This is a genomic window from Novosphingobium jiangmenense (assembly GCF_015694345.1).
Classification (GTDB): domain Bacteria; phylum Pseudomonadota; class Alphaproteobacteria; order Sphingomonadales; family Sphingomonadaceae; genus Novosphingobium; species Novosphingobium jiangmenense.
The window spans coordinates 330,398-371,664 of record NZ_JADQDC010000003.1; the positions used below are offsets into that span (position 1 = coordinate 330,398).

Annotated in this window: 37 protein-coding genes and 1 pseudogene (1 of these 38 cut by a window edge); 19 read left to right on the top strand and 19 right to left on the bottom strand. The window is 65.8% G+C overall.

What is annotated here, in order from left to right; all coding sequences use genetic code 11:
• The 3 genes in view from I2488_RS06760 to tatC are tightly spaced (at most 25 nt apart) and all read left to right on the top strand, a layout consistent with a single transcriptional unit that may run on beyond the window.
• Positions 1–203, top strand: partial view of a twin-arginine translocase TatA/TatE family subunit gene (locus tag I2488_RS06760; protein ID WP_196275024.1) — the 3' portion only. Its footprint begins 37 nt before the window's first position; only the last 203 of its 240 coding nucleotides appear in the window; its start codon lies beyond the left edge, outside the window; it ends in the stop codon at positions 201–203.
• A 25-nt stretch (positions 204–228) separates the two neighbouring features.
• Positions 229–636 (top strand): Sec-independent protein translocase protein TatB, encoded by a 408-nt coding sequence (tatB, locus tag I2488_RS06765; protein WP_196275025.1) that lies wholly within the window; start codon positions 229–231, stop codon positions 634–636.
• A complete protein-coding gene (tatC, locus tag I2488_RS06770) occupies positions 633–1,451 on the top strand; it encodes a twin-arginine translocase subunit TatC (protein ID WP_196275026.1) in 819 nt (272 codons plus the stop codon). Before tatB ends, tatC begins: the two co-directional genes overlap by 4 nt.
• A gap of 154 nt (positions 1,452–1,605) precedes the next feature.
• Here tatC and I2488_RS06775 read toward each other — a convergent pair whose 3' ends face one another.
• The gene (locus tag I2488_RS06775) at positions 1,606–3,297 is read right to left on the bottom strand and encodes an amidohydrolase family protein (RefSeq protein ID WP_196275027.1); all 1,692 of its coding nucleotides are present in this window, start codon (positions 3,295–3,297) and stop codon (positions 1,606–1,608) included.
• The gene (locus I2488_RS06780; RefSeq protein ID WP_196275028.1) at positions 3,294–4,226 is read right to left on the bottom strand and encodes an NAD(P)-dependent oxidoreductase; all 933 of its coding nucleotides are present in this window, start codon (positions 4,224–4,226) and stop codon (positions 3,294–3,296) included. The genes I2488_RS06775 and I2488_RS06780 overlap by 4 nt, the downstream gene beginning before the upstream one ends.
• Before the next feature lie 88 nt (positions 4,227–4,314).
• Between I2488_RS06780 and I2488_RS06785 the strand changes: the two genes are divergently transcribed.
• The 5 genes from I2488_RS06785 to I2488_RS06805 all read left to right on the top strand — a co-directional run bounded on the left by I2488_RS06785 (position 4,315) and on the right by I2488_RS06805 (position 13,463).
• Positions 4,315–4,701 (top strand): VanZ family protein, encoded by a 387-nt coding sequence (locus I2488_RS06785; RefSeq protein WP_196275029.1) that lies wholly within the window; start codon positions 4,315–4,317, stop codon positions 4,699–4,701.
• Between the two features lie 37 nt (positions 4,702–4,738).
• A complete protein-coding gene (locus tag I2488_RS06790; RefSeq protein ID WP_196275030.1) occupies positions 4,739–5,989 on the top strand; it encodes a threonine ammonia-lyase in 1,251 nt (416 codons plus the stop codon).
• Between the two features lie 214 nt (positions 5,990–6,203).
• On the top strand, positions 6,204–7,070 hold the full coding sequence (locus I2488_RS06795; RefSeq protein ID WP_196275031.1) for an arginyltransferase: 867 nt from the start codon (positions 6,204–6,206) through the stop codon (positions 7,068–7,070).
• A 34-nt stretch (positions 7,071–7,104) separates the two neighbouring features.
• Positions 7,105–9,270, top strand: a complete 2,166-nt coding sequence (locus I2488_RS06800; RefSeq protein ID WP_246465543.1) for an autotransporter assembly complex protein TamA — start codon at positions 7,105–7,107, stop codon at positions 9,268–9,270.
• Positions 9,270–13,463 carry a translocation/assembly module TamB domain-containing protein gene (locus I2488_RS06805; RefSeq protein ID WP_196275032.1) on the top strand — a complete coding sequence of 1,398 codons (4,194 nt, stop codon included), beginning with the start codon at positions 9,270–9,272 and terminating at the stop codon, positions 13,461–13,463. The genes I2488_RS06800 and I2488_RS06805 overlap by 1 nt, the downstream gene beginning before the upstream one ends.
• Positions 13,464–13,650: 187 nt before the next feature.
• On the opposite strand, the gene I2488_RS06810 is transcribed toward I2488_RS06805, so the two are convergent.
• On the bottom strand, positions 13,651–15,075 hold the full coding sequence (locus tag I2488_RS06810) for an aldehyde dehydrogenase family protein (protein WP_196275033.1): 1,425 nt from the start codon (positions 15,073–15,075) through the stop codon (positions 13,651–13,653).
• Positions 15,076–15,184: 109 nt separating this feature from the next.
• Positions 15,185–15,331, bottom strand: a complete 147-nt coding sequence (locus I2488_RS06815; RefSeq protein WP_196275034.1) for a lmo0937 family membrane protein — start codon at positions 15,329–15,331, stop codon at positions 15,185–15,187.
• A gap of 176 nt (positions 15,332–15,507) precedes the next feature.
• Between I2488_RS06815 and I2488_RS06820 the strand changes: the two genes are divergently transcribed.
• The gene (locus tag I2488_RS06820) at positions 15,508–17,775 is read left to right on the top strand and encodes a bifunctional diguanylate cyclase/phosphodiesterase (RefSeq protein ID WP_196275035.1); all 2,268 of its coding nucleotides are present in this window, start codon (positions 15,508–15,510) and stop codon (positions 17,773–17,775) included.
• Between the two features lie 2 nt (positions 17,776–17,777).
• Here the strand turns inward: I2488_RS06820 and I2488_RS06825 are convergent, their stop codons facing one another.
• The 6 genes from I2488_RS06825 to I2488_RS06850 form a co-directional block, all read right to left on the bottom strand.
• Complete coding sequence (locus I2488_RS06825; RefSeq protein ID WP_196275036.1) at positions 17,778–18,485, bottom strand: tetratricopeptide repeat protein; 708 nt, start codon at positions 18,483–18,485, stop codon at positions 17,778–17,780.
• Positions 18,486–18,570: 85 nt separating this feature from the next.
• Positions 18,571–19,056 (bottom strand): CHAP domain-containing protein, encoded by a 486-nt coding sequence (locus tag I2488_RS06830; RefSeq protein ID WP_196275037.1) that lies wholly within the window; start codon positions 19,054–19,056, stop codon positions 18,571–18,573.
• 336 nt (positions 19,057–19,392) lie between these two features.
• Entirely contained in the window at positions 19,393–20,802 is a 1,410-nt protein-coding gene (gene glnA, locus I2488_RS06835) for a type I glutamate--ammonia ligase (protein ID WP_196275038.1), read from the bottom strand.
• 155 nt (positions 20,803–20,957) lie between these two features.
• On the bottom strand, positions 20,958–21,296 hold the full coding sequence (locus I2488_RS06840) for a P-II family nitrogen regulator (protein WP_039334174.1): 339 nt from the start codon (positions 21,294–21,296) through the stop codon (positions 20,958–20,960).
• A 379-nt stretch (positions 21,297–21,675) separates the two neighbouring features.
• Entirely contained in the window at positions 21,676–22,506 is an 831-nt protein-coding gene (gene map, locus I2488_RS06845) for a type I methionyl aminopeptidase (RefSeq protein ID WP_196275039.1), read from the bottom strand.
• Between the two features lie 54 nt (positions 22,507–22,560).
• Positions 22,561–23,358 carry a DUF3298 and DUF4163 domain-containing protein gene (locus I2488_RS06850; RefSeq protein WP_196275040.1) on the bottom strand — a complete coding sequence of 266 codons (798 nt, stop codon included), beginning with the start codon at positions 23,356–23,358 and terminating at the stop codon, positions 22,561–22,563.
• A 53-nt stretch (positions 23,359–23,411) separates the two neighbouring features.
• Between I2488_RS06850 and I2488_RS06855 the strand changes: the two genes are divergently transcribed.
• The 3 genes from I2488_RS06855 to argC all read left to right on the top strand — a co-directional run bounded on the left by I2488_RS06855 (position 23,412) and on the right by argC (position 26,147).
• Positions 23,412–24,794, top strand: a complete 1,383-nt coding sequence (locus I2488_RS06855; protein ID WP_196275041.1) for a leucyl aminopeptidase family protein — start codon at positions 23,412–23,414, stop codon at positions 24,792–24,794.
• Between the two features lie 73 nt (positions 24,795–24,867).
• A complete protein-coding gene (locus I2488_RS06860) occupies positions 24,868–25,221 on the top strand; it encodes an SH3 domain-containing protein (protein WP_246465522.1) in 354 nt (117 codons plus the stop codon).
• Positions 25,218–26,147, top strand: a complete 930-nt coding sequence (gene argC, locus I2488_RS06865) for an N-acetyl-gamma-glutamyl-phosphate reductase (protein ID WP_196275043.1) — start codon at positions 25,218–25,220, stop codon at positions 26,145–26,147. The genes I2488_RS06860 and argC overlap by 4 nt, the downstream gene beginning before the upstream one ends.
• A 131-nt stretch (positions 26,148–26,278) precedes the next feature.
• On the opposite strand, the gene I2488_RS06870 is transcribed toward argC, so the two are convergent.
• Positions 26,279–29,266, bottom strand: a complete 2,988-nt coding sequence (locus tag I2488_RS06870) for a TonB-dependent receptor domain-containing protein (protein ID WP_196275088.1) — start codon at positions 29,264–29,266, stop codon at positions 26,279–26,281.
• Between the two features lie 601 nt (positions 29,267–29,867).
• Complete coding sequence (locus tag I2488_RS06875) at positions 29,868–30,185, bottom strand: 2Fe-2S iron-sulfur cluster-binding protein (protein WP_196275044.1); 318 nt, start codon at positions 30,183–30,185, stop codon at positions 29,868–29,870.
• 138 nt (positions 30,186–30,323) lie between these two features.
• Between I2488_RS06875 and I2488_RS06880 the strand changes: the two genes are divergently transcribed.
• Both I2488_RS06880 and I2488_RS06885 read left to right on the top strand, forming a co-directional pair.
• Positions 30,324–30,941 (top strand): DNA-3-methyladenine glycosylase 2 family protein, encoded by a 618-nt coding sequence (locus I2488_RS06880; RefSeq protein ID WP_196275045.1) that lies wholly within the window; start codon positions 30,324–30,326, stop codon positions 30,939–30,941.
• Positions 30,942–30,981: 40 nt separating this feature from the next.
• On the top strand, positions 30,982–31,785 hold the full coding sequence (locus I2488_RS06885) for an SDR family oxidoreductase (protein WP_196275046.1): 804 nt from the start codon (positions 30,982–30,984) through the stop codon (positions 31,783–31,785).
• 20 nt (positions 31,786–31,805) lie between these two features.
• Here I2488_RS06885 and I2488_RS06890 read toward each other — a convergent pair whose 3' ends face one another.
• From I2488_RS06890 to folE, 3 genes are read right to left on the bottom strand one after another with little or no spacing between them, the layout of a single operon-like run.
• Positions 31,806–32,291: a PaaI family thioesterase gene (locus I2488_RS06890; protein ID WP_196275047.1), complete on the bottom strand. Its 486-nt coding sequence runs from the start codon at positions 32,289–32,291 to the stop codon at positions 31,806–31,808.
• A gap of 34 nt (positions 32,292–32,325) precedes the next feature.
• On the bottom strand, positions 32,326–33,300 hold the full coding sequence (locus tag I2488_RS06895; protein WP_343071001.1) for an NAD(P)/FAD-dependent oxidoreductase: 975 nt from the start codon (positions 33,298–33,300) through the stop codon (positions 32,326–32,328).
• Positions 33,301–33,316: 16 nt separating this feature from the next.
• The gene (folE, locus tag I2488_RS06900; protein WP_196275090.1) at positions 33,317–33,913 is read right to left on the bottom strand and encodes a GTP cyclohydrolase I FolE; all 597 of its coding nucleotides are present in this window, start codon (positions 33,911–33,913) and stop codon (positions 33,317–33,319) included.
• 170 nt (positions 33,914–34,083) lie between these two features.
• On the opposite strand from folE, the gene I2488_RS06905 reads away from it, so the two are divergent.
• The 3 genes from I2488_RS06905 to I2488_RS06915 all read left to right on the top strand — a co-directional run bounded on the left by I2488_RS06905 (position 34,084) and on the right by I2488_RS06915 (position 37,332).
• Positions 34,084–34,674 carry a PAS domain-containing protein gene (locus I2488_RS06905; RefSeq protein WP_196275048.1) on the top strand — a complete coding sequence of 197 codons (591 nt, stop codon included), beginning with the start codon at positions 34,084–34,086 and terminating at the stop codon, positions 34,672–34,674.
• 433 nt (positions 34,675–35,107) lie between these two features.
• On the top strand, positions 35,108–36,322 hold the full coding sequence (locus tag I2488_RS06910) for an ATP-binding protein (protein ID WP_196275049.1): 1,215 nt from the start codon (positions 35,108–35,110) through the stop codon (positions 36,320–36,322).
• The gene (locus tag I2488_RS06915) at positions 36,322–37,332 is read left to right on the top strand and encodes a ParA family protein (protein WP_214652240.1); all 1,011 of its coding nucleotides are present in this window, start codon (positions 36,322–36,324) and stop codon (positions 37,330–37,332) included. Before I2488_RS06910 ends, I2488_RS06915 begins: the two co-directional genes overlap by 1 nt.
• Before the next feature lie 188 nt (positions 37,333–37,520).
• Here the strand turns inward: I2488_RS06915 and I2488_RS19790 are convergent, their stop codons facing one another.
• On the bottom strand, positions 37,521–38,495 hold the full coding sequence (locus I2488_RS19790) for an HWE histidine kinase domain-containing protein (protein WP_196275051.1): 975 nt from the start codon (positions 38,493–38,495) through the stop codon (positions 37,521–37,523).
• Positions 38,496–38,600: 105 nt separating this feature from the next.
• A complete protein-coding gene (locus I2488_RS06925; RefSeq protein ID WP_196275052.1) occupies positions 38,601–39,017 on the bottom strand; it encodes a hypothetical protein in 417 nt (138 codons plus the stop codon).
• A 166-nt stretch (positions 39,018–39,183) separates the two neighbouring features.
• Here I2488_RS06925 and I2488_RS06930 point away from each other — a divergent pair, with 166 nt between their 5' ends.
• Both I2488_RS06930 and I2488_RS06935 read left to right on the top strand, forming a co-directional pair.
• Positions 39,184–39,576, top strand: a complete 393-nt coding sequence (locus tag I2488_RS06930; protein WP_196275053.1) for a protocatechuate 4,5-dioxygenase subunit alpha — start codon at positions 39,184–39,186, stop codon at positions 39,574–39,576.
• A complete protein-coding gene (locus I2488_RS06935) occupies positions 39,576–40,418 on the top strand; it encodes a class III extradiol dioxygenase family protein (RefSeq protein ID WP_196275054.1) in 843 nt (280 codons plus the stop codon). The genes I2488_RS06930 and I2488_RS06935 overlap by 1 nt, the downstream gene beginning before the upstream one ends.
• On the opposite strand, the gene I2488_RS06940 is transcribed toward I2488_RS06935, so the two are convergent.
• Positions 40,415–40,813: a Rap1a/Tai family immunity protein gene (locus I2488_RS06940; protein WP_196275055.1), complete on the bottom strand. Its 399-nt coding sequence runs from the start codon at positions 40,811–40,813 to the stop codon at positions 40,415–40,417. The two genes, I2488_RS06935 and I2488_RS06940, sit on opposite strands and share 4 nt — an antisense overlap.
• A gap of 314 nt (positions 40,814–41,127) precedes the next feature.
• Positions 41,128–41,267 (bottom strand): annotated as a pseudogene (locus tag I2488_RS19860) (IS30 family transposase); the annotation flags it as partial.

Here is a 41,267-nt window from a genome sequence, read left to right on the forward strand (position 1 = left end):
CGCTGGTCGTGCTGATCCTGTTCGGCCGTGGCCGCATTTCCGAGATGATGGGCGATTTCGGCAAGGGCATCAAAAGCTTCAAGCAGGGCATGAACGATGAGGACAACAAGCCGGTGACCCCGCCGCCCGCCCAGATCCAGCAGCAGCAGGTTCCCCCGGCGGCCCCCGCGCCCGCACCGACCTCGACCGACCAGGCCCAGTAAGCCCTCCTGACAAGGCGACAGGGCCGTGTTCGACATCGGCGCGTCCGAACTTTTGGTGCTGGTCATCGTGGCGATCGTCGTGATCGGCCCGAAGGACCTGCCGCTCGCCCTGCGCACCGCAGGCCGCTGGGTGGCGAAAATGCGCCGCGTCTCCAACCACTTCAAGGCCGGGATCGAGACCATGATCCGCGAGGCGGAGATGGAGGAGATGGAGCGCAAGTGGAAGGAACAGAACGAGCGCATCATGCGCGAGACGGCGGCGCAGGAAGCCGCCGCTGCGCAAGGGCAGACCGTGGCTGCAGCCGAAGACCAGAACGATCCCTTCCCGAACCCGCTCCCATCGGATGCTCCCGCTGACCCGGTGATGATCGGGCCGATGCCGCCGGAAGAGAAGGTGGCTCACGCGCCCAAGCCGGAAGCGCCGCTGCCATGATCTCCGACATCGACGAGACGCAGGCCCCGCTGCTCGATCACCTGCTCGAACTGCGCACGCGCCTGCTGCGCTGCGTCTATGCGCTGGCCATTGCCTTCGCGATCAGCTTCTACTTCGCCGACGACATCTTCGCGCTGCTGGCGCGGCCGCTGGTCCACGCCTTCCCGCCGGGGCAGGGCAAGCTGATCTATACCAAGCTCTACGAAGCGTTCTTCGTTGAACTCAAGGTCTCGATGTTCGCGGCGTTCTTCGTCAGCTTCCCGGTCATCGCCAACCAGCTCTGGGCCTTCGTCGCGCCGGGCCTCTATGCGCGCGAGAAGAAGGCGTTCCTGCCCTTCCTCTTCGCCACGCCGGTGCTGTTCACCGCTGGCGCCAGTCTCGCCTACTTCATCGTCATGCCGACCGCCTTCAAGTGGTTCCTCGGTTTCGAAGGCAACAAGGGCGGGCTGCAACTCGAAGCGCTGCCGGGGACGGGCGATTACCTCAGCCTCGTCATGCAGTTCATCCTCGCCTTCGGGATCAGCTTCCTGCTGCCGGTGCTGCTGATGCTGCTCAACCGCGCCGGGATCGTCAGCCGCGACCAATTGGTCAAGGCGCGCCGCTATGCGATCGTCGTGATCTTCGCCGTCGCCACCGTGGCGACGCCGCCCGACGTCGTTTCGCAGCTGATGCTCGCCATCCCGCTGCTGTTCCTGTTCGAAGGCACGCTGCTGCTGATGCGCTTCACCGAGCGCGCCGATGCCAAGCGCCGCGCCGAGGAAGAGGCCGAAGCCGCCGCGCTTCCTGCGGGCGAGACCCCGCCGCTGCTCCCGTAAAAGGAAACGGGGGCACACACGGCCCCCGTTTCGGTACTCGGCAATCAGAGCCTCGCAAGACTCGCGAAACCGTGGGTGAGAGGGCGGGTTCCGCGACGCAGCCCAAGGGCAGCATCCGGAAAGATCGCCCCCTCAAGCCTTCCGCGTCGGCACCCTAACGCGTTGATGGCGTTCCGGTTTCCAGCCCATTTTCGGCCGACCACACCTTGCCCCCGCCAATCCACGTTTCCAGCACCTTGGTCGCCCTGACCTGTGCCGGATTTGCGGTGAGCGGATCGGTATCGACCAGCACGAAGTCCGCCCTGAGGCCCGGCGCAAGCCGCCCGAACTTCCCTTCGGCAAAGCCCGCATAGGCCGCATCGGCGGTATAGGCCGCCAGCGCCTCGGCGGGCGAAACGCGCTCCTGCGGCTGCCATCCGCCTTCCGGCTGCCCGTCCGGCCCCTGCCGACTCATCGCAGCGGCAAGCCCGGCCCACGGATCGGCCACCTCAACCGGCGCGTCCGATCCGAACGCCAGCCGCACGCCCGCCGCCTTCAGCGACTTCCACGCGTAAGCGCCCGCCAGCCGCTCCGGCCCAAGCCGCGCTTCGGCCATCACCCGGTCGGAGGTCTGGTGTACCGGCTGCATCGAGGCGATGGCCCCGCTCCGCGCAAACCGCGCGATGTCCTTGGGATCGAGGATCTGGGCATGTTCGATGCGCCAGCGCCGGTCGCCCTTGTAGGTTTCCGAAAGGTCGGTGATCGCCCCGATCACGGTGGCATTGGCCTCGTCGCCGATGGCGTGAACGGCCACCTGAAAGTTGTCCATCGCCGCGCGGCTCATCAGGTTGCCGAGCTGGGTCTGGTTCAACTGCGGCAGCCCGCGCGTTTCCGGCGCATCGGCATATGGCGCCTTCAGCCACGCCCCGCGCGATCCCAGCGCGCCATCGACATAGAGCTTCACCCCGTTCAGCCGCAGCCGGTCCTGATAGAGCCAGGGCGAGGGGCCGGGCCCGCCGATCAGGACCATCTGCTCAGGGCCCCGCGCATAGGCCATGATCCGCACATAGAGCCTGTTGGCATCGCCCGCACGGCGATAAGCCTGCCAGTCCTCGATGCCCGTGCCCATGTCGGCCACGGCAGTGATGCCGCGCTTGAACAGGATCTGCTGGGCATTGGCCAGCGCGAGATCGCGGTCTTCGGGCCGCGGAGCAGGGACCTTGGCGTCGATCAGTTCCATCGCCGCATCGACCAGTACGCCGCGCGGCGAGCCATCAGGCGCCCGATCAAGACTGCCGCCCGCCGGGTCCTTCGTCGCTGCGGTCACGCCCGCCGCCTTGAGCGCGGCGCTGTTCGCCCATCCCGCGTGCCCGTCGACCCGCTGCAGCCATACCGGCCTGCCGCCTGTCACCGCGTCAAGCTCGGCTGCCGTCGGAAACCGCCCCAGCTGCCATGTCTCCTGATTCCAGCCGCGCCCGATTATCCATGGCCGATCAGGGTGTTCGGCGCTGAACTTGGCAATCCGGTTCAACGCATCGGCGAGCGAGGTCGTGTCGGACAGATCAAGGCTCAGTGCCGCAAAGCCGATGTCCATCACATGGACATGCGCATCGATCATCCCCGGCAGCATCACGCGGCCCTGACCGTCGAGGTGGTACTGGTACTCCTTGCGCGGGCGGGGCTTCCTGTCGCCCGCATGGATCACGCGCTTGATCGTGCCGGCATCGTCGAACAGCAGCCCGGTGAACTGCTCCACCTGACCGTTCGCGCCGACCGTCGTGCCGCGCACGTTGTCGATCAGCGTGTCGGCCCAGGCCGCGGTCGAAGGGCCGAGCAGCAGCGCTGCGGCAAAGGCAGCGCGCCTCACGCCTTCTTCGTCCGGCGCGGCAACCGGCGGATCAGCGCCGAAGTATCCTCGCGCCCGTAACCCATCGCCTGCACGTCGACATAGAACTGGTCGACCAGCGCCGTCACCGGCACGCTCGCCCCCAGGTTCCGCGCTTCGTCCATGGCGAGGCCAAGGTCCTTGCGCATCCAGTCGACCGCAAAGCCGAAGTCGAACTCGTCCTTGGCCATGGTGTGGAAGCGGTTGTCCATCTGCCAGCTCTGCGCCGCCCCGCCCGAGATCGCCTCGAACACCTTGTCCATGTCGAGGTGGGCGATCTGGGCAAAGCGGATGGCTTCGGACAGCCCTGCCAGCGCGCCCGCAATGCACATCTGGTTGGCCATCTTCGCCGTCTGCCCGGCGCCGGATTTGCCGACATGAACCACGCGCTTGGCATAGGCGGCCAGAATCGGGCGCGCCGCATCGACCGCCTTGGCACTGCCGCCACACATGATCGCCAGCGTCCCCGCCTCGGCGCCCGATTGACCGCCGGTTACCGGCGCATCGACGCAGAGCAGTTCCTTGTCGCGCCCCTCGACCGCGATCTGGCGGGCTATCCGCGCCGATACCGTGGTGTGATCGATATAGAGCGCGCCACGCTTGAGCGTCGAAAACACGCCGTTGGGGCTGAGCACCACGTCGGCAAGGTCATCGTCGTTGCCGACGCAGGTGATCACCGCATCGGCCCTTTCCGCCGCTTCCGCCGGACTCGTGGCGATGCGCACGGCAAGGCCCGGGTTGGCCGCCGCCCAGGCTTCGGCCCGCGCGGTGGTGCGGTTGTAGATCGTCAGGGTGTGCCCTGCCTTGCCGAGATGCCGCGCCATCGCGCCGCCCATCACGCCAAGGCCAAGGAAGGAAACGTTTGCGGGGGCGGCGGCTGCCCCGGTCGATGCCGATGTCTGTTCGCTCATGTGCGCATTCATATCCGGTTTCACGGGCAGTGCCATAGCCTGCACACCGGCTTGCCACCGTCAGTGCACTGCACCATAGATTGCCGCGATGCAGCGCTTCACCGATCTCCTCTCCCGCGTCGCCCGGTTCACCTTCTGGCCGGCACTGGCCTTCGCGCTGGTCATGGCGGTGCTGCCCAAGCCGCCCAGCCTCCCGATCGACGATCTGGGCGACAAGTTCGCCCATATGCTCGCCTTCTTCACGCTCTCGCTGCTGGCCGGCGTCGGCTGGCCCAAAGCCTCGCTGGTGCGGGCGGCGCTGTGGCTCTCGCTGATCGGTGCCGGCATCGAAGTGGTGCAGATGATCCCCTTCCTCCACCGCGACTCGGACTGGCGCGATTGGGTGGCAGACAGCGCCGCGATCCTCGTTGCGCTGATCCCGGTCACCGCATTGCGCATGATTGGCGGCGTCCGCACTGAATCCGCCAAAGCTTGAGGTTTTCTTGGAGGCCGCTTTCCGTTAGGGCGCGGCCATGGAAAACGTAGCGCTCAAGCCCGCCGAGCAGGGAGATTCCCTGCTGACCCTCGCCGATGTCCGTGCGGCGGCAGAGCGAATTTCGGGCCAGGTGGTGCGCACGCCCACGCTCTACAGCAAGACGCTCAGCAACATCACCGGCGCCGACATCTGGCTGAAGTTCGAAAACCTCCAGTTCACCGCCGCCTACAAGGAGCGCGGCGCGCTCAACGCCCTGTTGCAATTGACCGAGGAGCAGCGTTCGCGCGGCGTGATCGCCGCTTCGGCCGGCAACCACGCTCAGGGCCTCAGCTATCACGGCACCCGTCTCGGCATGCCCGTCACCATCGTCATGCCGCGCACCACGCCGACGGTGAAGGTGATGCAGACCGAGTCGGTCGGCGGCAAGGTCGTGCTCGAGGGCGAGACTTTCGATGAGGCCTATGCCCACGCGCGCAAGCTCGAAGGCGAACTCGGCCTGACTTTCGTCCACCCGTTCGATGATCCGCGCGTGGCCGCCGGGCAGGGCACCGTCGCGCTCGAAATGCTCGAGGATGCGCCCGAGATCGAGACGCTGGTCGTGCCCATCGGCGGCGGCGGCCTGCTGTCGGGCATGGGCACCGCCGCGCGCGGGATCAAGCCGGGCATCGGCCTCGTCGGCGTGCAGGCGCAGCTGTTCCCGTCGATGTATGCCAGGCTCAAGCACCTCGAACTGCCCTGCGGCGGCGATACGCTGGCCGAAGGCATCGCGGTCAAGGAACCGGGCGAATTCACTTCCAAGGTCCTCGCCCGGATCGTCGATGACGTCGTGCTGGTCAGCGAAGCCGCGCTCGAAAGCGCCGTGGCCGTGCTGCTGCAGATCGAAAAGACCGTCGTCGAAGGCGCGGGCGCAGCCGGTCTTGCCGCGGTGATGACCCACAAGAAGCGTTTTGCCGGACGCAAGGTCGGCATCGTGCTGTGCGGCGGCAATATCGACACGCGCCTCCTCGCCAACGTGCTGCTGCGCGATCTTGCCCGCTCGGGCCGCCTCGGCCGCCTGCGCATCACCCTGCAGGACCGCCCCGGCGCGCTGTTCAAGGTGGTCGAGGAGTTCAACCGCCACCAGGTCAACATCCTCGAGATCTGGCACCAGCGCATCTTCACCTCGCTCCCGGCCAAGGGCCTGACCGCGGAAATCGAGTGCGAGGCGCGCGATCGCGAACAGATCGACCGCCTCGTCGCGGGCCTGCGCGCCAAGGGTTACGATCTCGAACAGGTCGAGATCGGCTGACCCGGCGGGCCGTCCGGGGCGTTAACTTTTGGGAGGAGGCCTGTCCTGTCGGGGGACTCGCCGCCTCGCCGGTGCACAAATCGCCATTCCGGTGGGGAAATGGCGCGATTTTGTGCAGGACAACGTAGTTAATGGGCTTTTACGATTGCTTCCGGTGGGGCATGTTTGTTGCTGACACGCCGGATAGCTCGGCGTCAGGAGCCGATGCCTCGCCGTGACCGCGCCCGTCCGTTTCCCGCGCTTCTTCGTGACCAGCCCGGCGCCGTGCCCCTATCTCCCGGGCCGGAGCGAGCGGAAGGTGTTCACCGAGCTCAAGGGCGGCAACGCCGATGAGCTGAACGACGCGCTCAGCCGCATCGGTTTCCGCCGCAGTCAGACCGTGGCCTATCGCCCCAGCTGCATCGAGTGCTCGGCCTGTGTCTCGGTCCGCGTCGTCGCCGAAGCCTTCCAGGCCTCCTCCACGCAAAAGCGCATCTGGAAGCGCAATCGCGATCTTGTCGTAAGTGTCTGCAAACCTTGGTCCACGCCGGAACAGTTCGAGCTGTTGCAGCGTTATCTCGCCGTGCGTCACCCGGGCGGGGGGATGGCTGCCATGGACGAGATGGACTTCGCGGACATGGTGGAACACACCCCGGTCAAGAGTTACGTCATCGAATACAGGGAGCCGACCACGGACGGTTCGCAGGGCAGACTGGTAGGGGCCTGTCTGACCGACGAGCAGGGCGATGGTCTGTCGATGATCTACAGTTTCTACGATCCACAACACGAGACGCGGTCCGGGCTTGGCACTTTCATCATCCTCGACCATATCCAGCGAGCAGGGCAGGTCGGCCTGCCCTATGTGTATCTCGGCTACTGGGTCGAAGGGTCCGAGCGCATGCAATACAAGGTGCGCTTCCGCCCCATGGAGAAACTGGGCCGCGATGGCTGGGAACGGTTCGAACCTGCTGAACAGGCCAGCGCCATCGAGCGGGCCGTCGTCGCACGGCAGCGGGCCGAGGCCGAACCAGCTCGCGCTGGCATCGAAGGCAGTCTCAAGGACGGCGTCCACGGCGCGCAAGGGCGCTACGCCCACACCTGATCTCCCGCTTGCCCGCATCCTTGCGGCCGTGCTGATGCTGGCCCTGCCGATGCAGGCTTTCGCCCAGTCGAAGCAGGCCGATCAGGAACTCGAAGCCCTGATCCCCGATTCGGCGCTCGACAATGCCGATGCCTGGGCGCTCGATACCGAAGCTGCCCGCACCGGCGCACCACCTGCCTCCGTGATCGAACAGATCGAGGCCGATACCGCCATGCCGGACCTTCCGGGCATGACCATCCCGTGGCCGGACGGGAGCGAGATCCCCGATATCCAGCCGCTCTCGCCCGACCCCGATATCGATGTGGCCGAACAGTCGACCGATGCTGCGGTCGAGGCTCTGCCAGGTCAGGAAGACGCCGACGCCCCCGCCAATGTCCGCCTCGCCGATGCCGATGTCTCGCGCGTCGGCAAGCAGGTCGAAGTGGCCTTCCCGACGGGCAAGGACGCCATCGCCGAACAGGGCGACATCGTCAGTCGCTTCTCCGGCCTGTCCAGCCTCAAGACCTTCGACGACGACGAGGACAACCTCGCCCAGATCGTCCGCCGCGCCCGCACCGACCGCGAAACGCTGGCCCAGGTCATGCGCGTCTACGGCTATTACGACGCCCAGATCTACCAGACCCTCGGCGGATTGGGCGACCGTGCCGAAGGCGACGCCACCGGCCCCATCGACGTCGAGAAGGTCGTCGTGCGCTTCGATGTCCAGCCGGGGCCACAGTACAAGGTCGGCCAGATCGCGCTGGGCGATCTCGCCGCCACCGGCCCGGACTACGAAACCCTGCGCGGCGCGTTCAAGCTCAAGCCGGGCGATGCCATCAACGGCGACCGCATCGTTGCCGAGCGTCTCTCGCTCCAGACCGCGCTGGGCGAAACCGGCTATGCCTTTGCCAAGGTCGGCGATCCCGATCTGCTGATCGATCACGAGCGCCGCGAAGGCGATCTCACGGTGCCGGTCACACCCGGCGGCGTCTACCGGTTCGGCCAGATCAACTCCTCGCGCGATCGTTTCCTCAGCGCAAAGCACCTCCAGCGCATCGCCCGCTTCGATCCGGGTGACCGCTTCAAGCGCTCCGAGGTTGACGACCTGCGTCAGGCGATCCTTGCCACCGGTCTTGTCTCGTCGCTCACCGTCGAGGCGCGTGAAGTCGCCCCGCCATCGGGCCAGGCACCCGGCACCGTCGATGTCGACGTCACGCTCACCCCCGCACCGGTCCGCACCATCGCCGGTCTGATCGGCTATTCCAGTGGCGAAGGCTTCCGCGTTGAAGCCAGCTGGGAGCACCGCAACTTCTTCCCGCCCGAAGGCATGATCCGCGTCCGCGGCGTCGCGGGTACGCAGGAACAGCTCGCCGGGCTCACCTTCCGCCGCAACAACTTCATGACGCGCGACCTCGTGCTCAACGCCGATCTCTATGCCCGCAACCAGACGAGCAGCGCCTTCGAGGCGCGCACCGTGTCCTTCACCGCCGGCATCGAACGCCAGCAGACGCTCCTGTTCCAGAAGCCGTGGGTGTTCTCCGCAGGCGTTGAAATCCTCGCCACTGGCGAACGCGATGCCGCCGCGATCCTTGCCCGCCAGCCGCGCAAGACCTACTTCATCGGCGCCCTGCCGATGCGCGCCGCCTACGATGGCAGCGACGACCTGCTCGATCCCACGCGCGGCTTCCGCGTGGGCTTGCGCGTCTCGCCCGAAGTCTCGGTGCAGAACGGCGTCCGGTCGAGCTATGGCAAGGCCCAGCTCGATGCCAGCTACTATCAGCCGATGGGCGAGAAGCTGGTCGTGGCGGGGCGCGTCCGCTTCGGCACGATCATCGGCACCGACATCACCAACATCGCGCCCTCGCGCCGGTTCTACGCAGGCGGGGGCGGCTCGGTGCGTGGCTACGGCTACCAGCTGATCGGCCCGCGTGACACGGCGGGCGAACCCAGCGGCGGCCGCGCGCTCAGCGAATTCTCGCTCGAAGCCCGCGTCAAGACCGGCCTGCTCGGCGGCGCGGTCAGCCTCGTGCCCTTCATCGATGCCGGGGCGGTCGATACCACCACCACCCCGCGCCTGCGCGACCTGAAGATCGGTGCCGGCATCGGTCTGCGCTACCAGACCAACTTCGGCCCGATCCGCATAGACCTCGGCACCCCGCTCAACCCGTCGAAGGGCGACAGCCGCATCGGCGTCTACGTCGCGCTGGGTCAGGCCTTCTGATGGCGGACGAAGCGATCCCGGCCCCGACGCCCGAGGTGCCACAGCGCTCGCGCCGCAGCCGCTTCGTGCGCGGCTTTGCCCGGAGGCTGGCGATCCTCTTCGCGGCCGGCATCGCGCTGGTCCTCGCTGCGCTCGTCATTCTCGATTCCTCGCTCGGCCACCGCCTCGTCGCAGACCGCATCGCCGCGATCACTCCCGGCTCGGGCCTGCGCATCGAGATCGGCCGCATCGACGGCTCGGTCTACGGCGCGGCCAAGTTGCGCGATATCCGCGTCAGCGATCCCGAAGGCGTGTTCCTCACCATCCCGGAGGCCGAGCTCGATTGGCGCCCGCTCGCCTGGCTCAAGACCGGGCTCGACGTGCGCCTGCTCGCGCTGCACCGCGGCGTCCTGCGCCGCGCCCCGGCGTTGCGCCCCAGCGAAGATCCCAACGCCCCGATCCTCCCCGATTTCGACATCCGCATCGACAAGCTGGTGATCGACAACCTCACCGTCTCACCCGCCATGGCCGGTCAGAAGCGCCGGGTCGATGTCATCGCCAAGGCCGACATTCGCGGCGGCCACGCCATCGTCGACGTCAACGGCAAGGTCGCGGGCGACAATGTCGTGTTCCGTCTCGACAGCGAACCGGATCGCAACAAGTTCGACCTCGCGCTGCTCTATGACGCCCCGCGCGATGGCATGATGGCGAAGATGCTCGGCGCCGACGGCGATATCCGCGCCCGCGTCGGCGGCAAGGGCGGCTGGACCCGCTGGGACGGCGTCGCCTATGCCACCATCGGCGACCAAAAGCTCGCCGCCTTCCAACTCGCCAATCGCGCCGGGGCCTACAGCCTCGGCGGTCAGGTCTGGCCGGGCAAGATGCTGAAAGGCACGGCAGGGCAAGCCGTCGGCCAGACGCTCTCGCTGCTCTATGACGGCACCTTTGCCGACAATGCCTTCGACGGCACCGTCCGCGCCGCAGGCGATGCCTTCAAGGTCCGCGCCCAGGGCAAGTTCGATCTCGCCAACAACGAGACCGAGGCGCTCAAGGTCCGCGCCCTGATTCTCAAGCCCGAAAAGCTGATCTCCACCCCGCAACTGTCGGGCGTCGCCATCGACGCCACGCTCGACGGCGAGTTCTCCGACCTCTCGATCGAACATCAGGTCGCCGTCCAGCGCCTCAAGCTCGGCACATTGGACGCGCAAGGCCTGCGCACTTCCGGCACCGCCACGTGGGACGGCAAGCGCTTCGTCCTCCCGCTCAACGTCACCGCGCAACGCGTCGTCACCGGCAACGAGATGATAGATCCGCGCTTCCCCGGCGCACGCATCACCGGCGATCTGGCCTTCGCGGGCAACCGCCTGACCTCTGACAATCTCGCGCTGACCATGAAGGGTCTCGGCGCCCGCCTCGCACTCAGCGGCGACATGGCGCGCGGCGGCTATGCCCTTGCAGGTCCTGTGGTCGCGCGCGGCTTTGCCATCCAGAACCTCGGCGCGGTCGATGGCACCGCCAAGATCCTGTTCAAGATCGGCAACGGCGTGCCGTGGACGCTGCAGGCCAACCTCGCCGGGCGCATGACGCGCATCGACAACGCCACGCTGCAGACGCTGACCGGCGGCAACGTGCGCTTCACCGGCGGCCTCGCCTTGGGCGAGCGCATTCCCGTCACCTTCCGCAAGGCGAAGATCACCTCCGCCAAGCTGCAGATGGCCCTGGACGGCAAGGTCCTCCCCGGCGGCGCGGCCTCGCTCACCGGCAGCGGTCGCCATGCCGATTATGGCGCCTTCACCGTCGAAGCGGCCATGACCAGTGACGGCCCCAACGCGGTCCTCGTCTCCGCCAGCCCGCTCCCGGCGGCAGGCCTGAAGGACGTCCGCGTCGCCCTCTCGCCCATCGCCGATGGCTTCAGGATCGAGACGGCGGGCGATTCCACGCTCGGCCCGTTCAACGGCACGCTCGGCCTGTTCATGCCGCCGGGCCAGGCCACGCGCATCGACATCCAGCAGTTCCGCGTCTGGCAGACCGACGTGACGGGCGGCGTCACGCTCGGCAAGGATGGCGTCGCGGGCCAGATCGCCCTTGCCGGCGGCGGACTCAACGGCACCGTGCAGCTCAGCCCCCGCGAAGGCGGGCAGGGCTTCGATGCCAATGTAACGGCGCGCAATGCCCGCTTCGGCGGCGCGCGGCCCCTGTCGATCGGCAATGCCAAGCTCGATGCCACCGGGCTGATCAAGGACGGCCACTCGACCATCGAAGGCACCCTGCTTGCCGAAGGCATCGGCATGGGCAAGGTTTTCGTCGGCAAGCTCGCCGCCTCGGCCTATCTGCAGGACGGCAGCGGCTCGGTCACCGCCTCGGTCTCGGGCCGCAGAGGCACGCGCTTCGCCCTGCAGGGCACCGCCGCCTTCTCGCCCGACCAGATCGTCACCTATGTCTCGGGCGAATATGCGGGCCGTCAGGTGTCGATGCCCCGCCGCGCGATCCTCACGCGCGAGGGCGAGGGCTGGCGCCTGTCGCCCACCCAGATCGGTTTCGGTCGCGGCATCCTCATCGCCGAAGGCCACGTCCTCGGCGGGCCGACGCAACTGAAGCTGATGCTTTCGCGCATGCCGCTTTCCGTGGTCGACATCGTCGTCGCCGACCTCGGCCTCGGCGGCGTCGCTTCCGGCATCGTCGAATACAACAACGACGGGCAGGGCGCCCCCTCGGGCAACGCCGCCCTGATGGTGCGCGGCCTGTCGCGCTCCGGCCTCGTCCTCACCTCGCGCCCGGTCGACGTCGCGCTCGTCGCCCGGCTCGATCCCGAGACCTTGCAGATGCGCACCGTGATCCGCGAAGGCAGCGACATTCGCGGCCGCTTGCAGGCGGTGGTCAGCGGCCTCCCGCGCGGCGGCGGCTTCATGGACCGGCTCGAGGCGGGCAGGCTCGCCGGACAGCTGCGCTATTCCGGCCCCGCCGAATCGCTGTGGCGTCTGTCCGGCGTCGAGATCTTCGACCTCACCGGCCCCCTCGGCGTGCGCGCCGACATCTCCGGCTCGATTACCGCCCCCGTCCTGCAAGGCGTGCTCGCCTCCAAGGGCCTGCGCGTCCAGAGCACGCTCACCGGCACCGATATCCGCCAGGTCGAGATGGCCGGAACCTTCACCGATTCCCGTCTGCAACTGGCGCGCTTCTCGGGCGTCACCACCAACGGTGGCCGGGTCAGCGGCAGCGGCACCATCGGCCTTGCCGAACTGTCCGAGCACGGCCCGACGATCGACCTCAAGCTCTCCGCCCAGAATGCCCAGCTGATCTCGCGCGACGACATGGCCGCCACCGTGACCGGCCCCTTGCGCATCGTCAGCAACGGCATCGGCGGTACCATTGCCGGTCGCGTGCGGATCGAACGCGCCCGCTGGGCCTTGGGCCGCGCCAGTGCCGTGCAGGAACTCCCCGTCATCGCCACGCGCGAAGTCAACGCCCCCGCCGACGCCGCCCCGCCAATGGTTGCCGCCGCCCCATGGCGCTTCCTGATCGACGCCGCCGGGGCCAATCGCATCGACGTGCGCGGGCTCGGCCTGGAAAGCGAATGGGGCGCCGACATCCGCCTGCGCGGCACCACCGCTGCTCCGCAGATCATCGGCACCGCCGATCTGGTGCGCGGCGGTTATGAATTCGCTGGAAAGCGCTTCGAGCTCACGCGCGGGCGCATCCGCTTCACCGGCGAAGTCCCGGTCGATCCGCAGCTCGATATCGTCGCGGAGGGCGATGCCAACAATATCAACGCCAAGATCTCGATCACCGGCACCGGCAACAAGCCGATCATCGCCTTCTCCTCCACGCCGTCGCTGCCGGAAGAGGAACTGCTCAGCCGCATCCTGTTCGGCAGCTCGATCTCGCAGATTTCCGCGCCCGAAGCGGTGCAACTGGCCTCCGCGCTGGCCAGCTTGCGCGGCGGTGGCGGACTCGATCCGATCAACAAGCTGCGCGCCGCCATCGGCCTTGATCGCCTGCGCATCGTCGGCGCCGATCCCACCGTCGGCTCGGGCACCAGCATCGCGGTCGGCAAGTACATCGGCCGCCGCTTCTTCGTCGAGCTGGTAACGGACGGCGCGGGCTACAACGCCACCTCGGTCGAATTCCGCATCACCCGCTGGCTCGCCCTGCTCGGCACGATGTCGACTATCGGCGATGAAAGCATCAACCTCAAGGCGAGCAAGGACTACTGACGGGCCTACGGGCATGCTTCGTCATTGCGAGGAGCGCAGCGACGAAGCAATCCAGGGCGGTGCTGCGCCTGTTCTCGATTGCTTCGCTACGCTCGCAATGACGAATCCGGCGGCATCGGCACAGCGTTCCATGACGAAAGGGGCCACTCTCGCGAGCAGCCCCTTCACCTTCAAGCCTTGGCCGAAATCAGGCGGGCAGGCCGCTGATTGCCTTCATTTCCATGAAGTCCTTGAGGCCATAGAGCCCGCCTTCACGGCCATTGCCCGATTGCTTGTAGCCGCCGAACGGCGCGCCCGGGGTCGGACCCCAGTTGTTGATCGCCACCATCCCGGCGCGCAGGGCAGGGGCCACTTCCGCCGCCTTGGCCGGATCGCCGGTGATGCAGGCCGAAAGGCCATAGGCGGTGTCGTTGGCGATCTCGATGGCCTGCTCCAGATCGTCGTAGGTCATGATCGTGGCGACCGGGCCGAAGATCTCCTCCTGCGCGATGCGCATGTCCGGCGTCACGCCCGAGAACACCGTCGGCTTGATGTAGTAGCCGCGGTTGACGTTCGAGGGCAGGTCCGGACCGCCGGTCTCCAGCTTCGCACCTTCGTCGATGGCCGACTGGATCAGCCCGCGAATCTTGTCGAACTGCGCTTTGTTGACGACCGGGCCGAGGTGGTTGCCTTCGGTCAGCGGGTCGCCCACCGGGGTCGCCGAATACATCGCCGAAACGAACGCCGCCGCTTCCGCCTCGCGCTCCTTCGGTACGAGGATGCGGGTCGGCGAGATGCACGACTGGCCCGAGTTGACCAGCGGCCCCGACGCGGTCGAGGGCAGGTACTTGGCGAAATCGGCATCGGGCAGCACCACGTTGGGCGACTTGCCGCCCAGTTCCTGATGCACGCGCTTGACCGTATCGGCCGCTGCCTTGGCGACGAGGATGCCCGCACGCGTCGAACCGGTGAAGCTCACCATGTCGATCCCGGGGTGCGAGCTGATCGCGGTGCCAACGCCCGGCCCGTCACCCTGGACAAGGTTGAACACGCCCGGCGGCACGCCTGCCGCATCCAGGATTTCGGCAAAGATCGCCGCGTTGGTCGGGCATTCTTCCGAAGGCTTGAGGATCATCGTATTGCCCGCCGCGAGAGCGGGTGCGACCTTGAGCGCGATCTGGTTGAGCGGCCAGTTCCACGGCGTGATCATGCCGACGACGCCGATCGGCTCGTAGGCCACCTTGTAGTTGCCGTTGTCTTCCATGAAGTTGAAGTTCTTGAGCGCGGCCATCGTGCCCAGGAAGCCGCCGATCCCGGCACCGACCTGTGCGGTTCCGCCAAAGCTCACCGGCGCACCCATTTCCTCGGCCATCGCCACGGCCAGTTCGGGCGCGCGCTTCTTCATCTCCGCCACGATGCGGTCCATCAGCGCAAGGCGCTCCTCGCGCGTGGTCTTGCTGAAGCTCTTGAACGCGCGCTGCGCCGCCGCCACCGCCTTGTCGACATCGGCCTGCGTGCCGAGCGTGATCGCGCAGACCGGTTCCTCGGTCGCCGGGTTGATCACCTCGTGGCGCTTGCCGCCCTCGCTGTCGACCCATTTGCCATCGATGTAGTGCTGCAGCCTCTCGCGCATCGCGTTTCTCCCGAAAGTGAGCGGGCCGAACGCGTCGTCCGGCCCTTTGCCTTCGGGAAGGTAGGCATCTGCGTTTCGATCCGCAACCGGTCAGGCCTGCCCGATTGCGTCAGATTCGCCGTCCGCGGAACAGGTGGACCAGTCCGATCAGGATGGCGATGACCAGCACGATGTGGATCACGCCGGCGGTAACCTTGAAGGCGAACACGCCCAGAGCCCAGAGCACGAACAGGATGAGTGCAAGAGTGAGAAGCATTGCCATTCTCCGCTGGTATCCCTCCGCCCGCCATCGTCACCCTGCTCAACCCGGCACCGCGCCCGGAGTTCCGCCCGGCCGCCATCCCATGTGCGGCTAAGCGCCCGAGCGTCGTGATTGATAACCATTTATTCGGATGCTGCCGTTAGGGCCGGGCAGATGGGAGTGGTTTCACCATGAGGCGCGACGTTCTGCGGCACCAGCAAGGAGCTGCGGGCGCGGCGTGGATCGTCGTGGGCACGTTTCTCGCACTGGTGGCGCTGACGACCGCGCTCGTGGTGGCCTTCGTCAACTCCACCAGCCTTGCCGACCGCTTCGCCCGCCAGGAAGAGCAGCGGCTGGTCCAGCGCTTCGTCGAACGCAGCGAAAGGCAACTGCTGGAAACCAACCGCCTGCAGATCACCTGGGACGAAGCCGTCGTCACGCTGAATTCGCCCCAGGCCGAAACCTGGGCGCGCAACTATCTCGCCGGATATTTCTGGGGCAGCCACCACATCGACCGCATCTATCACGTGCGCGCCGATGGCCGGGTCGTCCGCTGCTGGAAAGGCCCGAAGGTCACCGGTGATTGCCGCTACGACCAGATTCGCAGCAACGTGGCCGACCTGATCCGCCGCTCGATCCGCGAGGATTCCGGCTCGGACAAGCCGGTGGAATGGCGTCGGCTGGGCAACACGCTCTGGCCGTTCAGCGCCAAGGGCCTGCCGATCGCGCGCGGGGCCAGCGCCATGGACAGCTTCGAGGGCGGCCCAGCCTTCATCGCCGTGGCTTCGGTCGTTCCCGATGTCACCCCCGGCCTGCTCAAGGGCCCGCCCGATTACATCGTGCTCGTCCGCATGGTCGATGCGCGGGTCATCGCCGACCTGCAGGCCTCGCTGCTGCTCGACGGCCTGCGCTTCGAATCACGCCCGCCTTCGGACGAGACACGCAATGCGCTCGAGGCGAAGGATCCCGAGGGCCGCTCGATCGGCTGGTTCACCTGGGTGGCAAAGCCGCCGGGCCCCGCCATTCTGCGCCAGACCGCGCCGCTGCTCGCCATCTATATCCTGTTTTTCGTCGGCGTCGTCGCGGGCGGGGCAATCATCGTCCGGCGCATGCGTCGCACCACCAGCGAGCTCGTCGCCAGCGAGGCGCAGGCCCAGCACAATGCCCTTCACGATGCGATGTCGGGCCTGCCCAACCGCGCCCATTTCATGCAGCGCCTGCGGCAGGAACTGACGCTCTGCACCGAACAGCCCGAACGCGGCGATGTCTTCGTCGCCTATGTCGACATCGACCGCTTCAAGGTCGTCAATGACACGCTCGGCCATCACGTCGGCGATGAGCTGGTGCGTCAGGTCGCGCTGCGGCTGCGCCGCTCGCTGCCGCCGGGCGACTTCCTTTCGCGCTTCGGCGGTGACGAGTTCGTGCTGCTGCGCCGCTCCACCGGTGGCCGCGCCGCTGCCGACATGCTCGGTCGCCAGATCATGGCCCTTGCGCTCGAACCGTTCGCGATCTCCGGCAACAGCCTCGACATCAGCCTGTCCTGCGGCATCAGCTGGGGCCCGGAACAGAGCGAGGACCCCGGCGAACTCCTGCGCCGCGCCGATATTGCGCTCTACCGCGCCAAGCAGCGCGGGCGCGCGCGCTATCGCCGCTTCACCCGCGACATGGACGCCTCGGTCAAGCTGCGGCGCGAGATGGAGATGGAACTGCGCCGGGCCATCGCGCGCGACGAACTGAGCCTCGCCTACCAGCCCATCGTCAACGCGGGTGACGGCACCGTCGAGGGCTTCGAGGCGCTGCTGCGCTGGTATCACCCGGAACGCGGCGCGATCCGCCCCGGCCTGTTCGTGCCGATTGCCGAACAGGCCGGCCTGATGATGCCCTTGGGCCAGTGGGTGCTGCGCCGCGTGTTCGAGGATTGCCGCGACTGGCCCGAGTGCGACATCTCGGTCAACCTCTCGCCGCTGCAGATCATGGCCAGCGATTTCCTGCCCTCGATCGACCAGATGCTGCGCGAAACCCGCGCCGACCCGCGCCGCTTCGTGCTCGAAGTCACCGAAGGCGTGATGCTCGATCGCAGCGAGCACGTCGTCGAAGTGCTCAAGGGCCTGAAGTATCGCGGCTTCCGCATCGCGCTCGACGATTTCGGCATCGGCTATTCGTCGCTCAGCTACCTGCGCTCGTTCCAGTTCGATCGCATCAAGATCGACCGTTCGTTCGTCCAGAACATCGAGGCCGATCTCGATGCGCACTCGATCCTGCGCGCCATCGTCTCGCTCGGCCACACGCTGCGCATGAAGGTCGTCGCCGAAGGCGTCGAAACGCCGATGCAGCGCGCGCTGGTGCAGGCGGCGGGATGCCAGATGATCCAGGGCCACCTGTTCTGGCAGGCCATGCCGCTTGAGGAGGCGCGCGCGCTGCTCGAACCCGAGGTCGTGGAAAAGCGCCGCAGCGCCTGACCCTACGTATTCGGCTTGCCGCGGATCTGCTTGATATACTTGAGTTCGTTCATCGCCGCCGGACTGTTCGGCTCGAACGTCAGCGACTGGTTGAACAGCGCCTCGGCCTCGTCGAGCTGCCCCATCTCGATCTTGGCAAAGCCCATGCCGCGCAGCGCCCGCGCCTTGTAGAACGGGCGTCGGTCACCGGGCGCAGTCTCGGCGGATTTCAGCGCCTCCTCGAACAGGCCGTAGGACCGCGTCCAGTCGCGCTGGCTCTTGAACCATTCGGCCAGTTCATTGGTATAATGCGCATTCAGCGGCGCGCGGTCGTGTGCCAGTTGCAGCCACGGCAGCGCGTCCTTGCCCTTGCCGAGATCGATCATGGCATAGCCCTTGGCGAAATAGCCATCGCACCACGCCGCGCCGACAATGGTCAGCTCCATCGTCACTTCGCGGTCGTTGTGTCGGGCCAGAGCCTCGGCCTGCTCGTTCGATTCAGCGCAGACATGCGCGCGCCTGGCCTGACGCAGGTTGAACGCCGCAATCAGCTGGTCGGCCTTCTCGATCGCCGCCGCCGGCTTGCCCCGGGTGATGTCCGCAAAGATCGCGTTGGACAATTGCACCGCCTGATCGTCGGTCATCTCGGCATCGGCTGCCGCTGCGGGCAGGGATACCAGACAAGCGCTCAGCGAAAGGACTGGTGCAAGAATCACGCGACGCAACGGCATAGGCTTCTCCCCGGTGTTCCGGGCAGAGTGCGCGTCATCGTGCGTGCTGGCAAATGCAATTGCCGCCCCATCGGCGGCAAGCGGATCAGCCCTTGGCGGACTTCGCGGCCGAAGCGTCGGCCGTAACCGTACGCGGGTAGATGAAGCCATGGGCCGGGCTGGCGCGCAGGCCGACCGACTTGGTCGGTGCAAACCACACGCGCACTTCGCTCCAGTCACCGGCGGCCGAAACGTCAACCGCCATCACGCCCTTCTCGACCATGCCCGGACCCGACCAGTTGGCGTGGTCGATCAGGATGTGGCGATCGTCGACGACCTTGCGGACGACGGCGACGTGGCCATAGGGCATCGCGCGCGTGCCGCTGAAGGCGAGGACGGCGCCGGCCTGGGGCTTCTGGCCGCGGTCATAGGTGCCGGCGGCGTTGCTCCACCAGTCGCGGGCGTTGCCGCTCAGCTGCACGTCGGAAATCTGGCGGGCATAGGTCACGCACTGGAGGCGGGCCTGGGCAGCGGTCGGCAGGGCGACGACTGCGAAGAATGCCAGAAATGCTGCGACCGCGTTCTTTATCATGGGCAGCATCACTAAGGATTTTGGCGGATTCGAGGAGTCTCGGCGCCCTCCGTTCATCCTGCCGCAATCACAACTCGTCTCGCTTCGTCGCAAATCGCCGGACGCCTGTGGATAAAATCACAATCTCGTGCGTTTTCCGCTGCAGGCGGTGGTTCGACCCACCCTTCATTCGTCATTGCGAGCCCGCGGAGCGGGAGAAGCAATCCAGAGCGGTTCTGCGCTGACTCTGGATTGCTTCGTCGGCTTCACCTCCTCGCAATGACGAGATGGGAGGGCGAGACGAAAAGGGCGCCCGGTTTCCCGGACGCCCCTTCGTCTTCTCGCTGATCGTGTGGATCAGAGCGAGTAGTACATGTCGAACTCGACGGCCGACGGCGTGGTTTCCCAGCGCATCACTTCCGGCCACTTGAGTTCGATGTAGGCTTCGATCTGGTCCTTGGTGAACACGCCACCCTGGAGCAGGAAGTCGTGGTCGGCCTCGAGGCTTTCCAGCGCTTCGCGCAGCGAACCGCAAACGGTCGGGACCTGGGCGAGTTCTGCCGGCGGCAGGTCGTACAGGTTCTTGTCCATGGCTTCGCCCGGGTGGATCTTGTTCTTGATCCCGTCGAGGCCGGCCATGAGCAGTGCCGAGTAGCACAGGTAGGGGTTGGCCATCGCGTCGGGGAAGCGGAACTCGACGCGCTTTGCCTTGGCGCCGGCGCCATAGGGGATGCGGCACGAGGCCGAACGGTTGCGGGCCGAGTAGGCGAGCAGCACGGGGGCTTCATAGCCCGGCACCAGGCGCTTGTAGCTGTTGGTGGTCGGGTTGGTGAAGGCGTTCAGCGCCTTGGCGTGCTTGATCACGCCGCCGATGAAGTACAGGCACATTTCCGACAGACCGGCATAGCCGTTGCCGGCGAAGAGCGGCTTGCCGCCTTCCCAGATCGAGATGTGCGTGTGCATGCCCGAACCGTTGTCGGTCTTGATCGGCTTCGGCATGAACGTGGCGGTCTTGCCATAGGCCTGGGCGACCTGCTGCACGACGTACTTGTAGACCTGCATGCGGTCAGCCGTCTGCACCAGCGTGCCGAAGGTCAGGCCGAGTTCGTGCTGGGCCGAGGCCACTTCGTGGTGGTGCTTGTCGCAGGGCAGGCCCATCTCGATCATGGTGCGGACCATTTCGCCACGGATGTCGACGCAGCTGTCGACCGGAGCGACCGGGAAATAGCCGCCCTTGGCACGCGGACGGTGGGCGAGGTTGCCGCCTTCGTAGTCCTTGTTCGAGTTGGTCGGCAGCTCGATGTCGTCGATGCGGAAGCCGTTGCCGTCGTAGCCGTCGTAGAACTTGACGTCGTCGAACAGGAAGAACTCGGCTTCCGGACCGACATACACGGTGTCACCGAAACCGGCCGACTTGACGAAGGCTTCTGCGCGCTTGGCGGTCGAACGCGGGTCGCGGCCATAGAGTTCGCCGGTCGAGGGTTCGACGATGTCGCAGTTGATGATCAGCATCGGCGAGGCCGAGAACGGATCGACATAGACCGAGTCGAGGTCGGGCTTGAGGATCATGTCCGACTCGTTGATGGCCTTCCAGCCTTCGATCGACGAACCGTCGAACATCAGGCCGTCTTCCAGTTCGTCTTCGCCGAGAACGGTCGAGACCATGGTCAGGTGCTGCCACTTGCCCTTCGGGTCAGTGAAGCGCAGGTCGACCCATTCGATTTCCTCGTCCTTGATGCGGGCGAGGATGTCCTTTGCAGTTGCCATCGCTGGTCCTTCTTCTTCATTGCCTCCGGTGGAGAGTGCCGGAGGGTATCTGGGGTGGTTGTTGTCTGGAGGCTTGCCCGTCCACAGGCCCACCCCCGCTATGCTGCCCGCCGGGTCAGGCCCGCCGCGGCATCAAACTTGTCTTGTCGCTATGATTAAATCGCGTCGTCGTTGCGCTCGCCGGTGCGGATGCGCAGGGCGCTCTCGATCGGGATCACGAAGATCTTGCCGTCGCCGATGCGCCCGGTCTGCGCTGCTGCCGCGATCGCTTCGACCACACGGTCGACCAGCGCGTCGCCGACGACGACCTCGAGCTTCACCTTGGGCAGGAAATCGACGACGTATTCGGCCCCGCGATAGAGTTCGGTGTGGCCCTTCTGGCGGCCAAAGCCCTTGGCTTCGGTAACCGTGATGCCCGATACGCCGATCTCGTGCAGCGCTTCCTTCACTTCATCGAGCTTGAAGGGCTTGATGATCGCTTCGACCTTTTTCACGTCGTACAGACCCCTGCAACGCAAGCCGGACCGCGAGTGGCGCGTTCCGGCAATTTATCCCGAGTGTGGCGACGACGTTACAAGAATCGTGCCACCCGCTCACTGGCAGCACTAGGCCATCGCGCTGCAACGCGAAAGCCGTAAAATCAGGGCCTCGGCAAGATTTGAATCGAATGCGCAAGTCTTCCATGCGCAAGATTGCGCAGCCTTGTTCAAATCGTGCACAAATTTTGCGCAGGCACTGCCTGTTTTTTAGGCAGATTGGTCTTCCCGATCGTCATTGCGAGGAGCAAGGCGACGAAGCAATCCAGAGCGTTTCGCGCTGCCGCACCGGATTGCTTCGCTACGCTCGCAATGACGAACTGTACGGGGCGGAAAATCAGCCTGCGTAAGGCGGCTTGTCCAACCCGTTGGGGCTGGCGGTGAAGATTTCGCAGCCGTCCTCGGTAATCCCGATCGAATGCTCGAACTGTGCCGAAAGCGAACGGTCGCGGGTCACTGCCGTCCAGCCGTCGTCAAGGATCTTCACGCCGGGCTTGCCGAGATTGATCATCGGCTCGATCGTGAAGAACATGCCGGGCTTCAACTCCGGCCCGGTCCCGGCGCGCGCGGCGTGGACCACTTCGGGCGCGTCGTGGAACAGGCGGCCAAGGCCATGGCCGCAGAATTCGCGCACCACGCCATAGCGCTGCTTCTCGGCATGGGCCTGGATCGCCGCGCCGATGTCGCCCAGCCGCGCGCCCGGCTTGGCCTGCTCGATCCCGATCATCAGGCACTCATAGGTTACGTCGACCAGCCGCTTCGCCTTCAGCGGCACGTCGCCGACCAGGTACATGCGGCTGCTGTCGCCGTGCCAGCCGTCGAGCAGCGGGGTCACGTCGATGTTGACGATGTCCCCGTCCTTCAGCGTCTTGTCCGAAGGAATGCCGTGGCAGACCACGTGGTTGATCGAGATGCAGCACGAATGGGTATAGCCGCGATAGCCCAGCGTTGCCGGCACCGCGCCGCCATCCAGCGTCATCTGCCGCACCACGTCGTCCAGATAGTCGGTGCGCACCCCCGGCACCACCAGCGGCGCAAGTGCGTCAAGAATCTCGGCAGCGAGGCGCCCGGCCTTGCGCATCCCTTCAAAGCCCGCAGGCCCATGGAGCTTGATCGTGCCGTCGCGCAGCTGCACGTCGTGGTCTTCAACAGTCAGATATTCGGTCATGCCGCCCATGTAGCGACAAAGCCGCCCGATTGCGAGGTGTTCGCAGAGGGCATTTCATCCCGCAACGAATGCGGCCTTGAATTCGGGCCTGACCGCATCGAGCACCTTCTGAGTCACCGGCAACGTGACCTCGTAATCCCCTTCGACATAGGGGCCTGCCGCATAAGGCGCGATCAGAATGCCGATGCGGTTGAACGCCTTGCCGTTGGACGAGCCGAGGATCACCGTCTGTTCGGTCGGATCAATGCACTCGTCGAACTCGGGCAAGCCCCCATCCTGTCCCCCGCGCTTCTTCGCCCGCTGGCGATCAAGGTCCTTGCAGAACGGCTCGCGCAGGGCAGCGGCAAGCGCTGCCTTGGAAGTGAACAGCTCCACTGCCGCTCGCCGCTTGGCCGCGATCCGGTCCCACAGCAGCGCGTCGAACACATAGTTCGGATGCGCTCCGCCTGAATCGAAGCCCACCAGCGTCGACATGCTCAGCCACGCCGGCAGGTCCGTCACCACTTCCCACTTCACGCTGTGGCTGTAGGGGCGGAACGGGAAGCCGCCTTCCGTTGCCGCCTTGCGGCCCTCCTGCGCCTCGGCCTTCAGTCGCGTGCGCGCTTCGTCGAGTTCGCCGTCAAGCAAGGCCTTCAGCGGCGGGATCGCCCCCGCGCTCGCCGGATAGGAGAAGTCGAACACATAGAGGTCGTTCTCTTCGTGCACCTCGCGCGCGGTGACTGGCGTCTGTGCCGGCGGCTCCGGCGGCATCGGCGCGCTGACGGCCGCCTCGGTGCTCGGTGCCGGGGCAGGGGCCTTCTCGCCCGAACAGGCGGCCAGCAACATCAGCGGGGTCAGCAACAGCACTCGCATCAGGCAAATTCCTCTCGCAACGCGCCACGCTCTGCGGCATGTCCTTGTGCAGCATGACCGACAGACAAGCACTGATCCAGCCCGATCGCGGCCAGCACGCCACGCCGCTCCACCTCGTCGACAAGGCGACGCTGCCCGACTTTCTCAAGAGCCTCAACGCGGGGCAACGCGCCGCCCTTGCCGCGCAGAAGTTCGAAGGCGGCGGCTATGAACACGCCATCGTCCCCGATGGTGACGGATGGTTCGCCGTTGCGGGGGTCGCCAACGTCAACGACCTGTCGTCGTGGTGCATGGCCAAGCTCGCCGACGTGCTCCCCGGCGGCACCTACCGCCGCGCTGGCGCAGAGCCGGGCAAGGCGCTCCATGGCTGGATCACCGGCCAGTATCGCTTCGACCGCTACCGCAAGGACGCGAAGGACGCCGAGCCGCGCATCCTCCTGACCAAGGACGTGGCCCTGATCGAACCCGCGCTGGCCGAGGCCACCGCCGTCCTCATGGTCCGCGATCTCGTCAACACCCCCGCCGAGGACATGGGCCCGCTCCAGCTCGAGGCCGAAGTCCGCGCGCTGGCCAAGCGCCACCACGCCGAAGTCCACGTCGTCTCGGGCGATGCGCTCGAACATGACTACCCGATGGTCCACGCCGTCGGTCGCGCCGCCGCGCGCAGCCACGCGCCGCGCCTGATCGAGATGGAGTGGGGCGATCCGAAGCATCCCCGCGTCGCCATCGTCGGCAAGGGCGTCTGCTTCGATTCGGGCGGGCTCGACATCAAGCCCTCCTCGGGCATGGCGCTGATGAAGAAGGACATGGGCGGCGCGGCCCACGCCATCGCACTGGCCGGACTGATCATGACGATGGGCCTGAAGGTCCGCCTCCACCTGCTGGTTCCCGCAGTCGAGAACGCCATCTCCGGCAACGCCTTCCGCCCCGGCGACATCCTGCGTTCGCGTGCAGGCCTCTCGGTCGAGATCACCAATACCGACGCCGAAGGGCGGCTGGTGCTGGGCGACGCGCTGACCCGTGCCACCGAACTGAAGCCGGACCTCGTCATCGACTTCGCCACCTTGACCGGCGCGGCCCGCGTGGCCCTCGGCCCCGACCTGCCCGCCATGTTCGCCCGCCGCAGCGAAACCGCACAGGGCCTGCTCGACGCCGGGCTGGAGCGCGACGACCCCTGCTGGCAACTTCCCCTGCACGAATCCTACCGCGAATACCTCAAGTCCGACGTCGCCGACCTCCAGAACTCGCCTGCCAACGGCTTTGCCGGGGCCAGCGTCGCCGCGCTGTTCCTCGATCGGTTCGTGGGCGAGGGGATCGACTGGGCCCACTTCGATACCTTCGCCTGGCGCCCGGTCGGAAAGCCCGGTCGACCCAAGGGCGGGGATGCCCTCGGCCTGCGCGCGGCATGGGGGTTGCTCAAGGCGCGGTACGCCTGAAATGCACCACAGCTTGCCTGATGACGCGCGCGCGGCTAATCGCCCGGCTTTCCTGTTGCGGGGACACCCTGAATTGACCGTCGAAGCCATGCCTCTTTCCACCGAACTGCCCAGCGGCCAGCTCCAGTTGACGCGTGCCGCCGATCGTTCGGACAAGCCGCACCTGCCGGTGCGCGGAGACCTTGCGCACATCGGCCTCGCCGGAAAGTACTTCGTGCCGCACTACGCGGTGCCGATGGCCCATGGCGTCAAGGCGGACACGGTCCTGCGCGCCGCCGGAAAGCCCGATGCGGCTGATCTGCGCCCGCTGGCCGCAGGCGAAGTGTTCGACGTGCTCGATATGGCAGGCGGCTGGGCCTGGGGTCAGGCCAAGGCCGACCTGCTCGTCGGCTATGTCGAGATGAGCCAGCTGGAAGTGGTCAAGTGACCACCTCGGTCTTCATCGACGGCGCCGCCGGCACCACCGGCCTCGAGATCGCCGAACGCCTCGCCGGTCGCAGCGAATTCACCCTGATCGCGCTCGACGATGCCCGCCGCAAGGACGATTCCGCCCGCGCCGAGGCGATCAACGATGCCGACGTCGTGATCCTGTGCCTGCCCGACGATGCCGCACGCGATGCCGTGGCGATGATCCGCAACGATCGCACCAAAGTTATCGACGCCTCCACTGCGCACCGCGTTGCCGATGGCTGGACTTACGGCTTCCCCGAAATCGTCGGCCGCGAAACCGTGGCCAATGCCAAGCGGGTGTCGAACCCCGGCTGCTATCCCACCGGCTTCATCGGCCTGCTCGCGCCGCTGGTCCACAACGGCCTGCTGCCCGCCGCCTGGCCCTACAGCTGCAATGCCGTCTCGGGCTATTCCGGCGGCGGCAAGGCGCTCATCGGCCGCTTCGAGGAAGACACCGACATCGCCTGGCGCGGCTACGGCCTGACCTTCGGCCACAAGCACGTGCCCGAAATGCAGCGCTACACCGGCACTGCCATCGCCCCGCTGTTCAGCCCCGCCGTGGTCAATGCCCATCGCGGCATGGTCGTCGAAATCCCGCTGCCCCTGGGCGTCATGCCCGGCAACGTCCCCGCAGAGCTGCTCCGCGCCGCGCTGACGCAGTTCTATGATGGTTCGCCAATCGTCACCGTCGCACAAGAGCTTCCCGCCGATGGCGAGATGCTGATGCGCGCCTCGATGGAGCCGTGGGACGGCCTCGCCCTTCACGTCATGGGCAGCGCCGATGGCGAACAGGCCCGTCTCGTCGCGGTGCTCGACAATCTCGGCAAGGGCGCCAGCGGCGCTGCCGTGCAGACGCTCAACCTGATGGCCGGTCTCGACGAGACGGCAGGGCTGCGGCTCTAGAGCGATCCAGTCACCGAAGCTTGCAGGCGCCTCCGCGAAAGCGGGGGCGTTTTTGCATGTGCCTTCGCGACATCAAAAAAAGGGGGCAGCATCTTGCGATGCTGCCCCCAGTCGGACACGTGGCACCAGGTTTAGAAATCGGCCTGGAAGCCAACCTTGAAGTACCGTCCCAGGATGCCTTGGCCGCCCTGGATCGGGTTGTAGAGGTATGCGCCATAGGTCACGACATCGACCGGCGGCATCTTGTCGAACAGGTTCAGCGCGGTGAGCGACAGCGTGAAGCGGTCGTTGACCTTGAAGCGCGTCTGCAGGTCGAAGGTGATGTAGCGCGGCACGTCGCAGCCCGAGGGGCTGTAGCCGGGGTTCAGGCCGCAGTCCTTGTAGCCGGTGCCCTGGTCGACTGCCGAGAGATTGTAGCCACCGAAGTAGTTGAGGGTGGTGTTGATCTCGAGGTTGTCGTCGAACTGCACACCGTTCAGCCAGTAGCCGTGCCACTTCGGCGTGCCCGAACCTGCCGTCAGGTTGAAGTTGCCGAGCGTGCCGTCATAGCGCTCGACCCCGCCACCGCTCGCCGTCAGGTCCGATTCCAGCTTGATGATGTAGCTGGCTTCGAGATGGCTGGTGAAGCGGATGTTGTCGGTCAGGTTGACGCGACCGTCGATCTGGAAGTCCAGACCCGACACGCGCTGCGTGTTGGCGTTGATCAGCTGCGACTGGACGAAGGCGATGCGCGGCGTCGCGTTCGGGAAGTCGGGGCTGACCGCGTCCGGGATCACCGTATAGCCTGCCGGAATCGGCTGTCCGGCGTAGTACGCCAGCAGCGCCGGCGAGTTCGACGGCTGGGCAATCACCCCGGTCTTCTTGATGTTGTAGTAGTCGACCGAGATGCTGAAGTTGCGGACCGGTTCGAACAGGATGCCCGCCGTGAAGCTGCGCGAACGCTCCGGCTTCAGGTTCGGCGAGGCCAGCGTGGTCTGGCCGTAGGAGCCCGAGCGGATGTAGGTCGGGCAATCGCTGAACGTGGCGACCGTGCAGCCGTACTGGCTGAGGTAGGCATCGTTGAACGCCGCCGAGGTGTTGGTCACGAACCCGGTGGTCGGCAGGGCGTTGGCCTCACCGAACGACGGGATGCGGAAACCCTTCGACCACGTGCCGCGGATCAGCAGCTGGTCGATCGGCTTGAACTTGATGCCGGCCTTGGGGCTGAAGGCGTTCTGGCCGCTCGAGTACTTGTCGTAGCGCCCTGCGAGGTTGACTTCGACCTGCTCCAGGATCGGCGCGTTGACTTCGGCAAAGCCCGAATAGACCCAGCGGCTGCCCTTGGTGCCGAAGGCATTGAGGGTGAAGTAGCGCTGCGTCGGGCCGAAGGTGTCGGGGTTGCCCGAAGGCGCGTCGACCGCTTCGTAACGTGCGCCGGCACCGACGGCGACCTGCAGCTTGCCACCCGGCAGTTCCATCAGGTCCGCGCCGAGCGTGCCCTGGAACTGCACCTGATCCGACGTGGCGTTCAGGATCTGCGTCGGGCGCAGGAAGTCGTTCTGGGCCTGCGTGTTCTGCGTCGGATCGACGAAGTTGTAGGTGCCACGAGCGACTGCGGTCAGCAGGTTGGCGATGTAGACATAGCCTTCCTGGCGACGGCGCAGGTCGTCATGCATCGCGGTCGCGCCGAAGTCGAAGTTGATGGTGTCGGTCAGGTCGCCCTTGATGCCGATCGCACCACGATAGGCGCGGTTGCGCGTCTCGTTGAAGGTCGGGCGATCGAACAGGCGGCCCTGGATGCGCGCCAGCTGGCCGGCAGCGGCGAACGGGTTGTTCGGGTTGAGCGTGCCGTTGGTGGCATTGCAACCCGTGTTGAGTCCGCTCGCATCGCCAACGCCGTTTGCGCAGACGAAGACCGGCAGGGTCAGCGCGAACGAGCCGGGCGCACGGGTGGCGGCATTGTTCGAGGTCGAGAAGCCGGGGAACAGGATGCCGGCGTTGGAATTGCGCGCGACCTGTTCCGGCAGGCCGGTGTACGAGGACTTGCTCTGCAGGAAGTTGAACTCGGCGTAGGCCTCGATGCTGTCGTTGAGCTGGCCGGTGACGCGTGCGGAGACGCCCCAGCGCTCGATGTCCGGCTGGATCACGCCATACTTGCGGGTGAGGTCGACGGTGCAGGTCTGCAGCGGCGCGGCGGCGCTTGCAGCAAGCTGGGCCGGGGTCAGCGTGTAGGGGCTGTCGCAGCCGACGGTGTTGAGCAGCTGGAAACGGCCCAGCGCGGTCGTGTTGGTCGCGTCATAGGGACGGACGATCAGCGGACCGGTGAAGCCGGTGTAGCTGGTGGCCGTGGGCGAGTTGAGGCGGTCGTCGCTGCCGCAATCGCCATCGGGCGAGCACACGCCGGTCTGGTTGTCGGTGTTGAACGGATAGGGGCGATCGCGGTTCATGAGCTTGTTGCTCTTGTAGTAGAACCCCGAGACGTAGGCATTGTAGCCGTCCTCCTCGATGTCGCCCATGCCTGCCGTCAGCGACAGGCGGTACTGCGAGGCGTCGCCGCGGTCGGAAATGCCGGCTTCACCGCGGGCCCGCACGCCCTTGAATTCGCGCTTGGTGATGATGTTGACCACGCCCGCGATCGCGTCGGCACCGTAGGCCGCCGAAGCACCGTCACGCAGCACCTGCACGCGGTCGACGATGTCGTCCGGGATGGTGTTGAGATCGACGAAGTTGCGCGAGCCGTCGTCGGCCAGCGGATAGTAGGCGGCGCGCAGGCCGTCGAACAGGACCAGCGTCGAGTTGGTCGAGAGGCCGCGCAGCGAGATTGCCGAGGCACCCGCGGCAAACGCACCGTTGGCGGTGAACGAGTTGGTCAGCGCCGGGCCGTTGTTGGCGGCCAGCGTCTGCAGGCCTTCCTGCACCGTGGAGATGCCGCGCTGGTCAAGGTTCTCCTGCGTCACCGTGGTAACCGGCGAGACGGTCTCGGTGTCGGTGCGGCGCAGGATCGAGCCGGTGACGACGATGGTCTGGGCATCGCCGCAGCTCGGATCGTCGGGCGTCACGCCGCAATCGACGCTCTGCGGCGCAGCCGTCGTTGCCGCATCCTGGGCGAAGGCTGCGGTGGAGATGAGCGCAAAGCCCATCGCCAGAGGAGTCGCGCCCGAGCGGAGCGCGGAGAGATACTTGATGTTCACGTGGCAGTCCTCTTGTCCTGAACGTCTGCTCCCATGACGGGAGACAGGCCCCACCACCCAGCCGCGACGCCACCGCGATTGCGGTTGGCCGGAAGCATGGGCGGAAAGGATGCGCCTGTGTGGCTAGGCCGTCGGCGCCGTTCAAACGGGAAAGCCGAGTTCCCACATTAAACGTTAGTTAGTGTTGTGTTCATGTAACAAGATACTGAAAAATATAGATTATCGCTCACTGGAAACGTTTCGTCGCAAAATGGAAATATAAATCAACATCTTTCGTTCAGGCGCAACATAATTTCATCGGTAACGATGTTCCCGTGCCGGATCGTTCGCCGTCGCGCGGGTCGCCAAACCGAGAGGACCGCACCGACCTCGCCGCACGCTTGAGCGGGCCTTTTGTTCCCGGAAAAATCGTCATGGCCGTCCCGTCGGCGCGCGAAGGATTTCCGGCCCGTCCGCGTTCAGGCCCGACGCTCAAGGGCGACGGACGCAAAAAGGGCCCGCTCTCCGAATGGAGGCGGGCCCTTTTTCGTCGGCACGATGGCCGGGAAGATCAGTCTTCCGGTGCGATCGTCACGCGCAGGCCGTCAAGCGCGATGGTCAGCTGCACCTGGCACGAAAGGCGCGAGGTCTCGTTGCGGTGGTCAGAGCTGTCGAGCAGGTCGTTCTCGTCCTCGCTCATCGGCGCAACCTTGTCGGCAAAGGCGGGGTCGATGTAGACGTGGCAGGTCGCGCACGAGCAGCAGCCGCCGCACAGCGCCAGCAGTTCGTCGAACCCGTTGTCGCGGATCGCTTCCATCACCGAAAGGCCGGCATCGGCCTCGACCGTCTTCTCTTCACCCGCACGATTGACAACCACGATCTTCGGCATCGTTCGTTCTCCAAATGCGGCGACGGGCAACAACGCTTGGTCCCGCGCCCCCTGTTCGCCTTTGGACCGGGCTGCTATCGCGCGATTGCGCCTTTGGCAACTGCCGATCCGGCCAGATCACGCATGCGGAGAATAAAGGTGGGACTGACTGCACAGGCCATTCGCGCCGGACTCGATCACATCGCCGCCCGCAGCCCTGCCATGGCGCGAGCGATCGAACGCGTCGGCTATCCCGAACCGCGCATCCGCTCCACCGGCTACGCCACCTTGCTGCGCACCATCGTCGGCCAGCAGGTCAGCGTCGCCGCCGCCGCCTCGGTGTGGAACAAGCTCGAGGCCTTGCTGGGCGAGGACATCCCCCCGCACGATCTCCTCGCCGCCGATTTCGATTCCCTGCGCGCCTGCGGCCTCTCCCGCCAGAAGCAGGGCTATGCCCGCTCCCTGTGCGAACTCGTCGTCTCGGGCGAACTCGATCTCGATGCGCTCCCCGCCGATGACGAGGAAGCCATTGCCGAGCTCGTCAGGATCAAGGGCATCGGCCGCTGGTCGGCAGAGATCTACCTGCTCTTCGCCGAGGGCCGCCCCGACATCTGGCCCGCCGGAGATCTCGCCGTGCAGGTCGGCCTCGGCAAGCTGCTCGGCCTTGCCGAACGGCCGAGCGAGAAGGAGACCCGCGCTCTGGCAGAGGACTGGCGCCCCCACCGCGGCGCCGCGGCAATCTTCACTTGGCATTGCTATAACAATCCGGCGCTGTAATCTCCGTTGCTGACAATCATGTGAGCAGGGGGAGGTGCCAGTGGCACGCAAGACGATCTTCATCACCGGCGGCGCCTCGGGCATCGGTCGCGCCGTGGCCCGGCGCTTCGGGCAGGGCGGCTGGTTCGTCGGGATCGCCGATATCAACGAGGCCGGCATGGCCGAAACCGCCGCGCTCCTGCCAGCCGGGCAAAGCTCCTGCCACAAGCTCGACGTGCGCGACCGCGCCGCCTGGGACGAGGCTCTTGGCGCTTGCGCCAAGGCAGCGGGCGGCCAGATCGACGTCGTCTTCAACAACGCCGGCATCCCCATCGGCGGCGGCATCGTCGACCTGACGCCAGAGGAGATCGAGCGCACCCTCGACATCAACCTCAAGGGCGTGATCTTCGGCGCGCAGGCCGCCTATCCCTGGCTCAAGGCCAGCGCGCCCGGTTCGTGCCTGCTCAACACGGCGAGCGCCGCCGGGATCTACGGCTCGCCCGGCGCCTCGGTCTATTCCTGCACCAAGTTCGGGGTGAGGGCGCTTACCGAATCTCTCGATGGCGAATGGGCGGAAGACGGCATCAAGGTGCGCAGCCTGATGCCGAGCTTCATCGAGACCCCCTTGCTCGACCATGCCCCCAACCGCGCCAGCAACGAGGACATCCGCACCCGCGTGCGCGGCGCCGGCCTCGAAATCACCCCCGTCGGCGAAGTCGCCGAAGCCGCGTGGGCCGCCGTCCATGGCGACAAGATCCACACCCTCGTCGGCAAGACCGCCCGCCGCCTCGCCTTCGCCTCGCGCTGGATGCCGGGAGCGCTGCGCAAGCAGATGCGCTCGTCAGAGCGGCCGCTGGGGAAGTAGCGGCGCCCTGCCGCACCCCCTCAATGCGAAGTCCGCTTCGCCCGCTTGATCGTCCCGGAAAAGCTCAGCACCGCTTCCTCGCGGCCATCCTCGCCCGTGCGCAGCACCGTGCCTCGCGCAAACACCAGACTGCCGCCCGCCCGCACGCATTCCCCGCGCGCGGTCAGCAAATCCCCGGCCTGTGCGCCACTGACGAATTCGCAGTTCATCGTCACCGTCACCCCGTTCACTTCGTCCCCGCCGGAAGCGGCGACCATGAACAGCGAGAAGTCGGCAAAGGTCATCAGCGATCCGCCGTGGACGATGCCATGCCCGTTGAGGTTCTTCGCCTCGGGCCTGAACCCGGTGACGATGCCGCGCTCGTCCCGCTTGACGTAGAACGGCCCGGTGCCGTCCTCGAACGGATCCTTGCCCGACCACTTCCACCAGCCGGCCCATGGGCCATCGCTGACCTGTTCGAAGTTGCCCCGGATCGGAGCAGCGGAAGATACGTCTGAAGTGCTCATGGCCGCTCTCTTAAGCGGACGCTTGAACGGCTGTCTAGGCCACTTCCTCACGCTCGCGCGCCATCATCCGCGTCGCCAGCGTCCGCCCGGAAATCCACGCGTTCTCCACGCGCGGGCCGAGCAGCCAGTCGCCGCACACGCCGATCTTCGATTGCGCACTCCACAGCGCGCCAAGGTTGCTCCCGGTCGACATGGCATAGCGCCAGCGGTGCGCCGAAGCGGTGACCGGCTGGGGCAGAGCTTCGCCCAGAGCCTCGCCCAATGCCGCCAGCAGCGCTGCGGCAACCTGCTCCACGCTGTCGTCGATATGCTGCATCGACCAGTGCGGGCTGGCCTGTACCACCCAGGTCTCCGGCCCCTTCCGGCCCGGCTTGGCGCCATTGCGCGCGGCCCAGCTGATCAGGCCTTCCTCGCGCACGGTGTCGGCCTTGGTCGGCAGCCGCTCGGAGAACGCGAACATCCCCGTCCAGCACGGCTGCGACCGCGCCGCCAGAGCCGTTGCCGCCAGCGACAGGTCGTGCAGGGCGACGATTGCCGAGGCCTGTTCCGGCGGGATCGAGACCACCACCGCATCGAAGGGCCCCGCCTGCATCCGCTCGCCATCGGCGCTTTCGCCGGTCAGGAACCACTGCCCCTCGCGCCGCACCAGCCCGCGCACGTGCCAGCCGAAGCGCACGTCATGCTGGTCGGCCATCTCCTTGATCACCGCGTTCATCGTCGGCACGCCGACCCACGCGCCGGTTCCGGCAGCGGGCCAGGGCGCCGCCACCCCGCACGCCGACCAGCGCGCCACTTGCGCCATGAACGCCGGATCGCGCACCGTGAAGTACTGCGCGCCGTGATCGAAGTGGGCATCGCCCAGCGGCGTCGTCATGCGCCGGGTCGACATGCGCCCGCCGGGACCGCGCCCCTTGTCATAGAGCGAGACACTATGGCCCGAACGGACAAGCTGGGACGCGCAGGAAAGGCCGGACATCCCTGCGCCGACAATGGCAACGTGCATCTTCATCGGTTTTTGCGGAGGCTCAGCCACGTCCCATCAACGCCAGGACTTCCTTGCGGCTGCTGGCATCGTCGAGGAAGCAGCCGAGCATCCGGCTCGTCACCATCCCCACGCCATGAGTCCTGACCCCCCGTCCGGTCATGCAGCCATGCTGCGCCTCGATCACCACCGCCACACCCTGCGGCTGGAGGTTGTCCCAGATGCACTTGGCCACTTCCGCCGTCAGCCGCTCCTGCACCTGCAACCGGCTGGCAAAGCCGTGCAGCACGCGCGCCAGCTTCGAGATGCCGACCACGCGATCCTTGGGCAGGTAGGCGATCGATGCCGTGCCGATGATCGGCGCCATGTGATGCTCGCAATGGCTCTGGAACGGAATGTCGCGCAGCAGCACGACCTCGTCATAGCCGCCCACTTCCTCGAACGTGCGCGAAAGGTGCAGGCCGGGATCTTCGGCATAGCCGCGGCAATATTCGCGCCAGGCCCGCGCCACGCGCTTGGGCGTGTCGAGCAGGCCCTCGCGCTCCGGCTCGTCGCCCGACCAGCGGATCAGCGTGCGGATCGCATCTTCGACCTCGGCCGGGACGATGAGCTTGCCATCCTCGCCGATCACGTCCGCCATGCCCGAAGAGGCGGCGAGGGTGGGGGAAAGGACATTCATCGGCAATCGCTCCGATCCGGCGCAAAAAAGGTTGCGGAATGATGTCCGGATGCGCCCCGGCCCCCGTCCGAACAACACGGACCAAAGGGCACGGACTGGAAAGCCGCCGAAAAGCGCGTATATGTGTACCCATGTCCATAGCCGAGATGATCGCCTCCAGCCCGACGGCCGCCGTCATCAGCAATCCGCGTCTGCCGGACAACCCGATCATTGCCTGCAATGACGCGTTCGTCGAGTTGACCGGATACCCGCGTGAGGAGATCATCGGCCGCAACTGCCGCTTCCTGCGCGGACAAGGGACGGAGGACGACAAGGCCCGCATCCTGCGTGACGGGATCTTCCGCAAGCAGCCGGTGATGGTCGAGATCATCAACTACAAGAAGGACGGCACCCGCTTCCGCAACGCGGTCATGGTCGCGCCGATCTTCGATGCCGAAGGTGAGGTCGAATACTTCCTCGGCAGCCAGGTCGAATTGGCCGAGGAACAGGGCGCCGCCAACGACGCCCGCCGCAACGGCGCCGCCGAACGCGTCGAACGCCTCAGCCGCCGCCAGAAGGAAATCCTCGTCCTCATGGCCGCAGGCAAGCTCAACAAGCAGATCGCCTACGAACTGGGCTTGAGCGAACGCACCGTAAAGATGCACCGCTCCGCCGTCCTCAAGGGCCTCGACGTCAAGACCAGCGCCGACGCCATCCGCGTCGCCATCGAAGCCGGCTTCTGACCCGAGGCTGACGGGCCGGCCCTCGCGTCACGACGCGGGGCTAGCCGTCCGGGCAGGCAACCACGAGAGCCACGCACCCTCGCGGCCCTCGGCCCTCAAGGCTCCAAGCCCCAAGTCCCCAAGCGCCAACGCTCCAAACCCTCCACCGTCACCCCGGGCTCCCGCTTCTTGGGGCATGCGCTCGTCGGCCACCAAGCAATTGGAAATCCAGCCAGTCGCTCAAGTTACCGGGAATGTCGAAGATTGGAGACGGCGGTCCAGCGCGATCGGCTTTCAACATACCAACTTCGGCCAAGACGAGTCGATCGCTTGTCTGGCCGACCGCATAAACGATCGAGTGAGACAGGCCCGTTGCAGTCTAGGCCGTACTAAGATAGCCGACATGTCAGCCATACGGCATGGCGGGTGCCTACAAGCCGAGAGGAAAATTCTGATGACCCCGCTTACGGATGACGAGCTAATCGGGCTAATTGATGATGTTGAAAGTGATCGAGCGGAACGGAAGGCTGCTTGGGCGGGAAGTGCTCCGGAGAAGGGGCGACAGGCGGTCTGTGCGTTCGCCAATGATCTTCCAAACCACAATGCGCCGGGTGTACTCTTCATAGGAGTCAAGGACGACGGGACGTTTCCTGACACAAATTTCGAGGTCACGGACCAGTTGCTTCAGACATTGGCGGACATCAAGACCGACGGCAAAATTACTCCGCCGCCCACTTTGACCGTTGCGAAGCGAAATCTACGCGGACGAGATGTCGCTGTGGTCACCGTCTGGCCTTCGGATGCACCCCCTGTTCGGCTAGAGGGTCGCGTTTGGATCAGAACTGGCCCGCGGCGTGACCAAGCGACCGCTCAGGACGAGCGGATTCTTGTCGAAAAGCGTCGCTACAGAGACCGCTCCTTCGATGCCCATCCAGTTTCCGGCGCGTCACTTGAAGAGCTAAGTAGGTCGTATTTCGAGAATGAATATCTTCCACAAGCTGTCGCGCGCGACGTCTTGGAGTTGAATGGCCGTAGTTATGAGGAGCGCTTATCTTCGCTAGGTATGATCGCTGGGGTGGAGGACCCCTATCCAACAGTTGCGGGACTGATGACCTTAGGCACATCTCCTCGGACTTGGATTCCCTCCTTCTATGTTCAGTTTCTAAGGATCGACGGCAGCGAATGGGGCGATCCCGTTATTGACGAACAGGAAATCGATGGAAACTTTGACACGATGCTGCGCCGAGTCGACGATAAGCTGAGAGCTCATACGGTGGTCTCTGTCGACTTCGCATCCGGCACGACCACAGAAGTGCGTAAATCAAACTATCCGCTTAGCGCACTTCAACAGCTTGTTCGAAACGCAATCATGCATCGGACTTACGACGGCACCAATGCTCCCGTTCGCGTCTATTGGTTCAACGACCGTATCGAGATTAGCAACCCCGGCGGCCCCTACGGTTCGGTGACCGTAGAGAATTTCGGACGCCCTGGGATCAACGATTACCGTAACCCGGTGATTGCCGGGGTTCTGAAGGTTCTTGGCTTTGTCCAACGCTTCGGATTCGGGATCGCTGAAGCTAGGCGGGCGTTGGACGCAAACGGAAATCCGCCGTTGGAGTATCAGGTGCAACAGGCTAATGTACTTGCAATTGTACGGACTGTTTGATGGCTATGACGCCTGTACTGACATTTTTCAATAACAAGGGCGGCGTTGGCAAGACGTCACTAGTCTTCCACCTTGCTTGGATGTTTGCCGAGATGGGCAAACGTGTGGTCGCAATTGATCTCGATCCACAAGCCAATCTGACTTCGGCTTTCCTTTCGGAGGACACCCTCGAGGAGATATGGGATCCTCAAGTCAGCAACGGCCGCGCCACTACGATTTACAAGTGCATCCAGCCCTTAACCAAGGTCGGAGACCTCCTCTCTCCGGTCACCCAGCATATTTCAGGCAGGCTGCACCTAGTGCCCGGGGACCTCGCTCTCGCGGGGTTCGAGGATCAGCTTTCGTCGGCTTGGACCGAGGCCATGGGGTCAAATCAAGACAGCTTGTACAGGCCCTTTCGCCTCCTTACAGCATTTTGGCAGGTCGGCCAGCTCGCCGCCGCCATGCATTCCGCTGATATCGTTTTGGCTGACGTTGGGCCGAACTTGGGAGCGATCAACCGATCGGCTTTAATCGGCACAGACCATGTAGTTATTCCTTTGGCGGCGGACCTATTTTCACTTCAGGGACTTAGGAACCTTGGCCCCACCCTCACTGGATGGCGCGCAGACTGGAGCCGCCGTCTCCAGAATTGGCAGAACCCTGACTTTGGGCTACCAGAAGGTCGGATGAGGCCAGAGGGATATGTGCTACTGCAGCATATGGAGCGATTGTCGCGGCCGGTTCGAGCATACGAAAAATGGGTCAAGCGGATCCCCGAGACCTATCGTGAGACGATCCTAAGAGGTCAGCAGCCTCTCCCACTTATGCCGGGCTCCCAAGATCCAAACTGTCTGGCGCGCCTAAAGCACTATCGAAGCTTGGCGCCTATGGCCCAAGAAAGCCGTAAGCCGATTTTTCACCTGACTTCAGCGGACGGGGCAATCGGGAGTCATTCTCAAGCGGTTAAGGACGCGTGGGATGACTTTCATCAACTGGCATCAAGGATCGCATTCCGCATTGCCCTGTGACAGAGGTGCAAGTCGAAGTCACTTCCGATGGCGGCTTCCGTCAAATGTGATGTTCTCCGAATTCGATCTGAATTAATGCTTTAAGTATCGGCTACCGGCTGCCCGTCCTCAAAGGCAGCAGCCACGGCCATGCGGACCGAAGCCGAAACGCCACGTCTCCACTCCCTACCCCGGACGCACCACCACCCCTAATGATGCAACGCCCGCGCGCCTTCGATGCGGATTTCGCACCAGACGCCGGCTGCATCGAAGTTCAGCTCCGCGCCGTCGAGGCCCGGCTGGGGCATCAGCAGCTTCATGCCGATGCCCTCGTGGGTCGGCGGGGTGACCGGGGGGCCGCCCTTTTCGGCCCACAGCATGTAGAGCGTCGATCCGCTCGGGCCGATGAACCAGCTCAGTTCCACGTGCCCGCGCTCGCCCGAGAGTGCGCCGTACTTGACCGCGTTGGTGCACAGCTCGTGCAGCGCCATGATCAGCGGGATGCAGCTGCCCGCCGGCAGCAGGCACGGCTCGCCGCTCAGGCGGATGCGGCCGTCGCGGTCGAACGGGGCCACCGTGTCGCGCACCATCTGCGGCAGGCGGCCTTCCGCCTCCGCGCCGATCTGCAGCAGGTCGCTTGCCGCGGCCAGCCCCTCGATGCGCAGGCTGAACTCCTTGTAGAAGTCCATCGCCGAGGTCGCCCTCGGCCCGCGCGAGGCCAGCGCCTGGATCAGCGTCAGCATGTTGCGCACGCGGTGGCGCAACTCGCGGTTGTAGTTTTCCTGCTGGACGTTGACCTCGGCAATGCGCTGCATGGTCTGCCGCAGCATGCCGCCGATGATCACCGTCAGCCCGCCCGAGAACACGAACAGCGCGAAGAACAGCAGGCGCAGGCCGTCCACTTCCTTGAACCACAGCTCGCCGCCGAACAGCCGCTGCGCCAGCAGCGCCGCGATCACGGTATAGGCGAGGGCATAGGGCAGTTCGAGCGCGAGCGAGGCGATCAGCAGGGTCGGCCAGTAGGTCACGAACGGCCGGCCGAGCGCGCCGTTGTCGAGCATCATGCGCAGCACCGTCGGCACGATCAGCAGCACCGCCATCCACAGCAGGGATTCGATCGGTGACCGCCTGCGGTTCACCAGCGCCCGCACGATAAGTGCCTGACGCGTATCGCCAAGTGCCACGCTCTCCCCCCGTCCGCCTGCGACCGGCTTTGTCCACGGATTGGTCCGCTTTGGTGGATACTAGGCCCTGCGCCAGGGCAAGTCCAAGTAAATCAGGGAATTTACCTATGCGGGGACTGCGTTAACCCTCGCATCGTCACATGTGGGAGGGTCGTCGAACGGGGGCGCCGGCACCCGCGTCGGTGCGGTCAGTCGCAGCACGTCGGCCAGCGCGATCACCTCTGCCACGGCCTGCGCCTCGTCCGGGCGGAGCCCCGAGAAGTCGGGCAGGAACGCGCGGCAGGCCTGCAGCAGGTTCCCGGGCGAGCGCTCGAGCTCGGAACGGTAGGCTTCCAGCGTGCGGCACCCGTCGATCTCGGCCCAGGCGATGCCGCTGGGCGAGGGGCGTTCGTGATAGGCCCACAGGGCGCGGATCGCCCGCTCCACCGCCACCTGCGCCTGCTCGACCACCGCCGCCCCCGAGGCGCGGGCCTTGAGGCGTTGGCGGTAGCGACGCTGGCGTTCGGCGTTGGAAAGCGGCATGCCCTTGATTCTACGCGTTAACCCAATCCGATCATACTCCGTTACGTTACTTACCCCGCCGGCAACGCTCTTTGACCTGCGTCAAGGCGAGGATTGTATGTGTTGCATATGATTTTCCCCATGAGCCGCACGCGAGTCGGCCACCTGCCATCGGGAGATCAGATGTATGGAACACCACCCCGACCCCACTGCCCGCGAACAGGCCCTGCGCCGCACCATCCCGCTGTTCGACGGCGCCTCCGCCACGCGCGGCTATGAACTCAACGCCATGTGCTTCTCGTTCAACGACAAGGCCAACCGCGACGCCTTCCTCGCCGACGAGGACGCCTATTGCGCGAAGTTCCACCTCACCCCCGAACAGCGCAAGGCCGTCGCCGACCGCGACGTCCTCGCCATGCTCGATGCCGGCGGCAACGTCTATTACCTCGCCAAGCTCGCCGGCATCTTCGGCCTCGGCGTGCAGGACCTCGGCGCCCTGCAGACCGGCATGACGGTCGACGCCTTCAAGGCCATGCTGGTCGAATGGGCCGACAGGATCCCCACCAAGGAGTGTGCATGATGGCCAATATCATCGGCGGCTATTTCACCAGCCACGTCCCCGGCATCGGCGGCGCGATCATGCGCGGCGATCAGGACACGCCCTACTGGAAGCCATTCTTCGCCGGCTTCCCCCCCATCCGCGAATGGCTGGCGCAAGCCAGGCCCGATGTCGCCGTCGTCTTCTCCAACGACCACGGCCTCAACTTCTTCCTCGACAAGATGCCGACGTTCGCCGTCGGCGCGGCCCCGTCCTACGACAATGCCGACGAGGGCTGGGGCCTGCCCGTCTACAAGAGCTTCGAGGGCCATCCCGCGCTCTCGTGGCACCTGATCGACAGCCTGGTGCGTGACGAGTTCGACATCACCACCTGCCAGCAGATGCTGGTCGACCACGCCGTGTCGATCCCGTTCGAACTGGCATATCCAGGTGTCGAAAGCTGGCCGCTCAAGCTCATCCCCATCGCCATCAACACCGTGCAGTACCCGCTGCCGAGCCCGAAGCGCTGCCTTGCGCTGGGCCGAGCCGTCCACCGCGCCCTGCAATCGTGGGGCGGGGACGAGCGCGTGCTGATCTGCGGCACCGGCGGCCTCTCGCACCAGCTGGACGGCCCCCGCGCCGGCTTCATGAACCCCGACTACGACATGTTCTGCCTCGACAACCTCGCCGCCAACCCGGACGCGCTGACCGGCCACACCGCCGAGGAAGTTGCCGAACTGGCCGGCACGCAGGGCGTCGAAATCCTCAACTGGATCGCCGCACGCGGAGCCATGGGCGATCTTGCCATGACCGAGGTCAGCCGCAACTACCACATCCCGATCAGCAACACCGCCGCCGCCAGCCTCCTGCTGGAACCGGCCTAACCCCTCCGCCGCGTCTTGCGCACCGCCTTCGCCGGAGCCTTGCGCTTCGGCGGAGGCGCGGCCTTGGGCTGGCTCTCCGGCCAGGCATCGACGATCGCCGCCTTCACCACCTCGCGCCCCTGCAGCGCCAGCGCCTCGTCATGCCCGGCGAGATACTGCGCCACCACATCGCGCACCTGGCCCGCACTGACATCATCCGGAACCTTCGGCGGCCGCTCAGCCGAGCGAAACCCGTCAAGCACCCCGATCACATAGGACAGGCACATCGCCCGATCGACCGGCGCCTTGGCCGAGCACGCCTCCTGCAACTGCTCCCCGCTCATCCATTCGGCACGGGCAGGGGAGGGGAGAAGGACAACAGCGGCAAGGGCGGGAAGGTAGCGGATCAAGGCCATTGCAACTCCACAGGCGTCTGCTGGCCAAACCCGCGTGATGCCGTTTTTGATCCGGCGAACCAAGGGCGCCCCAAGATCCTCCCCTTTTTCACCGCAGGTGCAAAAGGGGCGGTGGCAGCGCGCAGCGCTGACGGAGGGGTAAAAGACCCTGCCCCCTCCACCCCCGCCTACGGCGGCGGTCCCCCTTCCCATTTGCACCTGCGGTGAAAACGGGGAGGATCAACGGCAGCTATCGGCCCATCGGCTTCAAAAGCCGCTGTTCGGGAAACGATGCCATAGCTGCCATCTTTACATGATGCCCCACACCTCTTCCGTCACCCCGGGCCCGACCCGGGTGTGGATTCACATCCGAAGTGCAACGGGTTGAATGTTTCGGCTGGAGTTTTGAAGCCGAGGCATTTTCTGGGCGTGTTGTTGTAGTTGGCGAGGATGGCATCGAGTTGCTGTTGGGGCA

What these genes read in the sequence shown, in the direction of transcription:
- I2488_RS06870 (WP_196275088.1), bottom strand. Translation starts at nt 29,266, where the DNA reads ATGGGCTTTGCGCTCATCTCCACCGCAGCCTTCGCCCAGGATGCGGCA.
- I2488_RS06790 (WP_196275030.1), top strand. Translation starts at nt 4,739, where the DNA reads ATGGAAAACGTAGCGCTCAAGCCCGCCGAGCAGGGAGATTCCCTGCTG.
- I2488_RS06830 (WP_196275037.1), bottom strand. Translation starts at nt 19,056, where the DNA reads ATGATAAAGAACGCGGTCGCAGCATTTCTGGCATTCTTCGCAGTCGTC.
- I2488_RS06785 (WP_196275029.1), top strand. Translation starts at nt 4,315, where the DNA reads ATGCAGCGCTTCACCGATCTCCTCTCCCGCGTCGCCCGGTTCACCTTC.
- map (WP_196275039.1), bottom strand. Translation starts at nt 22,506, where the DNA reads ATGACCGAATATCTGACTGTTGAAGACCACGACGTGCAGCTGCGCGAC.
- I2488_RS06895 (WP_343071001.1), bottom strand. Translation starts at nt 33,300, where the DNA reads ATGAAGATGCACGTTGCCATTGTCGGCGCAGGGATGTCCGGCCTTTCC.
- I2488_RS06825 (WP_196275036.1), bottom strand. Translation starts at nt 18,485, where the DNA reads ATGCCGTTGCGTCGCGTGATTCTTGCACCAGTCCTTTCGCTGAGCGCT.
- tatC (WP_196275026.1), top strand. Translation starts at nt 633, where the DNA reads ATGATCTCCGACATCGACGAGACGCAGGCCCCGCTGCTCGATCACCTG.
- I2488_RS06925 (WP_196275052.1), bottom strand. Translation starts at nt 39,017, where the DNA reads ATGCCGCTTTCCAACGCCGAACGCCAGCGTCGCTACCGCCAACGCCTC.
- I2488_RS06905 (WP_196275048.1), top strand. Translation starts at nt 34,084, where the DNA reads ATGTCCATAGCCGAGATGATCGCCTCCAGCCCGACGGCCGCCGTCATC.
- glnA (WP_196275038.1), bottom strand. Translation starts at nt 20,802, where the DNA reads ATGGCAACTGCAAAGGACATCCTCGCCCGCATCAAGGACGAGGAAATC.
- I2488_RS06820 (WP_196275035.1), top strand. Translation starts at nt 15,508, where the DNA reads ATGAGGCGCGACGTTCTGCGGCACCAGCAAGGAGCTGCGGGCGCGGCG.
- I2488_RS06805 (WP_196275032.1), top strand. Translation starts at nt 9,270, where the DNA reads ATGGCGGACGAAGCGATCCCGGCCCCGACGCCCGAGGTGCCACAGCGC.
- I2488_RS06780 (WP_196275028.1), bottom strand. Translation starts at nt 4,226, where the DNA reads ATGAGCGAACAGACATCGGCATCGACCGGGGCAGCCGCCGCCCCCGCA.
- I2488_RS06850 (WP_196275040.1), bottom strand. Translation starts at nt 23,358, where the DNA reads ATGCGAGTGCTGTTGCTGACCCCGCTGATGTTGCTGGCCGCCTGTTCG.
- I2488_RS06915 (WP_214652240.1), top strand. Translation starts at nt 36,322, where the DNA reads ATGGCTATGACGCCTGTACTGACATTTTTCAATAACAAGGGCGGCGTT.
- I2488_RS06855 (WP_196275041.1), top strand. Translation starts at nt 23,412, where the DNA reads ATGACCGACAGACAAGCACTGATCCAGCCCGATCGCGGCCAGCACGCC.
- I2488_RS06815 (WP_196275034.1), bottom strand. Translation starts at nt 15,331, where the DNA reads ATGCTTCTCACTCTTGCACTCATCCTGTTCGTGCTCTGGGCTCTGGGC.
- I2488_RS06890 (WP_196275047.1), bottom strand. Translation starts at nt 32,291, where the DNA reads ATGAGCACTTCAGACGTATCTTCCGCTGCTCCGATCCGGGGCAACTTC.
- I2488_RS06935 (WP_196275054.1), top strand. Translation starts at nt 39,576, where the DNA reads ATGGCCAATATCATCGGCGGCTATTTCACCAGCCACGTCCCCGGCATC.
- I2488_RS06940 (WP_196275055.1), bottom strand. Translation starts at nt 40,813, where the DNA reads ATGGCCTTGATCCGCTACCTTCCCGCCCTTGCCGCTGTTGTCCTTCTC.
- I2488_RS06910 (WP_196275049.1), top strand. Translation starts at nt 35,108, where the DNA reads ATGACCCCGCTTACGGATGACGAGCTAATCGGGCTAATTGATGATGTT.
- I2488_RS06810 (WP_196275033.1), bottom strand. Translation starts at nt 15,075, where the DNA reads ATGCGCGAGAGGCTGCAGCACTACATCGATGGCAAATGGGTCGACAGC.
- I2488_RS06930 (WP_196275053.1), top strand. Translation starts at nt 39,184, where the DNA reads ATGGAACACCACCCCGACCCCACTGCCCGCGAACAGGCCCTGCGCCGC.
- I2488_RS06875 (WP_196275044.1), bottom strand. Translation starts at nt 30,185, where the DNA reads ATGCCGAAGATCGTGGTTGTCAATCGTGCGGGTGAAGAGAAGACGGTC.
- I2488_RS06800 (WP_246465543.1), top strand. Translation starts at nt 7,105, where the DNA reads ATGCTGGCCCTGCCGATGCAGGCTTTCGCCCAGTCGAAGCAGGCCGAT.
- folE (WP_196275090.1), bottom strand. Translation starts at nt 33,913, where the DNA reads ATGGCGGACGTGATCGGCGAGGATGGCAAGCTCATCGTCCCGGCCGAG.